This window comes from Arthrobacter sp. Soil736, from assembly GCF_001428005.1.
In the GTDB taxonomy this organism is placed as follows: domain Bacteria; phylum Actinomycetota; class Actinomycetes; order Actinomycetales; family Micrococcaceae; genus Arthrobacter.
The window spans coordinates 1-56,660 of record NZ_LMSB01000007.1 but is presented as its reverse complement, the minus strand read 5'-3'; the positions used below and the strand labels follow the sequence as shown (position 1 = coordinate 56,660).

General features: G+C 61.1%; 54 protein-coding genes and 4 pseudogenes (1 of these 58 running past the window's edge). 29 read left to right on the top strand and 29 right to left on the bottom strand.

What is annotated here, in order from left to right; translation table 11 throughout:
* On the top strand, positions 1–2,258 hold the 3' portion of the coding sequence (locus tag ASG92_RS05840) for an NAD-glutamate dehydrogenase (RefSeq protein ID WP_056625765.1). It extends 2,578 nt beyond the left edge of the window; 2,258 of the gene's 4,836 nt are visible here — the last part of the coding sequence; its start codon lies beyond the left edge, outside the window; the stop codon is at positions 2,256–2,258.
* A gap of 138 nt (positions 2,259–2,396) precedes the next feature.
* Here ASG92_RS05840 and ASG92_RS05835 read toward each other — a convergent pair whose 3' ends face one another.
* From ASG92_RS05835 to ASG92_RS29575, 4 genes and pseudogenes are all read right to left on the bottom strand, one after another.
* Positions 2,397–2,912: a helix-turn-helix domain-containing protein gene (locus ASG92_RS05835; protein ID WP_056625762.1), complete on the bottom strand. Its 516-nt coding sequence runs from the start codon at positions 2,910–2,912 to the stop codon at positions 2,397–2,399.
* Positions 2,913–3,111: 199 nt separating this feature from the next.
* Positions 3,112–3,613: pseudogene (locus tag ASG92_RS29155) on the bottom strand (transposase); the annotation flags it as partial.
* A gap of 69 nt (positions 3,614–3,682) precedes the next feature.
* Complete coding sequence (locus ASG92_RS29580) at positions 3,683–3,847, bottom strand: hypothetical protein (RefSeq protein ID WP_240987030.1); 165 nt, start codon at positions 3,845–3,847, stop codon at positions 3,683–3,685.
* 70 nt (positions 3,848–3,917) lie between these two features.
* Positions 3,918–4,040: pseudogene (locus ASG92_RS29575) on the bottom strand (short-chain dehydrogenase/reductase); the annotation flags it as partial.
* Positions 4,041–4,377: 337 nt separating this feature from the next.
* On the opposite strand from ASG92_RS29575, the gene ASG92_RS27135 reads away from it, so the two are divergent.
* On the top strand, positions 4,378–4,728 hold the full coding sequence (locus ASG92_RS27135) for a helix-turn-helix transcriptional regulator (protein WP_346762979.1): 351 nt from the start codon (positions 4,378–4,380) through the stop codon (positions 4,726–4,728).
* 282 nt (positions 4,729–5,010) lie between these two features.
* On the opposite strand, the gene ASG92_RS05820 is transcribed toward ASG92_RS27135, so the two are convergent.
* The 3 genes from ASG92_RS05820 to panD all read right to left on the bottom strand — a co-directional run bounded on the left by ASG92_RS05820 (position 5,011) and on the right by panD (position 6,377).
* Positions 5,011–5,580, bottom strand: a complete 570-nt coding sequence (locus tag ASG92_RS05820) for an adenylate kinase (protein WP_200951896.1) — start codon at positions 5,578–5,580, stop codon at positions 5,011–5,013.
* 48 nt (positions 5,581–5,628) lie between these two features.
* Positions 5,629–5,826 carry a hypothetical protein gene (locus tag ASG92_RS05815; protein ID WP_056625753.1) on the bottom strand — a complete coding sequence of 66 codons (198 nt, stop codon included), beginning with the start codon at positions 5,824–5,826 and terminating at the stop codon, positions 5,629–5,631.
* Between the two features lie 80 nt (positions 5,827–5,906).
* Entirely contained in the window at positions 5,907–6,377 is a 471-nt protein-coding gene (gene panD / locus ASG92_RS05810; RefSeq protein WP_082579333.1) for an aspartate 1-decarboxylase, read from the bottom strand.
* A 163-nt stretch (positions 6,378–6,540) separates the two neighbouring features.
* Between panD and ASG92_RS05805 the strand changes: the two genes are divergently transcribed.
* Positions 6,541–6,990 carry a cupin domain-containing protein gene (locus ASG92_RS05805; RefSeq protein WP_082579332.1) on the top strand — a complete coding sequence of 150 codons (450 nt, stop codon included), beginning with the start codon at positions 6,541–6,543 and terminating at the stop codon, positions 6,988–6,990.
* Between the two features lie 65 nt (positions 6,991–7,055).
* On the opposite strand, the gene ASG92_RS27130 is transcribed toward ASG92_RS05805, so the two are convergent.
* Both ASG92_RS27130 and ASG92_RS05795 read right to left on the bottom strand, forming a co-directional pair.
* Entirely contained in the window at positions 7,056–7,295 is a 240-nt protein-coding gene (locus ASG92_RS27130; protein ID WP_162256303.1) for an acyl-CoA dehydrogenase family protein, read from the bottom strand.
* 737 nt (positions 7,296–8,032) lie between these two features.
* Positions 8,033–8,527, bottom strand: a complete 495-nt coding sequence (locus ASG92_RS05795; RefSeq protein ID WP_056625747.1) for a MaoC/PaaZ C-terminal domain-containing protein — start codon at positions 8,525–8,527, stop codon at positions 8,033–8,035.
* 131 nt (positions 8,528–8,658) lie between these two features.
* Here ASG92_RS05795 and ASG92_RS05790 point away from each other — a divergent pair, with 131 nt between their 5' ends.
* The 3 genes from ASG92_RS05790 (at position 8,659) to ribA (ending at position 11,465) form a co-directional block, all read left to right on the top strand.
* Positions 8,659–10,239, top strand: coding sequence for an acyl-CoA carboxylase subunit beta (locus ASG92_RS05790; protein ID WP_082579329.1), 1,581 nt, complete (start codon positions 8,659–8,661; stop codon positions 10,237–10,239).
* Between the two features lie 8 nt (positions 10,240–10,247).
* The gene (locus ASG92_RS05785; RefSeq protein WP_056625744.1) at positions 10,248–10,565 is read left to right on the top strand and encodes an EthD family reductase; all 318 of its coding nucleotides are present in this window, start codon (positions 10,248–10,250) and stop codon (positions 10,563–10,565) included.
* 192 nt (positions 10,566–10,757) lie between these two features.
* Positions 10,758–11,465: a GTP cyclohydrolase II gene (ribA, locus tag ASG92_RS05780; protein ID WP_056625741.1), complete on the top strand. Its 708-nt coding sequence runs from the start codon at positions 10,758–10,760 to the stop codon at positions 11,463–11,465.
* Between the two features lie 31 nt (positions 11,466–11,496).
* Here ribA and ASG92_RS27120 read toward each other — a convergent pair.
* The 4 genes and pseudogenes from ASG92_RS27120 to ASG92_RS05765 all read right to left on the bottom strand — a co-directional run.
* Positions 11,497–11,816, bottom strand: a pseudogene (locus ASG92_RS27120) (IS481 family transposase); the annotation flags it as partial.
* 109 nt (positions 11,817–11,925) lie between these two features.
* Positions 11,926–12,270: an EthD domain-containing protein gene (locus ASG92_RS05775; protein WP_056625738.1), complete on the bottom strand. Its 345-nt coding sequence runs from the start codon at positions 12,268–12,270 to the stop codon at positions 11,926–11,928.
* 150 nt (positions 12,271–12,420) lie between these two features.
* A complete protein-coding gene (locus tag ASG92_RS05770) occupies positions 12,421–13,242 on the bottom strand; it encodes an SDR family NAD(P)-dependent oxidoreductase (RefSeq protein WP_056625735.1) in 822 nt (273 codons plus the stop codon).
* Positions 13,243–13,290: 48 nt separating this feature from the next.
* On the bottom strand, positions 13,291–14,268 hold the full coding sequence (locus tag ASG92_RS05765; RefSeq protein WP_240987025.1) for a substrate-binding domain-containing protein: 978 nt from the start codon (positions 14,266–14,268) through the stop codon (positions 13,291–13,293).
* A gap of 100 nt (positions 14,269–14,368) precedes the next feature.
* On the opposite strand from ASG92_RS05765, the gene ASG92_RS28920 reads away from it, so the two are divergent.
* Entirely contained in the window at positions 14,369–14,599 is a 231-nt protein-coding gene (locus ASG92_RS28920; protein ID WP_162256301.1) for a hypothetical protein, read from the top strand.
* A gap of 255 nt (positions 14,600–14,854) precedes the next feature.
* Here ASG92_RS28920 and ASG92_RS05760 read toward each other — a convergent pair whose 3' ends face one another.
* Genes ASG92_RS05760 through ASG92_RS05750 form a run of 3 tightly spaced genes read right to left on the bottom strand, consistent with a single transcriptional unit; the run spans position 14,855 to position 17,821 of the window.
* Positions 14,855–15,904: an MBL fold metallo-hydrolase gene (locus ASG92_RS05760; RefSeq protein WP_240987024.1), complete on the bottom strand. Its 1,050-nt coding sequence runs from the start codon at positions 15,902–15,904 to the stop codon at positions 14,855–14,857.
* Positions 15,905–15,908: 4 nt separating this feature from the next.
* Entirely contained in the window at positions 15,909–16,694 is a 786-nt protein-coding gene (locus ASG92_RS05755; protein ID WP_056625726.1) for an SDR family oxidoreductase, read from the bottom strand.
* A gap of 26 nt (positions 16,695–16,720) precedes the next feature.
* Positions 16,721–17,821: an alkene reductase gene (locus ASG92_RS05750; RefSeq protein WP_056625723.1), complete on the bottom strand. Its 1,101-nt coding sequence runs from the start codon at positions 17,819–17,821 to the stop codon at positions 16,721–16,723.
* A gap of 151 nt (positions 17,822–17,972) precedes the next feature.
* Here ASG92_RS05750 and ASG92_RS05745 point away from each other — a divergent pair, with 151 nt between their 5' ends.
* The 7 genes from ASG92_RS05745 to ASG92_RS05715 all read left to right on the top strand — a co-directional run bounded on the left by ASG92_RS05745 (position 17,973) and on the right by ASG92_RS05715 (position 25,857).
* Positions 17,973–18,584: a TetR/AcrR family transcriptional regulator gene (locus ASG92_RS05745; RefSeq protein WP_056625720.1), complete on the top strand. Its 612-nt coding sequence runs from the start codon at positions 17,973–17,975 to the stop codon at positions 18,582–18,584.
* A gap of 125 nt (positions 18,585–18,709) precedes the next feature.
* A complete protein-coding gene (locus ASG92_RS05740) occupies positions 18,710–20,245 on the top strand; it encodes an AMP-binding protein (RefSeq protein WP_056625718.1) in 1,536 nt (511 codons plus the stop codon).
* Positions 20,242–21,063: a fumarylacetoacetate hydrolase family protein gene (locus ASG92_RS05735; protein WP_056626050.1), complete on the top strand. Its 822-nt coding sequence runs from the start codon at positions 20,242–20,244 to the stop codon at positions 21,061–21,063. The genes ASG92_RS05740 and ASG92_RS05735 overlap by 4 nt, the downstream gene beginning before the upstream one ends.
* A 36-nt stretch (positions 21,064–21,099) precedes the next feature.
* On the top strand, positions 21,100–22,872 hold the full coding sequence (locus tag ASG92_RS05730; RefSeq protein ID WP_056625715.1) for an acetyl-CoA carboxylase biotin carboxylase subunit: 1,773 nt from the start codon (positions 21,100–21,102) through the stop codon (positions 22,870–22,872).
* On the top strand, positions 22,872–23,741 hold the full coding sequence (locus ASG92_RS05725; RefSeq protein ID WP_056625712.1) for a CoA ester lyase: 870 nt from the start codon (positions 22,872–22,874) through the stop codon (positions 23,739–23,741). Before ASG92_RS05730 ends, ASG92_RS05725 begins: the two co-directional genes overlap by 1 nt.
* 44 nt (positions 23,742–23,785) lie before the next feature.
* Entirely contained in the window at positions 23,786–24,265 is a 480-nt protein-coding gene (locus ASG92_RS05720) for a MaoC family dehydratase (protein ID WP_056625709.1), read from the top strand.
* Positions 24,266–24,465: 200 nt separating this feature from the next.
* Complete coding sequence (locus ASG92_RS05715; RefSeq protein ID WP_056625706.1) at positions 24,466–25,857, top strand: AMP-binding protein; 1,392 nt, start codon at positions 24,466–24,468, stop codon at positions 25,855–25,857.
* Between the two features lie 406 nt (positions 25,858–26,263).
* Here ASG92_RS05715 and ASG92_RS05710 read toward each other — a convergent pair whose 3' ends face one another.
* The 3 genes from ASG92_RS05710 to ASG92_RS05700 form a co-directional block, all read right to left on the bottom strand.
* Positions 26,264–26,632: a hypothetical protein gene (locus ASG92_RS05710; RefSeq protein ID WP_240987022.1), complete on the bottom strand. Its 369-nt coding sequence runs from the start codon at positions 26,630–26,632 to the stop codon at positions 26,264–26,266.
* Positions 26,633–26,906: 274 nt separating this feature from the next.
* Entirely contained in the window at positions 26,907–28,115 is a 1,209-nt protein-coding gene (locus tag ASG92_RS05705; RefSeq protein WP_082579327.1) for an acyl-CoA dehydrogenase family protein, read from the bottom strand.
* A 43-nt stretch (positions 28,116–28,158) separates the two neighbouring features.
* Positions 28,159–28,635: a MaoC/PaaZ C-terminal domain-containing protein gene (locus ASG92_RS05700; protein WP_082579326.1), complete on the bottom strand. Its 477-nt coding sequence runs from the start codon at positions 28,633–28,635 to the stop codon at positions 28,159–28,161.
* A gap of 422 nt (positions 28,636–29,057) precedes the next feature.
* On the opposite strand from ASG92_RS05700, the gene ASG92_RS05695 reads away from it, so the two are divergent.
* Entirely contained in the window at positions 29,058–30,320 is a 1,263-nt protein-coding gene (locus ASG92_RS05695) for an MFS transporter (protein ID WP_056625703.1), read from the top strand.
* Between the two features lie 72 nt (positions 30,321–30,392).
* Here the strand turns inward: ASG92_RS05695 and ASG92_RS27115 are convergent.
* Both ASG92_RS27115 and ASG92_RS05685 read right to left on the bottom strand, forming a co-directional pair.
* A pseudogene (locus ASG92_RS27115) lies at positions 30,393–31,159 on the bottom strand (glycogen debranching N-terminal domain-containing protein); the annotation flags it as partial.
* Between the two features lie 215 nt (positions 31,160–31,374).
* Positions 31,375–31,779 (bottom strand): MerR family transcriptional regulator, encoded by a 405-nt coding sequence (locus tag ASG92_RS05685; protein WP_240987021.1) that lies wholly within the window; start codon positions 31,777–31,779, stop codon positions 31,375–31,377.
* A 337-nt stretch (positions 31,780–32,116) separates the two neighbouring features.
* Here ASG92_RS05685 and ASG92_RS05680 point away from each other — a divergent pair, with 337 nt between their 5' ends.
* The 11 genes from ASG92_RS05680 (at position 32,117) to ASG92_RS05630 (ending at position 44,413) form a co-directional block, all read left to right on the top strand.
* Positions 32,117–33,169 (top strand): zinc-dependent alcohol dehydrogenase family protein, encoded by a 1,053-nt coding sequence (locus ASG92_RS05680; RefSeq protein WP_056625694.1) that lies wholly within the window; start codon positions 32,117–32,119, stop codon positions 33,167–33,169.
* Positions 33,170–33,218: 49 nt separating this feature from the next.
* Positions 33,219–34,700, top strand: coding sequence for an aldehyde dehydrogenase family protein (locus ASG92_RS05675; RefSeq protein ID WP_056625690.1), 1,482 nt, complete (start codon positions 33,219–33,221; stop codon positions 34,698–34,700).
* Positions 34,701–35,329: 629 nt separating this feature from the next.
* Positions 35,330–35,857, top strand: coding sequence for a nuclear transport factor 2 family protein (locus ASG92_RS05670; RefSeq protein ID WP_056625686.1), 528 nt, complete (start codon positions 35,330–35,332; stop codon positions 35,855–35,857).
* 95 nt (positions 35,858–35,952) lie between these two features.
* Positions 35,953–37,083, top strand: coding sequence for a substrate-binding domain-containing protein (locus ASG92_RS05665; protein ID WP_157372112.1), 1,131 nt, complete (start codon positions 35,953–35,955; stop codon positions 37,081–37,083).
* Between the two features lie 38 nt (positions 37,084–37,121).
* The gene (locus ASG92_RS05660) at positions 37,122–39,668 is read left to right on the top strand and encodes an ATP-binding cassette domain-containing protein (protein WP_200951892.1); all 2,547 of its coding nucleotides are present in this window, start codon (positions 37,122–37,124) and stop codon (positions 39,666–39,668) included.
* Positions 39,669–39,672: 4 nt separating this feature from the next.
* Entirely contained in the window at positions 39,673–40,704 is a 1,032-nt protein-coding gene (locus ASG92_RS05655; protein WP_240987020.1) for an ABC transporter permease, read from the top strand.
* Positions 40,705–40,789: 85 nt separating this feature from the next.
* Positions 40,790–41,140 carry an EthD family reductase gene (locus ASG92_RS05650; RefSeq protein WP_056625683.1) on the top strand — a complete coding sequence of 117 codons (351 nt, stop codon included), beginning with the start codon at positions 40,790–40,792 and terminating at the stop codon, positions 41,138–41,140.
* Between the two features lie 81 nt (positions 41,141–41,221).
* Positions 41,222–42,031, top strand: a complete 810-nt coding sequence (locus ASG92_RS05645; protein ID WP_240987019.1) for an LLM class F420-dependent oxidoreductase — start codon at positions 41,222–41,224, stop codon at positions 42,029–42,031.
* 124 nt (positions 42,032–42,155) lie between these two features.
* Positions 42,156–42,857, top strand: coding sequence for an NADPH-dependent F420 reductase (gene npdG, locus ASG92_RS05640; protein ID WP_056625679.1), 702 nt, complete (start codon positions 42,156–42,158; stop codon positions 42,855–42,857).
* Complete coding sequence (locus ASG92_RS05635) at positions 42,844–43,590, top strand: SDR family oxidoreductase (RefSeq protein ID WP_056625676.1); 747 nt, start codon at positions 42,844–42,846, stop codon at positions 43,588–43,590. Before npdG ends, ASG92_RS05635 begins: the two co-directional genes overlap by 14 nt.
* Before the next feature lie 208 nt (positions 43,591–43,798).
* On the top strand, positions 43,799–44,413 hold the full coding sequence (locus ASG92_RS05630; RefSeq protein WP_056625673.1) for a TetR/AcrR family transcriptional regulator: 615 nt from the start codon (positions 43,799–43,801) through the stop codon (positions 44,411–44,413).
* 99 nt (positions 44,414–44,512) lie between these two features.
* Here the strand turns inward: ASG92_RS05630 and ASG92_RS05625 are convergent, their stop codons facing one another.
* The 8 genes from ASG92_RS05625 to ASG92_RS05590 all read right to left on the bottom strand — a co-directional run bounded on the left by ASG92_RS05625 (position 44,513) and on the right by ASG92_RS05590 (position 53,510).
* Positions 44,513–45,310 (bottom strand): coenzyme F420-0:L-glutamate ligase, encoded by a 798-nt coding sequence (locus ASG92_RS05625; RefSeq protein ID WP_056625670.1) that lies wholly within the window; start codon positions 45,308–45,310, stop codon positions 44,513–44,515.
* The gene (cofC, locus tag ASG92_RS05620; RefSeq protein ID WP_162256302.1) at positions 45,295–46,005 is read right to left on the bottom strand and encodes a 2-phospho-L-lactate guanylyltransferase; all 711 of its coding nucleotides are present in this window, start codon (positions 46,003–46,005) and stop codon (positions 45,295–45,297) included. The genes ASG92_RS05625 and cofC overlap by 16 nt, the downstream gene beginning before the upstream one ends.
* 113 nt (positions 46,006–46,118) lie before the next feature.
* Complete coding sequence (locus tag ASG92_RS05615; RefSeq protein ID WP_056626030.1) at positions 46,119–48,704, bottom strand: bifunctional FO biosynthesis protein CofGH; 2,586 nt, start codon at positions 48,702–48,704, stop codon at positions 46,119–46,121.
* A gap of 109 nt (positions 48,705–48,813) precedes the next feature.
* On the bottom strand, positions 48,814–49,836 hold the full coding sequence (cofD, locus tag ASG92_RS05610; RefSeq protein ID WP_056625661.1) for a 2-phospho-L-lactate transferase: 1,023 nt from the start codon (positions 49,834–49,836) through the stop codon (positions 48,814–48,816).
* 325 nt (positions 49,837–50,161) lie between these two features.
* Entirely contained in the window at positions 50,162–51,076 is a 915-nt protein-coding gene (locus ASG92_RS05605; protein ID WP_056625658.1) for a nuclear transport factor 2 family protein, read from the bottom strand.
* 75 nt (positions 51,077–51,151) lie between these two features.
* A complete protein-coding gene (locus ASG92_RS05600) occupies positions 51,152–51,730 on the bottom strand; it encodes a flavin reductase family protein (RefSeq protein WP_200951890.1) in 579 nt (192 codons plus the stop codon).
* Positions 51,727–52,470: a hypothetical protein gene (locus tag ASG92_RS05595; RefSeq protein ID WP_056625652.1), complete on the bottom strand. Its 744-nt coding sequence runs from the start codon at positions 52,468–52,470 to the stop codon at positions 51,727–51,729. The genes ASG92_RS05600 and ASG92_RS05595 overlap by 4 nt, the downstream gene beginning before the upstream one ends.
* Positions 52,467–53,510 carry an LLM class flavin-dependent oxidoreductase gene (locus tag ASG92_RS05590; protein WP_082579323.1) on the bottom strand — a complete coding sequence of 348 codons (1,044 nt, stop codon included), beginning with the start codon at positions 53,508–53,510 and terminating at the stop codon, positions 52,467–52,469. The genes ASG92_RS05595 and ASG92_RS05590 overlap by 4 nt, the downstream gene beginning before the upstream one ends.
* A gap of 329 nt (positions 53,511–53,839) precedes the next feature.
* Here ASG92_RS05590 and ASG92_RS05585 point away from each other — a divergent pair, with 329 nt between their 5' ends.
* The 3 genes from ASG92_RS05585 to ASG92_RS30250 all read left to right on the top strand — a co-directional run bounded on the left by ASG92_RS05585 (position 53,840) and on the right by ASG92_RS30250 (position 56,099).
* Positions 53,840–54,322 (top strand): nuclear transport factor 2 family protein, encoded by a 483-nt coding sequence (locus tag ASG92_RS05585; RefSeq protein ID WP_056625649.1) that lies wholly within the window; start codon positions 53,840–53,842, stop codon positions 54,320–54,322.
* 338 nt (positions 54,323–54,660) lie between these two features.
* Positions 54,661–55,455 (top strand): hypothetical protein, encoded by a 795-nt coding sequence (locus tag ASG92_RS28140; protein ID WP_157372111.1) that lies wholly within the window; start codon positions 54,661–54,663, stop codon positions 55,453–55,455.
* Between the two features lie 509 nt (positions 55,456–55,964).
* Positions 55,965–56,099, top strand: a complete 135-nt coding sequence (locus ASG92_RS30250) for a hypothetical protein (RefSeq protein ID WP_277308102.1) — start codon at positions 55,965–55,967, stop codon at positions 56,097–56,099.
* The last annotated feature ends 561 nt before the right edge of the window (positions 56,100–56,660 follow it).

The window sequence follows — 56,660 nt, the reverse complement described above, 5'->3', positions numbered from 1 at the left end:
AGCAGAGCTACAGCACCTTCATCCGAGGATTGCTCGACCTTACGGACAATCGCGTCGCTAATTCCGACGGTGAGGTCGTGATCTCGCCTCCTCAAGTCGTGTGCCAGGACGGTGATGACGCTTATCTGGTGGTTGCCGCAGATAAGGGCACCGCGTCTTTCTCAGATATCGCAAATGAGCTGTCAGCCGAATACGGCTTTTGGTTGGGTGATGCCTTTGCGTCAGGTGGATCCGTGGGGTACGACCACAAGGTGATGGGTATCACTGCTCGCGGGGCTTGGGAAGCAGTCAAGCGACATTTCGGAGAATTGAACGTCGATGCCCAGACCACGGATTTCTCCGTCATCGGAATCGGCGACATGAGCGGAGACGTCTTCGGTAACGGAATGCTTCTGTCCGAACATATCCTGCTGTTGGCCGCATTCGACCACCGTCATATCTTTCTTGATCCCGAACCGGACGCGAAAATCTCGTTTGCTGAGCGGCGACGGCTGTTTGATCTTCCCCGCTCGTCGTGGCAGGACTACAACCCGGCGCTGATCAGCGCCGGCGGGGGAGTGTATTCTCGCCAGATCAAGGCGGTTCCCGTCAGCGAAGCCGTTCGCAGGGTTCTGGGGTTGGACGGCCGAATCACGCAACTGAGCCCTCCGGAGTTGCTGAGAGCCATCCTCAGGGCACCAGTTGACCTGCTGTACAACGGCGGCATCGGCACCTATGTGAAGGCCAGAACGGAGAGTCAAACGCAGGCTGGTGACAAAGCTAACGACAGCATCCGTGTGAATGGCGACGAACTTCGCGTCAAAATAGTCGCTGAGGGCGGCAACCTAGGCCTGACGCAAAGGGGCAGGGTAGAGGCCGCCCTGGCGGGGGTGCTTCTGAATACTGACGCCATCGACAATTCGGCGGGCGTGGACTGTTCCGACCACGAAGTGAACATCAAGATATTTGTCGATCGCATGATTTCCGAAGGGATCCTGGATGCGGCCCACAGATCGACGTTCCTCGCCGGAATGACCGACGATGTGAGTAGCTTGGTCCTGAAGAACAACTTCGACCAGAACATTCTTCTGGTTAATGACCGTCAAAATGCCGTGGCAGACGGATCCAGCCACGAGCGACTGATGGGCTGGCTGGAAGTCGCAGCTGAGCTCAACCGGGAAATCGAAGGGCTGCCATCAACGACGCAACTACGGGCACGACTGGACCGGTCAGGTCGAGGCCTGACCGCACCCGAACTTGCTGTGTTGGCAGCCTATGCCAAAATAGACCTCGCCCGTGCACTGGGGGAAAGCGATCTGGCCGACGATCCATGGTTCGCTGCGACCTTACGAGGATATTTCCCCAAGCCTCTCGCCAGCCGCTTCTATGCTGAACTGGACAGCCATCCATTGCGGCGGGAAATTATTTCGACGATCCTCGCTAACGACATGATCAACTCCGGAGGGATTACGTTCGCGTTCCGGATCGCGGAAGAAACATCGGCCACGGAATCCGCAGCCGCGCGGGCCTTTGTCGCGATACGCGAGATATACGGCCTGACGCCGCTGCTTGAAACAGTCAATGGACTAGGTGCAACCTTCTCGACGGACCGCTGGTGCGCCATCCACAGGGATATCCGGCAGCTGATAGACCGGGCCGTGTGCTGGTGGATCAATCAGGGTTTCGCCAATATGCCCACCGTCGATGCTGTAGACAGATTCAACGACATAGGCCTGATGCGGCGTCGCATCCCCGACTTCCTGCAGGCCACGGACTTGTCGCGGGTGCGGCAACGTTTCGAACGGGCAATAGCTTCTGGGATCCCCCCTTCGGCGGCAGAGCAATGGTCCCACCTCGCCGAGGACTTCGCGCTACTGGAAATCTGCAGGATCTCTGATGACATCCAAGAGCCCATTGAAATGGTCGCGTCGGTCTATTTTGCCGTCTACAGCCGATTCCGCGGCGATAGCCTGTTTGAGCGCATCGCGAATCTAACAAGACGGGACCGCTGGGAGGTACTTGCCCGCGCAGCCCTTCATGACGACCTCTGCTCCGCCCTGAAGGAAATGACAACGGCCATCATGCGGAGCCCGTCCCTTCCTATGGGAAAGAGCTCGACGAGCGCAGCGGCCAGTTGCATGCATGCATGGGAAGAAACGCATTCAGAGCCCCTGAGACGGGTCATGAGCGTGTTAGCCGAAGTCGATCGACATGATTCGGATGACGTGGGACCCTTGTGGGTCGCCCTTAGGATGCTGCGATCCATCGTGCAGGTCTAGTACAGGGGAGCTCTACTGGGCCCTCTCTGAGCGGCAATGACGCTCGACCTCCGGAAGGGCGGTTGCCGCTCCCGCGCCAGGACTGGTGTGCAATCCGGTCCTGTCTCCAACGCATATGTGTCCACTCCGTGCGGGCCCTTACCTTGGTCCGGCAGGCGACTGTTTCATGGCGCCGCCCCTGGATCGACCCCGTCCGCGGCGGTGCCTATAGGCCCTGTTAGTGCAAAGGTCCCGAACCGGGTTGGCGCCGATGATCAGCCCCCGATATACGGCGTCGTAGAGGGTCTCGACACACACATGCCAGCCGATCTTGAACGGGTGGCAGCGGCGCAGCCAGCGGCTGATTTGTCCCGGTGACCAACGAGCGGCGAGCTTCTCCGCCACCACCTGCCGAAGGGCAGCGTCGTATTCGAACACCCGTGACTTCGGACGACGACGTTTCAGATGCGCCTGACTGGGGGCAAACCACGGCTGGTAGGTTCCGTCGGGTTTGCGGTTGCGTCCAATCTCCCGATAGACACTCTGGAAGCTCTTGCCAATCCTCAGAGCAATCGATCTCACGGGTTCACCTGAGGTGAGTCCGTCGGCAATCTCAATGCGGTCATCCTGAGAGAAATAGCGGGAACTGATCGGCACTTCCTCGTTGACGGTCACGCTTCCAGCCTCGATGAACCACTTCGATCCGCAGCTCAGTGGCACGCCAACCTCTCGCGCGGCTTCAGAGCCGGAGCGCCCTTGACGGATCAGTTCGAAGTACCGGCGTTTCACCTCCTGCGGCATCTTGTTCGACACGTATCTGGGCATGCGGCGCCCTCTTTCTGGGATTCGCAACGATCATTAGAAACCGCCCCCGGTCCAGCGGCCGGTTCTGCCACTCGGTCATCTCGCCGATGACCTTTTCAGTGATCCGCGAGATGGTGTCCTTAGAGACCCTGACGCCGAACACCTCGCCGAAGTGCGCCGCGATCTCCCCGGTCGTGAGCCCCTTCGCGCTCAACGACAACACAATCTCATCCACACCGGCCAGCCGCCGCTGCCGCTTCCGCACGATCTGCGGATCGAACGTCGACCCGGTGTCCAGCGGAACGTCGATCGCCACCGGGCCCGATCTCCGTCAGCACGGTCTTCGTGCGGGTAGCGTTGCGGGAGTTCCCGCTGCCGCACCAGGACACGTCATGCTTTTCGTATCCGAGATGTTCGTCCATTTCCGCTTCCAACGCGGTTTCCAGAACGTTCTTCGTTAGCCGGTTCAACAGCATGTCCGGGCCGACCAGGACGATACCCTGTTCCCTGGCCTGGGCCAGGAGCTGCTGCGCTAACTCTTGCTGATCCACGTCAGTCGCCATGGGATCCATGGTTTCGCTGATGATCAGTCCTCCCCGCCAGGCACCGCCCGGCGTGTCAGGCCAACCCCGGATCCACCGTTATTCAGATACTTCCCAAGAATCGGTCCCTTCGTGACGAGAAACGGGAACGAGCTGGGCGAATTCGAGTCCGAAGACGTTGGTTTCGAGCTGTGCGCGGACCTGCTCCGGGCTGACTTCCTCGAAGTAGCCTGCGTAGAAGTTCCCCGCGTTGTTGACGAGCACATCGATGTTCCCGAAACCGGTCGGTCGCGGAAGTCACCGCGGCTTCTGCCTGAGTGGGCTGGGTGAGATCGAGCGTCACGACGAGCAGATCATCGTGCGCCCCGAGCGCTTTGGCCACTGTATCCGCGTTGCGGCCGGTGGCGACCACGGCATGGCCAGCTGCGAGGGCTGCTTTGGCGATGTCGACGCCCATGCCGCGGCCCGCGCCAGTGATGAACCAGGTCTTCTTCTCAGTCATGGATTTGGTGTGTCCTCTACTTGTGAACCACTGAAATCTGTGCCCCGGCGGAGCCGCCTTTGGGCGGCTGTCCATCGGGAACACGTTCAACTCAACAGGACTTCAGAGCCGTGAGGGAGACCCTGCTGTAGGTACCACTGGCAGGGTCTGCCTCAATCGCCGGCCGGTCTCTAACGTTGATGGCCTGGACAATCGGAAGGAGATTCGCGAGTTCCTGACGACGCGGCGGGCCAGGATCACCCCGGAGCAGGCCGGTCTGCCGGACTACGGCGGGCACCGCCGCGTTCCCGGGTTGCGCCGCGGCGAGGTCACTTCCCTGGCCGGTGTGAGTCCCGAGTACTACACCCGACTCGAACAGGGCAAACTCGGCGGCGTTTCCGAGAGCATCCTGCACGCACTGGCGCAGGCGTTGCAGCTCGACGAGGCTGAGCGGGCGCACCTGTTCCACCTTGCCCGGACTGCCGGGTCAACGGCCCGGCCGCGCCGACGCCCAAAACAGCAGATCCCGCCCAGCCTCAATACGCTCTGGATGCCGTCACCGGAGCCTCCGCGTTCGTACGCAACGGCCGCCTGGACATCCTGGCCATCAACAGCCTGGGTGGAACAAGCCTCTACACCGTCGACGTCTACGCCGCCACGGTGATTTCCGGGCCATCGGGACCTTAACGTCTTTTTGGACAGCAACCCTGATCGGCATGCGCCTTTCGGTGCAAACGGTCCGACCAAACCCAGTCATTTAGTCCGCCCGTTGGACGCCAGTTCGGATACGCGAATGACGATATATTCCGCTTCCGCGAAGGACCGCGCTGGGCGTTCGCGGAGACATCGGGACGAGTCCGCGCGGAGCCTTTGCGCCTTGTGTCCCGTGCCTGCAGCAAGAAGGCTCCTCCCGATGTCGGGAGGAGCCTTCAAACTGTTGTTTGGATCAAGCTGCCTGCGTTACCTTGATGGCGTCCATCACGCGGTCGGTGACCTCGTCGATAGCGCCGATGCCGTCAACCTGGGTCAGGATGCCGCGTTCGGCATACTTGGCCACAACGGCTTCGGTCTCCTCGTGGTAGAGGTCCAGCCGGTGGCGGATGACGGCTTCGTTGTCGTCGCTGCGGCCGGTGTCCTTGGCACGGCCCAGGAGGCGCGTCACCAGTTCCTCGTCATCGGCGGTCAGCTGCAGGACGACGTCCAGCTTCTGCTCACCGTTGGCCAGGATCTCGTCGAGGTAGTCCACCTGCGCGGTGGTGCGGGGGTAACCGTCCAGGAGGAAGCCGTTTTCGACGTTGTCCTCGCTCAGGCGGTCGCGCACCATCTTGTTGGTGACGCTGTCCGGCACGAAATCGCCGGCATCCATGTACTTCCTGGCCTCGACGCCCAGCGTCGTCTCACCCTTGACGTTGGCGCGGAAGATGTCGCCGGTGGAGATCGCAACGACGCCGAGGCGTTCGGAGATCCGATCCGCCTGCGTTCCCTTGCCGGACCCGGGAGGTCCGATAATCAACATTCTCGTCATCGCAAAAGCCCTTCTTAGTGCCGTTGTTGTAGTTGGGTGTCAGTTTGCTTGGCGGTTGCCGAAGCCGTGGCTCAGGCTGGCTGTAAAAGTGTTGGGCCCGCTGCGGGCTACTACGATGCTGTACTCGGAGGTCTTAGACCTTGTCGCAAGCTCCTGCACCGCTTCGTCCAGCGTGCGGTCCATGGTCGAACTGTCCCAGATTTTCAGCGTTATGGAGTCGAAGGTTTCAGGGCTCATATCTCACTGCTTTCACTCATGGTGCTGGATGTTTGAGGCTGCGGTAATGGGTGCGGCGGGAAAGGGTCGACGTCGGATGCTCAGTGGGGAATGGGGCCGCACCAGGCAAGTGCCGCGGGGCCATCGACTACATTTCGTGCCTCCATTGCGGAAGAGGCCATGCCCGGGCCGCGGGGTGCGGGTGCGGACGGATCGGTTGCTACTTGAATGACGGAGTTACGGTCGTTGACGTACACAACGGCAGGCCTGTAAGCCTTAGCATCGTCCGTCGTCATCTCTGCGTAGGTGAGGAGGACAACTGTGTCTCCGGCATGGACGAGATGTGCAGCCGCACCGTTGATGCCGAGGACTCCTGAACCGCGTTCACCGGCGATGACGTACGTTTCGAGGCGCGCGCCGTTGGAGATGTCAAGGATCGCGACCAGCTCGCCCGGGAGGATATCGGCAGCGTCCAGCAGGTTTAGGTCCACGGTCGCTGAACCTACGTAGTGCAGGTTGGCCTGCGTGACCGTTGCACCGTGGATCTTGGACTTGAGCATTCTTCGATTCATCTGTTAAGCACCCTTGGTTAATAGAAAATCTCGCCTAATTAGTATACGAACAAACGCTAGTATTGACCCAATCGACGTTCAGCAGGATACTTGCTTAGGGGACGTTCACCGCTTGGGGGACGATCCAAGAACGTGCCACTGGTGCCACTTGAAAGGACTAGCGATGACAGACGTCGCCTTCGATATCAACAGGAACACGGACATCTTCCGCGTTCACCGAGCCAGCGACCTGCAGGCTGCTCCGGGTCAAACCCAGAATGCGCGCCGCATTTCCGGAGTCAGCAAGGAGAACAGCGCTGCGGACAAATTGTGGTTTGGGAAGGTTTTCACGGGCCCTGGGGAGATCTCGGACCCGCATCACCATGGTGAGGCTCAGACCGGCGGATACGTGTTCAAAGGCCGGGGATTCATCCGTTACGGGGAGCGTTACAGTGAGGTCGTTTACCTCGAAGAAGGGGACTTCGTGTTTGTGCCGCCGTTCATGCCCCACATTGAGGGGAACGCCAGCAAGACTGAAGAACTGATCTGGATGACGACCCGTACACCGGACAACATTGTGGTGAACCTCGCTGACCAGGATGTGGCCGATTTGGAGATCGATTACAGGTCCTGACAAGCGACCCGTAAGCAGGGGAGGGCCGGCCCGATGATTTCAGGCCGGCCCTCCTTTTGCCGTATTCAGTAGGAATGCGGGAGACCTAGCCATTCCTCGCCCAGGCAATTTCGTGTCATCTCATGGGTCGGCGGAGCGAAGGTGTAGAGCCTGGCGTCCCGGAAGAATCCCTGCATGGGCAGGGTGCGGGCCATGCCCCAGCCTGCCTTTACACGCATGCCTGTGTCTGCGACCTCCGTCGCTGTGGCTGATGCGGTGAGCTGTGCAAGGGTTGCCGGGCACCTGTCGGAACCCGCGCCCCTCATGCGCGAGTATGAATTCGGGCGGTACCCGCACGTTTTCGAGAGTGACGTCGCATTGGGCCAACCCCCGGATGCCCACGGTGTCGATTTCATCGGTACGGATACCGGGGCTTGACCGGGGGATCAGGAACGTCGTGATCCCGTCAACGGCTGAGTCCTTTAATGGCACTGGTGCGGGCCAGGAGGATGGGGAAGTCGCAATCCGTGGCACCCCCTGTCCCTTTCTTGAGCCGCTGATTGACTACGAACTGCCGCTGAGCCTGACTGCTGTCGTGGGCATGACGCGGGCGATGTCCGGTCCCCCTTCGGGTTCACTCAGTCCGAAGGAGACCCCGGCATCACCCGTGTGCACAGAAGCGCAAGAAACCGCTCCCGCCGCTCAGCGGGTCCATACGCGTGCAGCTCCAGACCCATGAACTGAACAATTGAATTCTTTCCCATGGAAGTCGGCCCTGCACCGAGTTCTTCCAGAACAGTGCTCTGAGCTGCATGTGATGGACCGGTCCCGTGCAGCTCGCCGTCGAGCTGGATCAGTCCTGATTCTCCGAGTGCCTGGAAGAGTTCACGATCGCATTTTTATACCTCGTCAAAATGGCGTAGACGTTCGGGAGCCAGATTTGCGGCGAGCAGTGACCGCTGCTCCGTAGTGCAGCCCTGTCCGGGTCTCCGCTATCGCCCTGGGTTTGGCATCGATCAGGTTCAATGCTGCCTGCAGGGTCGTTTTCTCGTGACCTTCGCCATCAGCGCCGCTTGATCATGAAGCTGCTCGTGAACGTCATCACGGCGCTTCCATCCTGTTTGACTACCGTGTAGTCGAGAGTCCAGATTCCAGCATCTGGCCTCTTCGTTGCGCGCGCCGTCCTCACTGTTGCTTCAACGTGGATGGTGTCTCCGATAAACACGGGCTGCACGGCCCGCACTTCATCCAGTCCAAGCCATGCGGTGACGTTCGTGAAGTATCCGGTCTGAGTAAGCAAACCCAGCCCCACTGAGAGGGTAAGCGGTCCATGTCCGATGCGCTGGCCGAACTGGGTCTTTGCGGCGTATTCGGCGTCCAAATGCAGCGATACCCAGTCGCCGGTCAGGCCGGCCCATTGGACAAGGTGCGCCTCGCTGACTGTGATTCCTGGGCTGTGGATGCGGTCACCCTCGGTGAGTGCGTCCCAGTAGTGGTCCGGACGCCCCTTCGGCGCCTGCGTCGCAACCTGGGTGATTTCGTCGTCGTAATCCTGCATGTCACTCCTCAAACCGAGACGCCCTGTTGCGCCGTTCTTGTTTTCGATAAGTCAAGACTAGACTAGCGAGCGCTTGTTCGTATACTGGTTATGCGTAAGTAATTAAATTGCTGTTTCAACTGGAGGCCAATATGAGCACCACTACGATCGCGGAAGCCGAGGCGCCGACGGCGGCAGCCGAAGCGCCGACCGTGCACGAACTTCTCCAGGAGAAGCTCGCCCAGGCAAAGCTCGGAGGTTCAGAGAAGAACCGCCGGAAGATCGTCGAATCCGGCAAACTGCTGGTTCGCGACCGTCTCGCCTTGCTGTTTGATGACAATGAATACATTGAGGACGGGCTCTTGGCCCGGTTCGAGGATGGGCTGCCGGGCGACGCTGTCGTCATTGCGTTCGGTCGGGTCGATGGCCGCCAAGTCTGCGTTATCGCGAATGACTTCAGCGTCAAGGCGGGAACCTGGGGAAACAGGACTTTCGAAAAGATCACTGCCGCCCAGGAGAAATCCAACGCTGCCGGGATCCCTCTCGTCTATCTCTTCGATTCGGCCGGGGCCCGAATCGATGAGCAGTTTGAGAGCTTTGCAGGCCGTCACGCTTGGGGAAACATTTTCTATAACCAGGTGCAGATTTCGGGGCGGGTCCCGCAGGTCTGTGCACTTTTCGGACCGTCGCCGGCCGGTTCCGCCTATGTTCCTGCCCTCTGCGACATGACCATCATGGTCCGCGGACACGCGACCGCCTATCTGGGGTCCCCGCGTCTCGCTGAGATGGTGACGGGCGAAAAGGTCACCCTGGAGGAGATGGGCGGGGCCGAGATGCACTGCACCGTCTCCGGCCTGGGTGATGTCCTAGTCGAAGACGATGCGGAAGCCATTGCCGCAATCCGGGTTTGGCTTAGTTTCCTGCCTGCAAACTGGGAGCTGCCGGCTCCGGTGGCTCCGGCGGCGGAGCCCCGACCCGGCCGCTCGCTGGAGGAGATCGTGCCGCTGCGGGAGGCAGAGGTGTTCGATATGGAAGAGTTTGTCGAATCCCTGGTCGATGAGGGTAGCTGGTTCCCTTATAAGGAACTGTTCGCTCCGGAGATGCTGACAGGGTTTGCCAGGATTGGCGGCCGTCCGGTAGGGCTGGTTGGAAATCAGCCAAAGCACATGGGCGGGTCGATCTTCCCTGACTCGTCCGACAAGGCAGCGCGCTTCATCTGGATCTGCAACGCGTACAACATTCCGATCATCTTCCTGGTCGACATTGCCGGATACATGATCGGATCTGCGGTGGAGCGCCAAGGCATCATCCGACACGGTGCCAAGATGATCTTCGCAGTGTCCGAATGCAGGGTTCCCCGCATCACAGTGCTGGTACGAAAGGCCTACGGCGGCGGTTACTTGGCCATGTCCGGTGCACCGATGAACCCTGACGCGGTGATCGCACTCCCGACAGCCCGTCCGGCGCTGATGGGCCCGGACGCAGCAGTCAACGGCATCTACTACAACCAGATCCACGAGATTGCTGATCCTGAAGAACGCCAGAAGTTCATCATGGAAAAGCACAACGAGTATGCCGAGGGAATAGACGTCTTCAAGATCGCCAATGCCAACGCAGTCGAAGCGGTCGTTCCCGCTAACGATCTTCGTGCGGATCTGATGGTGCGCCTGGATCTGTACGGCCGACGCAAGGCTGTCCCCGTGGAGCGGCGCCAGGCCGTCACCCCGGTCTAGGGCCTGCCATGATCAAAGTCGTAGCTGTTCTCACCGCAAAAGCAGGACTAAGCCGGGAAGAATTCCTCCATAAATGGAACGTCGAGCACCCGGTCCTGGTCCGGAAGTTACCGGGGCTAAGGCGGTACAGGCAAAATCCAGCCATCGAACATGGCAAGCAGTGGCCTTTCAATGGCATGGCAGAACTCTGGTTCGACAGTGTGGCAGACGTAAAAAAGGCCTATGCCGGTGAGGAAGCCAGGCTGCTCTTCGAGCACGAGCATGAATTCCTCGATGACATGCGCTGGTTCCTGGCCGAAGAGAGGGAAATCGACCTCAATGCATGAATGGGGGAAGGGCCGGGTCGCGGGATCCGGCCCTTCCTCATCGGGGTAGCAGACTCCGTGGTGACCGCAGTACATCCGATCGCCCGGGCCTCCTCCCGCGTAAGCATGAACGATCAAGGAGGATCAGGCCGCTTGCGACCCAGCGGGGGAGCAAACTACATGCCTGTTCCGTCAGTGAAATGAGGAAGGGCTATGTCAGCTTTGGAAGCAAGCGCTGCTGTGACTGCGGTACGCGGTCCTCACCCGGTCCACTCCGGGCCGGTAGTAGACCTGCCCACGAGGTTCGGGGTCTTTCGGGCACAGGCCTGGACTGACGGGGTAACCGGCGCCGAACACCTTGCCGTCAGCTGGCCGGTTCCGGCTGTGGACGGAGCAGCGCCGCTGGTCAGGCTCCACTCAGAATGCCTTACCGGTGATGTATTTGGCTCGTACAGGTGCGACTGTGGCGAACAGCTCGACTATGCATTGGACGTCATCAGTCGATGCGGCGGTACGTTGCTGTATCTTCGTGGCCAGGAGGGGCGGGGCATCGGGCTCGCCAATAAGATCAAGGCGTACGCGCTGCAGGAAGCCGGCTTAGACACCGTAGAGGCCAACGAACAACTGGGCCTGCCCGTGGATGCGAGATGCTACAACGCGGCAGCTCAGATCCTGATGGAAATGGGTCTCCGGGAGATTCGGCTCCTCAGCAACAACCCTGACAAGCAGGATCGACTCAGCCGGGCCGGGCTTGCAGTGGTCGATATGGTGCCCACGGAGGTTCCTTACAGAGATCAGAACATCCGCTACTTGAAGACCAAAAGGGAGCGGATGGACCACCGTTTGAATCTCGACGATCCCACTTCGCCGGCAGTCCTAGCGTCAGACAGAAGGGACCATGAACGACTAGCCTGGGCGTAGTTCCCAAGGGCGTTGTGAACGCGGCTAGACCTGTGAGGACGGCCTTCACGGCGATGCCGTGGCCGGGCGAAGGACGCGACCGCACGGAGCCAGAATGCGACGGCGATTTTCTTGGTCTCGCCGGCGAGGATTTCGGCGTACGCCAGGCGCGCGTGGTCATCGACCGCGTGGTGCAGGTACGCATATCCGGTCCCTGCCTTGCGGGGCCGTCCACTTCTTCGCAGCCGCCGGCGAGTACTGGAACCTTTCAGTTGCCCGGCGCAGGGTCCAGCCGCCCCCGAGGATCAGGCGGGCGAGTTTCGTCCTCGCTTTAGGTGTCAGGTCGGCGTTGGCATGGGTAACGTGGGACACGAGGGCCTCCTGGGCGTCGAGATGAGTGTTGTGACCCAAATCGATACCACCGGCGGCCCTCGCCCTTTACATCACGCCACGCTGTTCACAACGTCGGTGGGAATATCACCTAGGACTCAGAAACTACGGGAATGCTGGTAACAGAAAGCACGAGCATTGCCGAAATGAAGTTCTCCGCATCTTCCAGCACTTTCCGCCCGATGGGCCCCGAAAATGCTTCCAAGGCTTCCTTCGCCCCTGCAAACACGAACTCCACGACGCCGTCTACCTCGACATCGGGCACAGCATAGCTCTGCCTGCCAGCAGCGCCCGTCACATGATGCTGGGTGTAGGAAATGATGTGCGGAAGCTGTCTCACCATCGGCGCATGGACATCGATCCAGTAACGGTGAAAATCCTCCCGTGACAAGCCGGATTTCCTCTGTAAGAGCGTCAGTTGCCTAACGTGGGCCATGTTTTCTCCTTGCTCTAACGATTATTGGGTTCAGTGGTAACTCAGTCAGTTTGCACCGCCGTTCCGGTAATGGCAGCCGGCCTGCTACTTCCCAGGGAAGCTGTCAGGCTTCTTGCTCCGTGACCAACAGATTCCGTAACGGCAGCCCCTTTAGCAGGCCGAGTATCCTCCGTCGACGTGAAGAGTAGTGGCCGTGATGCCGCTGGCGCGATCTGAGAGCAGGAACGAAGTGGCGTTGGCAATTTCAAGTGGTGTGTTAAGGCGCCCGATTGGAATGCGCTCCATCCATTGGTCAAACACATCGGGGGACTCGGATCTCGCTTTTTCAAGGATTGGGGTATTGGTGTAGCCGGGTGCCACGGCATTCACGCGGACCCCGCTCCGCGCCCACTCGACCCCGAGAAGGGCGGCCAAGTGCGCGACGGCAGCCTTGGTTGCCCCGTATGCCGCATGCCTTTCAGGAGATACGACACCGAATCCGGCGATTGAAGAGGTAATGACAATGGAGCCACTGCCTCGCTGGATCATCTTCTTGCCGAAAGCCTGGCAGGTCCAGAAGACACCGTTGAGGTTGATGTCCACGGTAGTGTTCCACAGGTCCGCCGAATAGTCTGTGGCAGGAGACGGTGGGGCGATTCCCGCATTGGCCATGACCCCAAAGACGGGCCAGCCGTCGGATTCCAACTGTTCTGCGAGCTCTTCGACTGCCTCCGGGCTCCTGACGTCCAGCTGCTCGAATCGTACGACACCACCAGCGGCGGAGGTGATTTGAGCGGTCAGGTTCTCTCCAGCTGCCTGGTCGATGTCCGTAACAACAACTCGGTGCCCTTCCCCTGCAAGGACCTCAGCGGTCGCACGACCGATCCCTCCGGCGGCCCCGGTGATGACATAAACACGGTTTTCTTCCACAGGTAGTTCACTTTCTATGCGGCACATGATTTCTTCGTCGGCTGCCTGCTGATCGGGTTCCACAGTCCTGATTCGATGGTTGGGTTAGTCCAAATTTTCGAGGCGAGTTCATCACTTAAACACCGCCTTGAACGCTTCTTCGGACAGGCCCGAGGACAAGTCGGCATCCGGCGGCAAATCGTCTCTGCATGTGGGCAGCTTGCCATTTGCAGTGTCAACGAAAACCGGCAGTTCAAATGCCTCTGGCTCGTTATCCGGCATCCCGTTGAGAGCAGCCAAAGCCTTCCGGCCCGCGATGCGAACAACGGTTGTCGTCCCATCCAAGGTCAGCAGCTGGAAGTTGGGATTTTTGTCCTTATGTTGCAGCCAGAAGCAGCCGAGTTCGTTGGATCCGGCGGAGGTCGCCAGCGGTGGGATCGGCCTGCCCGCATTGAGGAAAGCCCGGAGCCCGCCGAGGTCGCCGACCCCGTAGTCTGATGCCCAGCCGTCGATCTGGTCGTGCTTGGTCAACACGCCGGACATGGCACGCTGCATGTATGCCGGTTCCCAGCCTGAAGCAATAGGCCGGTCCGTAGCCAATCTAAATGGCGTGCCCAGGTCAGCGTTCATGTCCGTGAGGCCGTTGAAAACTTCAACAGACGGGGGGCTGCCGCTTGGCAGCCCTCCGGTGAAGATCACGTTCCCCCCGTCGGGGATACGTTCGGCCAACCACTTCGCCATCATCCCCCCTTCGATGTCGAACGCGTACTCAACATAGCCGTCATAGTCCACGCCGACTTGGCCGCCGGGATCGCCGATATAGGGAACGACTACAACTCCGGCTTTGTGGGCATTGGCCAGAGCGCTTAGAGCTTGAGTGCCGAAGTCGTCGTAAGTGATAATCGCGTCATAGCCCTGAGCCGTGTAGGAATTGATCGCAGTGATATATTTCTGCAGGTCAGCATCGGATTGGGCGTAGTCGACGGTCACATTTTTACAGACCGACAGCTCATCTTTAAGCTCGGCTGCCGTGATTTTTTTCCAGGAATTCGCGCCGAAGCCGTCGACGTGTGCAATTTTGATCGGTCGGTCACCGCACAGCTTCTCCACGGATAAGGGTGCGCCGCCTCCCTCTGCTGCTCTGCCTGAAGTGTTGGCTGGAGACGCAGCAGTCGGTGGCGGGGCCGTGCAGCCAGTAAACAGTACCGCCGTGAGCATTGCGGTCAGGGACATTAGCATCTTCGGGGCCCTGGGGATCGCTTTCATGGAAGTTTCCCTAGGCCGCATCAAAGGGGCTGCGGCGTCTGCTTTTCGGGGGATTGGTTCTGAATTTATGCTGGTACGAGTTACATTTCCGCGTGGTTCAACAATCATGATGGATCCTTCGTCATTAAAAGATAAGGCATACTCACTTATCGGAAGATCTATTCTCAGTGCATAAAGTCACGTCAGATACGAACATACACTAGTTTTTCCGGTTTTCATCGTAATGTAGTCAAAACGTTCCCGTTCACAGGTCCCTTTTGCAACGAGCGGGACATCCTGCAGGCACGCAAGAAGGATGCCGAACAGATCGAACGTCCATTCAGGGCAACTCGGTGTACCCAGCCGCAGGATCCTCTTAGGCGAGAGTTTGCGGGGGCCCGCGTTTTGCCCGGGATAACGGCGCCCTGTTTGTCGGCAGCGCTGGGGGCATTCAGCCTAGGAGTGGGGCGCCATTCATGTGCCTTACTGGCAAGCCTTCTACGTCGTGTCCGACGCCGGATGTCCGCAGAAACTGCAGGTGCGCCGCTGTTTCGCTCAGGGCGAGCCGCAATTGAAGGCCGCTCAGTGAAGGAAATCCCCTTGACCAATGCAATTTTGTGGCAATTGTCCACACTGTGGGGTGTTGCTGCGCATCGAGAAGCGCAAGGACTTCGTCAGACCTGGCTAGGGCCAACGACTTAAGCTCTCGAGCGCGGTGGCTGAGGCCCCGGAATCGGTACTCGTGTGCGGGAAGTACTTCGAAGCCTTCGTCCCCCTCGATGCGGTCAAGAGATTGCAGGCAGCTGCGCAAGGGGTCTGGGTCGCCCCGCATCTCGAGGGATACGTTTGGCGTTATCCGGGGGAGAACGTGGTCACCGCTTAGGAAGACCTTGCGGCTTTCGTCGCGCAGGCAGATGTGCCCGGGAGTATGTCCGGGAGTTTCCACCACGGTCAGGCGTCCTCGGGAAATTGGGACGGTGTCGCCGTCGCCCACCCGGAGGTCAGCGTCCGCAAGCCGCCTTAAGTGCATCAGGCCGTCAACGTCCAGAGCCGCTTCGTTGATTCTGTCTTCGGGAACACCCCATGTCCGCATGCGGGCGCGGTCGGCGGCCGTCTCTTCCCAGGCGTTTGTGAACGCGGAAATGTAGCGTATCTCAGCCTTCCCCAGGGCGATCCAAGCGCCTGACCAGCGTCGCAGCCATCTGGCCATGCCCAGATGATCCGTGTGGAAATGGGTCGCGAGAATTCCCGTCACGTCCGAAACGGTGACTCCGGCCGCGCGCAGGCCGGCGGTCAGGTCTAGCCGCCCTTGAACACTGTCGAAGCCTGGATCCACGACCAGGCAGTCCTCGTCCTCGACCACCAAGTAGGCGAGGGTGTAGCGCATCGGGTTGTTCGGAAACACGACGGGAACAGACCAAATGCCTTCTGCCACGCACTCCACGGGCGGCATGACCTTGTTTATCCATGCCTCCCGCTGAAGGCCACCGGTGATTTCCATGGAGTCAGGCCGGAGAAGGGTCAAACAGCCGGAAAATCTGGGTGGCCCCGCCGTCGATCACCAGGTCAGCGCCGTTGATGCTGCGCGAGTCGTCGGTGAGCAGGAAGGCGATCAGTGCACCGATTTCCTCAGGATCCACGATGTTTCCAGTGGGGACCTTATTCCGGACCTGGTCCCGTACCTCCTGAATGACCATGGGAGTGTCCACGACACCCGGGCATACGGAGTTGACCGTAACCCCGGTGCCCCAAAAGTCCATGAGCAGCGACCGGGTGAGATTCGAGAGTCCCGCCTTTGAAGCTGCGTAGCTCGGATACGGGTAGCCCGTGGTCCCGGCAATGGAGGAAATGTTGATAATCCGGCCCCAGTTCGCGGCCAAAAGGTCCTCCGCAAAGGCCCTGATAAGGGCAAAAGGACCCACGAGGTTGATATCGATGGCCCGCGCGAACGTAGCGACATCATGGTCCAGGAGCATCTTCCGGTCCAGGATCCCTGCCGCGTTGATGAGGGCCTGAACATCGCCAACCGTGTCCTTGATTTCGTCTCTTAGACGTTTGACGTCCTCCTCCCGGGTGACGTCGGCGGCGAACGCATATGCAGTAGCTCCGCCGGCGCGGAGCTCCTCCACGGCTGCCTGGCAGCGCTCCAGGTCGAGGTCGACGCAAAGCAGTGTGTGTCCGGCCTTTCCCAGGCGTTTGTTGATTCCGCGGCACATTCCTCCCGCCGCCCCGGTTATCAGCACGTTGAGCCCGCGCTGGGCGGCGTAGGGGGCATGCGGATTCGGGTTCACGTCTTGATTCATCTCTCGTCGGATTATCAGTTGGAGGACTGAAGTTCGGGGTAGTCGGTATAGCCTGCAGGGCCGCCGGCGTAGAGCCCTTCTTCACGGAGGTCAGCAAGGTCAGCGCCGTGCCTGATCCTGCGGGGCAGGTCGGGGTTGGCAATGAACAGGCGACCAAAGCCCACGAGGTCGGCACTTCCCGATCCGACGGCTGCCGCTGCAGTGTGGGGAGTATGGCCGCCAGTGACGATCACCGGGCCGTGAAAGAGTTCGCTGAGTTCGGCGCTCTGTATCGCATCCGGATCCGTTAGCGCATCGACGGCTCCTGCGATTCCTGGCTCGACCAGGTGAACGTAGGCCAGCCCGCGCTCATTCACACTGCGGACCAGAGAAGAGTAGAGACCTCGCTTGTCCGGGTCCGAGACGTCCATCCAACTCGAAGAAGGGGAGATCCGCACGCCTATCCGGTTGACCGGAACGAATTCGCTGACGGCTTCTATGACCTCAAAGAGGAAGCGGAGGCGGTTCTCGATGGATCCCCCGTACCAGTCGGAGCGCTGGTTGGAACTGGAGTTGAAAAACTGGTCAAACAGATATCCGTTTGCCGCATGGAGTTCCACCCCATCAAAGCCGGCCGCGGCCGCGTTGCGGGCTGCCGCCGCGAACTGACTGACGATTTCGGCGATTCCTTCTTGGCTGAGTTCCCGGGGAACTTCGAAGGGGACCGGTCCGTCCGGGCTGCGGTATTCCCACCCGGCAATGGCTATGGGTGAGGGCCCCCACGGCGGGCGACCATCGGGTTGCACGCAGGAGTGGGCCTGACGGCCTACGTGCCACAACTGCGCGTATACCACTGCTCCCTTTGAACGAGCGGCGGCGACGACGGGGCGCCACGCCTCGACCTGCGCGTCGTTGTACAGGCCGGGGACCTGGGCGTAGGCGGAGCCTTGGGGAGATACGACGGTGCCCTCGCTGATGACCAGACCGGCGCCGGCCCTTTGCTGGTAATACTGGGCCATGAGGGGCGTCGGTACCCCGTCGGCTTGGGCCCTGCTTCGGGTGAGAGGAGGAAGCACGAAGCGGTTGGGCAAGGTTTGGCCGCCAAGCACCATGGGTTCGAAAAGTTGATCGAGCAAGACACACCTCATTGTGTAGGAGTACGATCGTTCGTACGTTCATAACAGTGAACGAGTTCGTGAGCGGAATGTCAACACCTCGGCTTGTCGTCTCATGGGACAACAGCTGGCCGAGCGGCTACGGCTCGGTGAAATGGAAAGGCGGCAAGCGATGACGGTATTGAGTGAGCGGAACAGTGCGGGCGTGATTCGAGTGGAAGCTGCCAAGCTGTTTTTTGACCGGGGGTACGATGCGACGAGCCTCCGCCAGGTCGCGGCTGCCTCCGGACTGAAGGTGGGCAGTCTTTACAACCACATCGACAGTAAAGAGCACCTGCTGCTGCAGATCATGGGCGGGGTAATCGACGACCTCGTCGCTGCAGCTCACGAGGCGGCGCTCCTTGACGGGGACGCCGTCCATAAACTCCAGGCCGCGCTGGCAGCGAACCTGACCTTCCACGCAGAACACGCCCAGGAAGTGTTCATCGGCAACGCCGAACTGCGCTCACTCTCCGACGGTGCCCGCCATGTGGTGATCGAAAAGCGCCACGAATACGAACTGTTCCTCCAGGGGCTGGTCGAGGACGCCGGCCGCGCAGGACTCGCCGACGTCATCGACGCCAAAATTCATGTCTACAGCTTTGTGGCCCAGGCCACTCATATTGCCAGCTGGTTCAAACCCGGGGGACGGATGAACCTGGACGAGATCGTCGCCATCTACACCAAAGTGGCCCTGCGTGAACTCAACGTCGCCGATGCCGACGCCAGGGTCGATCAGGGGTAACGGCTGGACGAAAAATTTCCAGCGGCGTTGCGAATAGAGCCGTTCGGACGTACGCTTGTTCGTATCACAGCAGTTACCAGCGTGGGTAACTTCAGAGAGCTGAATTTCGTTCCAGAGAGGCAACGATGCGAACTATTGGAGACTGGATTCGCCTGAACAGCCGGCGTAACCCCGCAAGGGAAGCATTCGTCGGCGTGGATGGCAGAGTCACGTTTGGCGAAGCCGCAGAAAGGGCCTGGCAGCTGGGCAGGGGACTGCGCACTTCGGGCGTTGGGGCCGGGGACAGGGTTGGCGTACTCGCCGGCAACTCGATATTCAACGCTGAAGCGTTCCTCGGTGTTGCAGCGGCCGGCGGGGTCTACATCGCGTACAACTGGCGATGGGCACCCGCGGAACTTGCTGCCGGCATTCTGGAAACAGAAGCCAGTGTGATTCTCGTGGAAGAGACTCACCTTGACTTGCTGGAACAGGCGCTGGAGATCATCGCCCGGCGCGCAGAATTTCTGCCGCTGATAATCCGGCAAGGCAGTGAGATCGACAAACTTCGCACCGGAAGTGGCCCCCTCGAGGATCTTGCGCAGCCTGAGTCGCCGCTGTGCATCATTTACACCGGCGGAAGCACCGGCACGCCCAAGGGCGTCGTGCTGTCGCACAGGTCGGCTCTGGCGAATGCGATCAACGAAATGTACGACTGCGGCGTCGGCAGCCGTGCGAATGAGCGGGGGCTAATCGTCACGCCCCTCTTCCATTCTGCAGCGCTGCTGTGCTGGCTCGTTCCGCATTTCATCGCCGGAGCCACTAGCGTCATCGCCCAGAAGTTCAGCGACGAGTCAGTGGTGGACCTCGTGGGCCGTGAAGCCATCACCAACACCTTCATGATCCCCAATATGATGCGACGGCTCATGGATGGCGGCATCCTGAGCGACCCGGCTATTCGCAAGAACCTCAAGAGCGTCCATACCGGCGCCGGCCTCCTCCGCATGCCGGACAAGGAACTTTTCACCGAGATGCTGCCAGGCGCGGAACTCTACTTCCGCTACGGCCTGACCGAGGCCGGTCCCATGGTGACCCGGCTCAAGCCCTCCGACATGCTCAACCCGGCAGTGGATGGGTCCATCGGCACCGAGTATCTCCTGGCCGAGGCCCAGCTGCAGGATCCCGACGGCAGGGAAGTCAAGGCAGGGGAACTCGGCGAAATCTGCGTCCGGGGACCGGGCCTGATGACGGAATACTTCGGTCGCCCGGAAGCAACTGCGGAGGCGATGCGAGGCGGCTGGTTGCACACCGGCGACCTCGCCGTGCGGGATGAACGCGGTTACTTCTACTTCCGGGACCGCCTGAAGGAAATGATCAAGACCGGAGGCGAAAATGTCTATTCTGCCGAGATCGAGCAGGTCCTGCACCTTCATCCCTCAGTCCTGGAGGCAGTGGTTCTCGGGGTGCCTGACCCGAAATGGGACGAGGAAGTACGGGCGGTCGTAGTGCTTCGGAACGGGGTGCAGACAGACGCGTCCGAGCTTTCCGGATTCCTGCGCCAGCATCTGGCAGGGTACAAGATCCCCAAAAAAATGGTGTTTGTGCGGCCGGAGGACTTGCCCCGGTCCGCTGCCGGAAAGCTGGTTAAGAGCCAGTTGAAAGTGAATCTGGGGTGGGGCGCATGAGACTGGCAACAATCCGTACAAACGAAGGAACTAGCGCCGCGGTCTTGGACAGCGGCAAGCTATTGCCGCTGACCTTTGCCGACGTGGGCTCCTGGTTGCAGGCCGGGTCGCCTGTCTGGTCGGGCCACGTCGCAGGAGCACCTGTCAGGCCCGAGGACGCGGATTTTGCCCCTGTTGTTCCGCATCCGGGCAAGATCATCTGCGTGGGTCTGAACTACCGGGACCACATCCTGGAAATGGGAAGGGATCTTCCCGAATTCCCGACCTTGTTCGCCAAGTTTTCCGATTCCCTCATCGGCGCCCATGACGACATCGTGCTGCCGCCCGGTTCCACCAGTATCGATTGGGAAAGCGAACTGGCGGTCATCATCGGCACCACCGTCAGCCGCGCGGACCAGGCGGCTGCGCGCAACGCCATCGCGGGGTTCGCCGTGGCCAATGACGTCTCGGCCCGTGATTTTCAGCGACGCACGCCGGAATGGCTCCAGGGAAAGACATTTGACCGAACGACTCCGCTCGGACCATATCTTGTGACTGTCGATGAGGCGGGCGCAGAACCGGACCTGGACATCGGTTGCAGCGTCGACGGCAACACAAAGCAGCACTCGCGCACGTCCGAACTCGTATTCGGGCCAGTGGCACTCGTTCAGTACATTTCGGCCATCACCACCCTGCGTCCCGGCGACGTCATCCTCACCGGGACTCCCGGCGGTGTCGGCGACGGACGCAATCCGAAGGAATTCCTCCAGCCGGGGTCGCTGCTTGAGACGAGCATCAACACCCTAGGTGCCACAGCCAACCGCTGCGTTCTCCAATAAACGGACGCCACAGACTCACTCACGACAGGAACCACCATGTTTACCAAAATCCTCATCGCCAACCGTGGCGAAATCGCCGTCCGTGTCATTCGGAGCTGCCGGTCCCTCGGGATCCAGTCTGTCGCGGTCCACTCCGAAGCTGACACCGCATCACTTCACGTTCGCGAAGCCGATGAAGCAGTCGACCTCGGCCCCGGCGCTGCAAGCGAGAACTACCTCAACATCGAACGCATCATCGCGGCTGCGCGTGAAACCGGTGCCCAAGCCATCCACCCGGGATACGGATTCCTCTCCGAAAACGCTGCCTTCGCCAGGGCAGTCGTAGAAGCGGGGCTGGCGTTCATCGGCCCAAGCCCCGAGGCGATATCCACCATGGGGGAAAAGGTTGCCGCGCGGGCCGTCGCAATCGCTGCAGAGGTCCCGCTCGCCCCGGGCTCCACGGGCGCCATCAACGGCGCCGAAGACGTCATTGCCTTCGGCACCGAACACGGCTACCCGATCCTCGTCAAGGCATCAGCGGGCGGCGGCGGACGCGGCATGCGGCTGGTCGAATCCGAAGAGCATGCTGAGGACGCCGTCGCCGCTGCCGTCCGCGAAGCAACATCAGCATTTGGCAACGGGGAGGTGTATCTGGAGCGATACCTGACCAGCGCTCGGCACGTTGAAGTACAGGTGTTCGCCGACAAACTGGGAAACACGATTTACGTCGGGGACCGGGACTGCTCGGTCCAGCGCCGCCACCAAAAACTCGTCGAGGAGTCCCCGGCGCCGGGCCTGTCGCCGGAGCTTAGGGCAGCCATGGGAGCAGCCGCCGTGCGGCTCGCCGAGCACGTAGGTTACGCCGGGGCCGGAACCGTGGAATTCCTCGTCGAGGGCGAAAAGTTCTACTTCCTTGAAATGAACACGCGCATCCAGGTGGAGCACCCGGTCACCGAGATGGTCCACGGCGTGGACCTGATTGCAGAGCAGATCCGAGTGGCTGCCGGAGACGAACTCAGCATCCGGGACCGTCTGACCCCCCACGGTGCTGCCATCGAAGCGAGAATCAACGCCGAGGACGTGGCCGGAGGGCGATTCCTTCCGGCGCCCGGTCTTCTGGAAGAGCTCACCCCGCCCGAAGGCGAGGGTCTCCGGTTCGACACCGGGTACCAGAGCGGGGATGAAGTACTCCCGTTCTATGACAGCCTTATCGGCAAGCTCATCGCCTACGGGCCGGACCGTGAAACGGCGCTAGCGAGGCTCGAAGACGGTCTCGAACGGCTAATGGTCCGCGGCGTTCCCACTACGGTCCCAGCTTCACTGAAGGTCATACGCCACGAGGACTTCCGATCAGCCCGCTTCACAACCCGCTGGCTCGAGGAGACCGTGGACTTCTCGGAGGAGCCCGAAGAGGAGCCGCTGGCACGCAACGAGGTGGAAGTCGGCGGACGCTTTTACATCATTCCCCAGTTCTCGGACCGCGCGGGCTTAGGAAATGGCAACGGACACGGATCAAGCTGGGCCGCGCCGGCAGATGAAGCCGCCACCGGCGGCGGACAACGCCCGCGCAGCGCCCGCGCACGGGGCAAAGGCAAAGCATCAGACGGCAGCGTCAAGGCACCCATGCAGGGAACCATCATTAAGGTCAACGTCGAAGAGGGACAGGACGTCGCGGCGGGGGACATCCTCTTCGTGCTGGAGGCGATGAAAATGGAGAACCCCATTCAGGCACCCGCCGCCGGAACCGTCGGCCAGGTCCACGCCGTCGTCGGCGACTCGATGGCAGCAGGAACCCTGCTGACCCAGCTGGTCCTGGAAGGGGCGATCTGATGAAGCCCTACCGTTCACTCCTGTTCGTCCCCGGCCACAAGAGAAGCTGGATCGACAAGGCCCTTGCCTCGGAGGCCGACGCCATCATCATCGACTTGGAAGATTCGGTTCCCGAACCGGACAAGGGGCTGGCCCGGGCCAACGCCCTTGACGCCCTCAGGGCACATACCGGGGACAAGGGGATCCTCATCCGCCCCAACGCCCTGGACACCATCCACTTCGGCGCGGACATCGCGGAGACCACACACGGAAGCCTGACCGGCTTCCTGCTGCCCAAGCTCTTTTCACGCGATGACGTGGTGCGCTTCGACGCACTGGTCACCGCCGCCGAAATCATGCACCAGGTTCCCCGGGGATCTGTGGAACTGATTCCCTCGCTGGAGACGGCGGCCTCGATTAGCAAGGTCGATGAGATTTTGGCCGGTCCCCGGGTGGGCGGTGTCATGGCCGCGGCCGCCAAGGACGCAGACGTTTCCCGGGAAGTGGGGTTCAGCTGGACGCCGGAGGGAACCGAAACACTCTATCTGCGCAGCAAAGTCGTTCTGGCAGCCCGGGCCGCAGGTCTGCGCAGCATCGTTCTTGGTCTCTGGCAGGAGGTCACGAACGTGGACGGGCTTCGGCGTTTCGCGGCTGATAACCACGGCCTCGGTTACACAGGCCAAGTACTGATCCATCCCACCCACGCGCCAGTGGCAAACGAGTCATACGGTCTGTCTGCTGCCATGCGCGATTACTACGAAGGGCTGGTCGAAGCCTTCGAAGACGGCCAGCGCCAAGGGCACGGCGCCGTTTCCTACCGCGGAGACCACATCGACCTCGCCCATGCCAACCACGCCCGGCAGGCCCTCGCCTTCGCAGGGAACAACTAACCACCGCAATCCACCAGTCCCACTACTACAACAGGAGACACACCATGGCCGGAATGTATTACGAAGACTTCCAGGTAGGCGAAGTGATCCGCCACGAAGTCACACGGACCGTTACCGAGACGGACAACCTGCTGATCACCGCATTGACGATGAACGTGCAGCCGCTGCACCTCGATGCGGAATTTGCTGCACAAAGCATGTACGGCAAGCAGATCGTCAACAGCATCTTCACGCTCGGACTCGTCACCGGGATCCCCGTCCAGGACACAACCCTCGGGACCACCCTGGGAAATCTCGGATTCCGGGACATCGAATTCCCCAAACCCGTCTTCTTCGGCGACACCCTCCGCGTGGAAACAGAGGCACTTGATAAGCGCGTTTCGAATTCCCGCCCGGAGACCGGGATCGTGGGCATCGAGCACCGCGGCTACAACCAGCACGGCGATCTGGTCTGCGTGGTCCGCCGCACCGCCCTGATGAAACGCCGTGAGAACGCCGAAACGGAAATTCCCCTGCACGCATAGGCCTTGTTAGGACAGACTCAGACAGCCTACAGCTCCTCCCTATGTTGCAGGCCGGCCGGCGCGACGCCGGCCGGCCTGTGCCATTTATTCAGAGCTTCCAAGGCACCGCCTGCTTGCCGCGGAGATTTCCCGCTTCGACAAGCCCGCAGCAGGACTCGAGCCGGGCAAATCCTAGCCAGACCCCAACAGGATGTGATCCTATGCCGTTTCTGAACAGAATCCAGATGTGGGCCGAGCTCCGCCCAGATGAGACAGCCATCGCCGTCGGCGGCCGCGGATTCAGCTGGGCAGAACTTCGTGGGGCGGCCGAAGAACTCGTCCCCTCCACCCCGGAAACCTACATTCTGTCCGAACCCAACTCAGCCGAGTTCGCGGCGCTTTACTGCGCAGGGATAGCCAAGGAGCGGCAGATCGCTGTACTCGATCCGGCCTGGACGCCACAGACCCGGGAGGAGATCATCCGGATGCTGCCGTCGGCGTCCCGCGCGGTAGGCACAGCTCTGGAAGATGGCGACCCGGATTCGGCCTTCCTCATCGGGTTCACCTCCGGTACAACCTCGACACCTAAGGCCTTTACTCGCTCCCGCCGGTCTTGGCAGGCTTCCTTTGAGGCCTCAATCGCATTTTTCGGCCTCCGACCGGACGATAAAACCCTCGCGCCGGGGCCGCTGTCCGCGAGCCTTAACCTATACGCACTCTCCGAGTGCCTATACGCCGGCGCTGAATTCCATACGCTGCGCCACTTCGATGTCGGAGATGCCCATGCGGTCATCGCCCATGACGGCATCACCAGGTTGGTTGTCGTCCCTACGATGCTCCGGCTCCTCAGCGAAAGAGGACTCATGGCGTCGGTTGACGCCTCCGCGATCAGGACGATCATCTGTGCCGGATCCAAGCTCGACGCCCGCACACTGGAAGCCGCCAGGCGCTGGGCACCCAACGCCACCATCTTCGAGTATTACGGCGCTGCAGAACTTAGCTTTGTGTCCGGCCGCGGCCTCGCCGCGGGGGAACCACTCGACGCTGCGGGAACCGCCATTGGGAGGCCTTTCCCTGGGGTAGAGGTACAGATTCTCGACGACCACGGATCACCCTTGCCGGAGGGCACCCCCGGTAATATCAGCGTCAAAAGCCCCATGGTTTGCCAAGGGTATCTCTGGGGCGATGACGGGAAAGCCCTTCGCTGTCTCGACGGGCGCTATACCGTCGGCGATCAGGGGTACTTGCTCGGCGCCGAGCTGCACATCCTTGGCCGGAGCTCGGACATGATCAACACAGCAGGCAAGAATGTATACCCCCACGAGGTGGAACTCGCACTGTCCTCCATCCCTGGCGTTGAAACCGCCGTGGCAATCGGGATGCCCGATGATCTGCGCGGACACCGGGTCGTTGCCGGAATCGTTCCCTCCTGCGGCGGGCTCACCGCAACGGTCCTCAGTGCAGGGCTGGAGTCACTCCTGACCAGGGACAAGAGGCCCATCCACTACTACTCACTCAATGAGCTGCCCTTGACCGACAGAGGAAAAGTTGACCGACGGACGCTCCTGGAGTGGATCAAAAATAACGATTCACGACTTGACCGCCTGCGCTAGACAAATGATCACATCGAGCGCCGAAGGCACCCTGTTCCACGGTGACGCCAACAGTTCTCCCGCCGAGAGCCAGCACAGAAGCACTTGGGCGGGTTCTCCAGCTCATCCGGGATAAGTCCGCTACACAGGCTGCTCGTGCAGGGCAGGGTGACGGACGTCGCTGGGAAGGCCCGGCGGCCGCGGAGGATCGCGGCGGATCAAGTTCATCTGCGGCCCTGAAGCAGCAATAAGGGGCGCGCGGGAGCCGCTGCCGGACGGTTTTTCCGGGAATTCTCCATACCACCAGCGGGGGCCCGCAAAACTCCTTGGTGGAACCGAGCACGCTTCTCGGGATGACCCCTCCGCGAGAAGCTGGCCCCGTGGCAGACGACTTTCCCAGTGAAGCTGTTGGATCTGGGTCTGTGGGTCAGTCCTTGAGTTGCCGGGTCAGCACTTCAAACTCCTCCACGCCAACGATCTCCATGTGTTGCTCGGCGCTTGTCTCGGTTCGGATCCGGTCCGCGACGGGCCGGCTGCCTGCAAGCGCATCCTCGTCATCCCAGAGGGTTATGGACAGGGACTTGTTGTCCTGGCCGAAGAGATAATAGATCCCTTTGCACCCAGGTAACTCAAGCACTTGATTGACGGTGCCTTCAGAAGGTGCACCGGTGCTCTCAGGTTGGGGACGGTAGGTGCTGACTCTAGCGAACATCATTTCCTCCAATAGTGCGCCGTAGAGACCACCTGCCACTTGGATTGAAACGAGACCCGGCTCGTGCAACCGGATCGTGGACATTCCCAAGCTGGCTTGGACTCCTCCATCAAGTAAGGATCCAACTGCGTCCGGGCACAAGCCTGTCTGCTTTTCGAACTGGATGGGCAATTCTGCTGTCCGGCATACCGGAGCCCGGACGCGCCGAGGCCCGGGTTCTTGGTGGCGGAATGAAGCAGCGTTGGCGGCGGCCTCGGGACCCGAGCGGACGGGCCCGTTGCTTAAGGCATTTGCTTTCGAAAGCGCCAATACGGCGGCTGAAACGTTTGCGCCGGAAAAGCAGCCCGGCGGCGAAAGTTCAGTAGGACCGCGGAAGCCCCAGGTGCTTCTCGCCGATGTAATTGCGGATCATGTCGTCCGTGAGTGGGGCAAAGGTATAGAGGCGGGCGTCCCTGAAGTATCGCTGCATGGGTAGTTGCCGCAGGAATCCCCAGCCGCCCATAGCCCGCATTCCGACGTCGGTGGCGGTGGTGGCAGCATCCGCTGCGGCGAGCTTCGCCATCGCGGAAAGCGTTTCATCCGCTTCTGCGAGGTCATCCGAGGCCGTGGCCGCCTTCTCGAGCAGCAACCGGGCACTTTCCACCTTGACGCTGCTGTCGACCAGCTTGTGCTGCAAAGCCTGGAAGGCCCCGATGGGCCTACCGAAGGCATTCCTTTCCTTGACGTATTCCACGGCGTAGTCGAGGGCGCCTCTGGCGATTCCCAGAGCGACCGCTGCACCGTTGAGACGCTCGCCATTCAGCGTTCCTAATACGTGGCGGAACCCTTTGTCTACCTCGCCCAGCACCAGTTCGGCAGGGACGGTAACGTTCGTGAATTCGATGTCACACTGTTCCAGCGCCCGGATACCCATCGTGTCGATGGGCTGGGTTGCAATCCCTGGGGTGTCGCGGGGAACGATGAACATGGTAATTCCGTCGATCGAGGATCGGCGGATATCACTAGTGCGCGCCAAAACGATCAGGTAGTCCGCGTCGGAAGCTCCTCCGATCCACTTCTTGGCACCATTGATCAGGAATGACCCATCGGGCTGCTCTACGGCCCGGGTTGTCATTGCTCGTGCCACGTCAGTACCGCCGGCCGGCTCACTCAAGGCGAACGACATTTTGGCATCGCCGGCAAAAAGCGGGGCGAGGAACCGCTCCTGCTGGTCGCGGGTGCCGTATGAATGCAGCAGCTGGACACCCATGTACTGGACCACGAAGCTGACCCCCATGGAGGTTGCGCGGGCGCCGAGCTCCTCGAGAACCACAGTTTGGCTGCGGTGCTTGGCTGCGGTTCCGCCGATCGTTGACTCCAGCTGGACGAAGCCTGCCTTGGCCAGCACCCGGAAAAGCTCGACGTCGTATGTCTCGTCTTCGTCGTGGGCAGTCAGGCGTTCCGCCGTGACATGCTCGGCCAAGAGCTGAACCAGCCGGGTACGCAGCTCTTCGGGAGATTCGGCAGCGCCCGCCCCGCCTTGCCTCGATCCGTCAACAGTTGGTCCGCTGTGTGTGGTGATGCTCATCTAAAGCTCCTTCGCTTCTATGGTCACTGAACGTGGTGGTGCCTTAGCGGCGTTTGATCAGAAAACGGCTGGAAAACGTCATCACGGTGCTGCCGTCCTGCTTGACGACGATGTAATCGATGGTCCACAGCCCGGCGTCGGCCTTGCTTGTTTCCCTGGCCTGGCTGACAGAGGCTTCCACGTGGATTGTGTCCCCGATGAAGACAGGCTTTACAGCACGGACGGAATCCAGTCCAAGCCAGGCGACGACATTGCTGAAGTATCCGGTCTGCGTCATCAAACCCAGCGCAACAGAAAGTGTCAGCGGCCCGTGGCCGATCCTCTGGCCGAAGGGAGTCTGCGCCGCGTACTCCTTATCCAAGTGGAGGGATACAAAGTCGCCGGTGAGTCCGGCCCACTGCACGAGATGAGCCTCGCTGACGGTGATTCCGGGACTCCGCAGCCGGTCGCCTGTTGCAAGGGCGTCCCAGAAGTGGTCCGGGCGTCCCTTGACCAGCTTTTCTCGGACTTGCTCGCTCATCTGTTCTCCTTTGTGGGCCGTGGTCCGCCACAGGTTTGGCTCCGCTAACCAGGGAGCCGCTGGCACAAGTATAGACTAACGGGCGTTCGTACGGATAGAGAATCTGCGAACTTTTGAGGTCGGCGGCCCTAAGGCCGCAGCTGCCACGGCTTAGCGGAGGCCGCTGAGGCATTTGCCTCTTGCGTGCGATCCTCATCACACCTTAGACTCCGTACGAACGCTTGTTTTTTAATCTTCCCATTTGCAGAAGGTCAGCAGTAGTTGACCGGGCGCAAGCGTCGCCGGTGACGCCGATCTCCCTTACTCTAAAATTATCCAAGGAATGAGTTCCAATGTCGGAATTGACTAATCCCGTTCAATCCTCGCCGCCTCTTGTGCCGGAGGCGCCAACGTTCGATCCCCGGACCTCGCGACGGGCCGTCATGAGCGGCACTTTTGGCACAGCGCTGGAGTGGTTCGACTTCGCCGTGTACGGCACCCTGTCCGCGACCCTGTTCCCCCAGCTCTTCTTCCCCAGCTTTGACACGAATACGGCCATCCTGGCCTCCTTCGCCACGTTCGGCGCCGGCATGGTGGCGCGCCCCCTCGGCGGAATCTTCTTTGGCGCGCTGGGTGACAAGATTGGCCGTCGCAACGTCCTCATGTTCACCCTTGTACTCATGGGCGTGTCCTCGGTGCTGATCGGCCTGCTGCCCAGCTACGCCGTGGCGGGGATCATTGCCCCGACGCTCCTGGTCCTGCTGCGCTTCCTCCAGGGCTTCGCCCTCGGCGGTGAGGCAACCGGCGTCCAGGTGCTCGTCGTCGAGCACGCACCCACAGACCATCGAGGTCTGTACGGCGGGATCCTTGCGACCGGTTCGCCGCTTGCCCAGACCTTTGCGTCGATCACCCTTACCGGGCTGGCGATGTTTCTCTCCAAGGAGGACTTTGCCTCCTGGGGCTGGAGGGTCCCCTTCCTGATGGGCGTAATGCTGCTCGTGGTAGGCGTCTTCATCCGCCGGCGGGTTGAAGAAACTCCCGCCTTCAAAGAGAGCCAGAAGAAAGCCGCCGAATCGGCGATTCCGCAGGAACGCGCCCTGGCAGTGATTGTGAAGAAGCCCGGAACGGTCATCAAGCTGGTGCTGTCCTGGGCAGCGTCTGCAGGTCTGTTCTGGATCAGCGTCACCTATGCCGTGAACTACCTGACCAAGGAACTCGGCTACGACAACTCGATCACCTTCGGGCTCCTCCTCATCGCCAACCTCATCTCCATTCCCGCCGCAGTGCTCGGGGGCCGGCTCAGCGACTTTATCGGCCGCAAGAAGACCTTCCTCCTTGGCCTGACCATGCAGGGCATCGCAGCCGGCACCATGTTCCCCATCATGAACTCCATGAATTACCCGGCCAGCGTCGCGATCATCGCACTCGCGCTGTGCGGTATCCAAGTCACAGCAGGCACCCAGGCGGCCTTCTTCTCTGAAGCACTCCCCACGACGATGCGCTACACAGGATCCGCTCTCGGCATGACCCTTGCGGGACTGTTATTCGGCGCTCCCATCCCGTTCATCGCCGCATGGATCTTCCAGAACACCGATAACGGAACTGCGGCCCTGACCGCGATCGGTCTCAGCTTGGTCTTGATCTCTATGGTTGCCACGCTGTTGCTGCCGGAGCGGTACAAGCAGTCGCTTCACGAGGAACACTGACCGCTCGCCGCGATCTGTGTTTGGGGCACTGATCATCGACACCGCGGGTCGCGCCCATGCGTGGCCTGCGGTGTCGTAGCTGCGCCGAAGGGCTCGTTCGATAGAGCGGTTGCCCATGTGCAGCACCGGAATCTTGGACACCCACTGCTGCCGGCGCAGGGTCGCGTGGAGACATTGCGCCCTCGTTCGGCCGAACGAAGGGCGCCACCGGACCGCTTCCGTCCGCGGTGGGCGCCACCATCAACGTGGCGCTCCCTTGTCCGTGCGGCGGGACAACGGTGCGGTACGTCAGGGCCTCCGGTGCGACGTCGGCGCCGCTGGCCGACACGACGACGCCCTTCCGGACGTCCTGCCAGGCGGCCCGGATGGTCAGCGTGTCGCCATCCGTTTCGCGGGATTCGTCCCAGCGCCGTTGGATGCGCGCGTCCTTCACCTCGAAGAGGTCCGCGAAGTCAGCCTCGGCCCTAAGGGAAACGACGCACTCGGCCGGGGCCGGCGAGTAGTTTTGGACCGTGATCTGCTCCAGGATTCCGGCACCCACCTCGCGGAGTCGTTCGACGATCAGGGGGCTGTCCGCCTACCCGTCTGTGCGGGAAACACGGCCTGCAAACAGGGCGCGATACGGTTCCTTCGTCTTCGCGGCCAGCGGCTCCAACTGCTCCCATTGACGGTCAGATTCCACCGCGACAGGATGCGGGTGTCCTCAAGAACACCCCGTGGGGCTATTCCGGATTAATATCGCCGTCCGCCGAGGAGATGCAGAAAGATGAGCCCTCCACCAAGGTGACCGATCCGGACCCCATCGGCCCGGCAGCAGTGTCAGAATTCCAGCCAGCCATCCCTGCTCCTTCAAAGGATTGACTTCAAACCGCTCAGCACCCGGCGGTGTGTCGCGCGGATCCCCGTTTCCGCGCTGGTCCCTGCACAGTCTGTGAATTGACGCTACGTTTGTGTGCCCAGTGATGCCAGCGTCCCCAAGCCCGCTGTCTCGCATCGAATTTCTTGCGCGGCGCGCCGGGGGAGGACCCAGCGGAATCGGGCCGCGAACGGCGCGCTAGGGCAGATCGCGGACGGGACCTGAGAGCTTTGAGGATGCGCGGGGGTGATTGAGCGGAGCCAGGTATTCGCTGATCATGTTCCGGTGGCGGGTGAGGGAACGGATTCGTTCGTCGATGTTGGCTACTTCTTCACGCAGGCGGGTGGCGAGTGGGCCGTCGGGCTCCTCCGAAACATCAATGTGGTGACCGTCCAGGCAAGGCAAGGCACACCGAATGACCTCGGTGGGTAGGCCAGCGTGAAGGAGTGCCCGGATCTGCTTAACGATTTCCACTGCGCCGTACGGATAGCTCCGATAGCCGTTGGCCGAGCGGTCAGGGTGCAGCAGACCCTGCTCTTCGTAGTAGCGCAGTAGCCGCGTCGAGACGCCTGTCGCCTCGGCCAGGTCACCAATCTTCATCATGTTTCTTTCGTTGGGCGGCATCCCAGTTGGGTGAAGCCACGAGCCGTCGGCTTGACCTTCACATTCATGTGAAGGGTTATGTTGAGTTCAACGATACAGGGACGTTCGAACCAGAGAGACGCCCGAACATGCGCCAGTCAATTGGTCCATGGTCCCGGCATTTGAAAGAGCGGATTGGCCCTTTCATGAAGAAGCCTGGCGGCAGCCCCAAAGTCACGGTTAGTCCCGATTGACAGCGAGTGAGACATAGGTAACATTGAAATAGCAAGAACAAGCGATTGTTCGTCTCGATTGCGATCAAGGATGATCTGGCTGTTGCGGCCACGGATGGAGAAACATGAAAGCGTTAGTACTTACAGGATTCGGCAAAGAACTCGAAGTGCTGGATGTCCCGGAGCCCGAGCTGACGGCCAAGGGCGTCATCATCAGGGTCGAAGCCAACGGTATTTGTCGAAGCGACTGGCACCTCTGGATGGGTGACTGGGACTGGCTGGGCCTGAAGTTGGATCTTCCGCATGTGATGGGCCACGAGTTCGCGGGCGTCATCGAAGAGGTCGGCTCCGAAGTCTCGCGGTACAAGAAGGGCGACCGTGTAGTCGTTCCCCATGCTCACGGCTGCGGACATTGTGAGTACTGCCTCGCCGGACACAACAACATCTGCGAAAACGTCTCCTTCGCCGGCACCAACTACTGGGGTGGATACGGTCGCTTCGTGCAGGTCCCCGACGCCGACCGCAATCTGGTCCGTCTCCCGGACAATGTCGACTTCGACGCCGCCGCTGGTCTGGGATGCCGGTTCATGACCGCATTCCACGGCATCGTGGACCAGGTCAGTGTCAAGCCGGGGGAGTGGGTGTCCGTCCACGGTTGCGGAGGCCTGGGCCTGTCGGCAATCCACATTGCCTCGGCGATGGGCGCCAACGTAATTGCCGTGGACATCAACGAAGACTCCCTGACCCTGGCGAAGTCCCTCGGTGCTGTCGCCACCGTCAACGGACGGAACGAAGATCCCGTCGCGGCGATCCGCGAACTCACTCAGGGCGGAGTCCACGTGGCCGTGGACGCACTTGGTATTTCCATAACCTGCCAGGCGGCCGTCAATAGCCTGCGCAAACGAGGGCGCCTGCTACAAGTCGGGCTCACATCAAAGGAAGAAAAGGGCATGATCGCCCTGCCCATTGACAGCATCGTCCTCCAGGAGCTGTCGATCGTGGGATCCGCAAACATGCCAGTCTCCCGCTACCCGGACATGATGCGCATGGTCGAGCGGGGGGTGCTCAATCCCGGCAGCATGATCACAAACCGGGTCGGCCTTGAAGAGGCCGGCAACATCATCTCCTCCATGGGTGATTTCAAAGGCAGCGGCATCAGCGTCCTCAACCGCTGGTAACAACCCCAAACGCACAACGATATTCCTGAACTGGTGAAAGGCTCTGACAATGAAGATGCTTATCAATGGAGAGAAGCGCGACGCCCGCGGTGGCAGCTTCTCTGAAACCCTAAATGTCGCCACCAACGAGGTGATCGACACCATCCCCTCGGCCTCGGTGGAGGATATTCAGGAGGCCCTCGAGCATGCGCAGGAGGGTGCGAAGATCTGGGCCGAAACACCGGCGCATCAGCGCTCGGCGATCCTCACAAAGTTCGTCGCAGCACTGCGCCAGAACATCGAAGAACTTTCGATACTGCTCGCCGGGGAGAGCGGCAAGATTCTCGCGCACTCCCGGAACGAGCTGGAAACTGCCGCCCGAATCTTTGAAGGGTTCGCTGAAGAATCCAAGCGGATTTTTGGCCAGTCCATTCCGTTGGACATACAGCCAGGCCTCGAAGGCGACCTCCTGATCACCAAGCGTGAACCCCTGGGGGTCATTGCGGCGATCCTGGCCTTCAATTTTCCCGCCGAACTCTATGCGCAAAAAGTCGGCGCAGCTCTCGCTGGCGGAAATGCCGTGATCGTCAAGCCGCCGCAGGACGACTCGCTGACCTGTATTCGAATGACAGAACTGCTTCTGGAGGCAGGCGTTCCGGGAAACACGCTCCAGATCGTCACCGGGTCAGGATCCGTGACAGGGGACTACCTGTCCCGGAGTCCGCTGATCAACGGACTGAGCTTCACCGGAAGCACGAAGGTGGGCGAGATGATCGGCGAGAATACCGCCCGCAACGTCGTCCGCACCTTCCTGGAGCTCAACGGCAACGATGCCTTCATCGTCTGCGAAGACGCGGACATTGATCTGGCGGTTCAGCATGCGGCAATCGGCCGGCTCTATGGGAATGGACAGGTCTGCGTTGCGACCAAGCGGATCTTGGTCGAGGAATCCCGCTACAGCGAGTTCCTCGAAAAGCTGACGGAGCAGGTCCAGGGCAAGAAGGCTGGTGATCCAACCGACCCGTCCACCGAAATCGGCCCCCTCATCAACGAACGGGCTGCCAAGGACGTCGAGAACCAGATTCAGCAGGCGGTCTCGGAAGGTGCAACGGTCCGACTCGGGGGCAAGCGCGATGGTGCCTTCATCGAACCCACGATCCTTGAAATTACCAGGGAGGTGGGGATTGCAACCGATGACGAGATCTTCGGGCCGGTATTCGCGCTCATGCCTTTCCGCGGGATCGACGAAGCGATTGACATTGCCAATGCGTCCTCCTTTGGCCTCGGCGGCGCCGTATTCTCGACCGACTTCCACAAGGCGTTCTACGCTGCCGGTCGCATGCAGACGGGAATGGTCTCGATCAACGGTGGCAACTGCTACCGCCCCGACGGCAGTGCGTTCGGTGGCTACAAGAAGAGTGGCATCGGACGGGAAGGCTTCCTGTACACGCTCGAGGAGCTCACGCAGATCAAGAGCATCGTGATGCGGGGGATCCTCACCAATCCCTTGTCCACGAACTCGGCCGGCATCGAGACCATTACCGGCGACTAGGCGACACGGCTGGCTGGTCCTGCAGAGGGCTGGCCAGCCGAGCGCGGGCATTATCGACAACTATTGATGAAAATTGAATCGGACTCATAAAGAACGACATATACAGGTATAGCCTGAGCCGATAAGTGGCATTTCGAAATTGCGGCTGCATTCGGTGAGCGAACTGTTTGATATCCCTAGATCTTCCTAAATCCTTGCCGGGGAGATGATTTGATCACCGGCTAATTACTTTTGCCGGGATTTGACTATGTAGCCCAGCTGCGACGGCTTTGCAACTGTCTGCGATGGAACCGCCTTCGCGGCGTCTCCGTGCAGAGTTGGATTGATCCCGGCGCCATCCAGCGCGTATTTCACCTCCGCAAACGCCCTATCAACGGACCCCCAAGTAATCGTCTGGTTCACTTGTGGGGTTTTTGCGTGCCCTTTCCCAGGGGCGTGAGTCTGGACTGTTTTGAATCAAAAAAGACACAAAACCAATTTCCCGTAAATGCATTGACAAGTGGTGTGCATCACAGCAAACTAGTGTATGTTCGTATTGAACCAGCCTGCCGAGGTAGTCCGTCGGCGCATGAGCCGCAATGAAGCAGCCCCGAGACGTCATTTATGTCTCAGACAGAAGAGGCCCTGAAATGTCTATTGAAATCAATGAAGATCGCAGTCCCACCGCAACGCTTGAGGAGCTTAGCCGGCGACTCACGCGACTCGAGGATGTGCAAGCAATCGAGAAGCTCAAGTACACATACGCCGGCTACTGCGACGACTCCTACAACCCGGACGGCATCGCTGCCCTCTTTGTTGAAGACGGCCGGTGGATCGTCGATGGCGAAGGGGCCACCCTGGTAGGCCGCGACGAAATTCGAGACCACTTTGCCGCTCTGTCCGAGAGGATCTCGTGGGCCCTGCATTTCGTGATGGCGCCCAACATCGTGGTTTCAGAGGACGGCACGCATGCGACAGGCACCTTCTACCTGCTTTGCCTGTGCACTATCGAGCAAACAGACGATTCCGACAAGAAGGACGCCGTCGTGCTCACCGTCACCTATTCGGACAAGTTCGTCAAACGGGACGGCAAATGGTTCTTCGAGGAACTGATCGGCCGCACTCACCAGGTCTCTAACTGGGACAAAGGCTGGGTCGAACAGCAGTTCCGGAACTAAGGCACCTCTGATATTCCGCGCCGCCCTCGCGGCGCGAGGCCGTGGACAGCAACGGTGCGTCCGCGTCACACAGATTCTCCCTCTAAGGAACCATCATGAAATGCTCGCTAACTTCCCGGCGGACCCTTTCGACGGCCGCCGCAGTGCTGACCGCCTTGCTCTTCACCGGCTGCACTGTCGAAGGCCCCAACGCAACCTCCGTTGGAGGCCCAACCGGCGCGGCCTCCAACGCAGGGGGCAACCCGCTCCCGGTCGATCAGCTGTGCGGCGACAGGCCGATCAAAATCGCCCACGTGGCAGGATTCGGCGCCAACTCCTGGCGCAAGATCACCGAGGCCGAGCTCAAAGACGAACTCGCTGCGTGCAAGAACGTGACGGTCGACTATTCCCAGGCCGACGGTGATTTGCAGAAATACATCACCGCCATCAACTCGTACAGCGCCCAGGGCTACGACGCCATTGTCACCTACGACGACTTCGGCAGCCAGGCGCTGAGCGCACTCTCCAACGCCAAGAAGGCCGGCGTCGTTGTCGTCCCCTACATCGCCGACCCGGGCGGCAAAGTCGGAACCGACTACGACGGCTACGTTGCCTATGACTTCAAGACCGAAGGCGACACCATGGCCAAGTGGCTGGCCACGCAGGTCCCTGCCGGAGGCAATGTCATCTTCACCGGCGGCCTCCCCAGCGGGAGCCCCTCAACAGTGGAACTCCTCAAGGGAATCCAGGCGACCAATAATCAGACCGGCGCATTCAAAATCGCAACCCCTGACCCCATCGCCTCAAGCTGGGACCCGGCCTACATGCAACGCGCGATGTCCGGTGTGCTCACGAAGTTCGAAAAAATCGATGGCTGGGCCTCCGACTACGGCGTCGCTGATCTGGGCGGACTTCGCGCAATGGTCAACGCAAACCGGCCCATTCCTCCCCTCGCCACCTCCGCGACGGACAACGAACTCGGCTGCTTCTGGCTGGAGCAAAAGGACAAGAACCCCAACTTCCAGCTCCTGACCCTGGACGGCACCACTACGGTGGTCCGCATCGCCGGCCGCAAAGCACTCGCTGCACTGAACAAGCTCCCGGACAACGAACCGGAACTCTTCAAGCTGCCGACCTTCATCGACACAGCCAACGGAAAGCTTCCCACCTGCCACAAGGACCTGCCGCCGGACGCTGACCTGTCCTCCGCCCTCTCGCAGGAGAAGCTGAAAGCAGTCTTCAAGTGACTTCCTCGGTCCATGGAACTGTGCACAAGGAGATGACAGTGATCCAACAGGATCCCGAAGGCTTGGTTCAGACAGAACCAGGCCCCGCCTCAGACGACGGCGAGTTGGTACTCCGTCTGCAGGGCGTCGATAAGCGCTACCCGGGCGTCCACGCTCTGAAAAACGTTTCCCTCGACGTCCAAAAGGGTAAGGTCCACGCTCTCGTCGGTGAGAACGGTGCCGGCAAGTCGACCCTTGTGGGCGTGGCAGCCGGGGCGGTTCTACCCGACTTGGGTTCCGTTCAGATCGGCGGCGCCACCACCGACTCCCCGACACCCCAGTGGAGCCGCGAACAGGGACTGGCCATTGTGTACCAAGAGCCTGCCCTGCTTCCCCATCTGACTGTGGCCGAGAACATGCGGCTGGGAATGCCGAAGGCTTTGCGTCCAACTGTCAGCGAGCAGGTCCGTTGGGCCGAAGGAATACTCGAGGGCTGGAAGAACGTCGCCTCCATCGACCCTCGGTCCCTCGTCGGCAGCCTCAAACCGGACGCACGGTTCGTCGTGGAAATCGCCAGGGCAATGGCGGAGGATCCTAAAGTGGTCGTTCTGGACGAACCGACGGAACATCTCCTTCCCGCCGCGGTCGAGGAGCTTTTCCAGTTGATTGACGCGGTCGTTCAGAGAGGAGGGGCGGTCGTCTACATCTCCCACAAGATCAACGAAGTGAAGAAGATCGCAAACACGATCTCTGTACTTCGTGACGGTGCGCTGGAAGGGACCTTCCCTGCCAGCGAGATGACGGAGCAGGACATCGTCAACCTCGTCGTCGGGCACCAGAAGTCCCGGGAAGTCGCCAGGGCGACAACCCTGGACCCGGGAGCCCCCGTACAGCTGAAAATCGAGGGGATGAGCGGACACGGGTTCTCAGACCTCAATCTGGAAGTCCGCAAAGGTGAAATCGTGGGCTTCGCCGGCATCGAAGGTCAAGGCCAGCGTGACGCCCTGCGCGCTTTGGCGGGCCTGTCACGCAGCAAGGGTTCGGTCACCGTCAACGGTGGCAATGTGAGGCTGGGAAGCACGACGAACGCAACGCGCGATGGAATCGTCTACCTGCCGCATGACAGACACAACGAAGGGAACTTCTCGCGGCTAAGCCTGCGCGAGAACGCATCCATCGGCTCGATCACACAGTTCGCCAAGGCAGGAATAGTCAGCTCCCGGCGCGAACAGAAGTCAGTGATCAAACAGTTCGCCGCCCTCCGCGTCAAGGCCCCGTCGGCTGACGTCGACATCGATACGCTTTCGGGCGGAAACCAGCAGAAGGTCGTCCTGAGCCGCGTCCTGCTAGGCGGTTCGCCCGTTCTGTTGGCGGATGAGCCGACCCAGGGCGTCGACGTCGGAGCCCGGGGGGAGATCTACCAAATCCTTCGGACGGCCGCCGCAGAGGGGGCATCAATTATTGTCCTGTCCTCTTCAGCCGCCGAACTCGAAGAGCTGTGCGACCGCGTCATCGTTTTCTCCCGAGGCCACGCCGCGAAAGAACTCATCGGTGACGAGGTTTCCGAACGTCGGATCACTGAGGCCGCCCTCACTGCCAGCCAGCACCGCAATGTTGCAACTGAGGCGAAACGCCCCGAGAAAAAATGGAAGCGGCAGCTGGCTGAGAATGATCTGATGCCGGGAGGCGTGCTCCTAATCGCCACCATCGTCCTCGGAATCGTGGCCGCATCACAAAGCAGCTTCTACCTCACGCCCCGCAACTTCGGGCTCGTTCTGCCGCTCGTCGCCATCCTCGCGTTCTTCGCAATAGCCCAACAGCTGGTCATGATGGTCGGCGCCATAGACCTGTCCGTGGGTCCGTTGGCCGGCTTCCTTGTGGTGCTGGGATCCTTCGTACTTTCAGAGTTCCGATCGCCCGCCGGCATTGCCATAGGCATCTTGATAGTCACGCTCGCTGCGGCCGCCGTAGGAGTGGTCAACTGGTTCCTGACGACGATAGTCAAGATCACTCCACTCATTGCCACATTGGTCACCTTCACGGCACTCCAGGGCTTCGCCTATCTTCTGCGGCCCCTTCCCGGAGGACGCATGGACCCGACCTTCACCGGCATGGTTTCTTCATCCTTGGGATTCCTGCCCTGGATGCTGGTCGGAGCGATCGTTATTGCCCTCGTACTTGAGGTCATCCTCCATAAATCCCTCTTCGGGGTCAGGCTCAGGGCAGTCGGGTCGAATCCGGCGACGGCCAAAAAAGTGGGTGTGAAGTCCAACCTGGTCGTGCTGGCCGCCTACGTCGGTTGCTCGGTTTTGGTCGTTCCGGCCTCACTGATGCTCATGGCCCAGGCAGGAACCGGAAATGCCAGCATCGGTGACAGCTACACGCTGGCGAGCATCGGAGCTGTCGTCCTGGGCGGTGCCAGCATCTTCGGCGGCCGCGGATCGTTCCTCGGCGCCATCATGGGGGCCATCCTCGTGATCCAAGCCAACACCGTGGTTCAGTTCCTGGGCCTCCAAATGTACTGGCAGCAGTGGTTTATTGGCGGACTCACGCTCGCCGCCGCGGCCTTCTACTCAAAGACACGCTCCCTTTCGGAACGGACGTAGAACCATGACAATCACGAACGAATCCGCCACAACCCGGACCACAGGTGGTGGAACAGCACGTTCCGTCGCGCAGCAACTCACCCGCTCACCAATTCTCATCGCGACGGTCGGTCTTTTCCTCCTAAGCTGGCTGATCGCCCCGGGAAGTGTCTCCAGAAGCTCCATAGATTCACTGCTGCCCTTTGCCGCCATCCTCGCCATCACAGCCATCGGTCAGACACTTGTCGTGATGCTCAAAGGCATCGATCTGTCCGTTCCCGGCATGATGACAATGGGCGCATTGGTCAGTACACAGTTCGCGGCAAAAAACTCCGATAACGTGGCCCTCGCCCTGGCCGTTGTTGCCCTCATCGCCGTAGCCGTTGGCCTGGTCAACGGACTGGTCATAGCGGTATTCTCCGTCACTCCGCTGGTGGCGACGTTGGCCATGAACGCCCTGTTGCTTGGAGCAGCACTTGCCTACTCCGGAGGTACTCCCACCCGCGCTCCCCAGTCCGTCTCGGACTTCGCCTTGGACAAGACCCTGGACGTGTCGAACACCGTTTGGCTTTCGGTCCTCCTGGTGGTTGTGGTTGCCCTTGCCACGAAGCGCACCGTATGGGGCAGGCGTCTGGTCGCGGTCGGTGCCAACGAATCCGCCGCGAGGATAGCCGGCATACGGGTGGTCAGCCTGAAAGTCAGCGGCTATGTTGCTGCTGCACTTTGCTACAGCGGCGCCGGTGTCCTTCTCGCCGGATACATCAGCACACCGAACACAAACGTTGGAAACCAGTACTTGCTGCCGGCTATTGCCGCAGTAGTCGTGGGCGGCACGGCGCTCAACGGCGGCCGAGGCAAGATCCTCGGCACGGCGATCGGGGCGCTCTTCCTCAGCCAGCTGACTCAGCTCGTACTGTCGCTGGGCGCTCCGTCGTCGACTCAGCTTCTCATCCAAGCGGCCGTCATCGCGGTGGCCGTGGGCCTCCAATCCGTCAAGGGAAAGACCCTACTGATCCGACTAAAGCCGTTACGAGGCCGGCAAGAAAGACCCGCTTAGCCCTGTCTTCCGAGCAGAGCTCTGCTCTCTGCCAGCGGCACAGCGGCCGCCGACAGTCACATTCGACACAACTGAAAGGAACACCATGTCCGAGAACAGCGTCCGTCCGGTAAAGACCATGGCCCTCCTAGGCCGCAAGCCTGGAATGTCGTTCGACCAGTTCTGCACCTACTGGAGGGATGTCCACGCGCCTCTGGCATCCAAGGTCCCCGGTGTGACCCGGTACGTCCAGCGCCACATTGTCCCCGAAGCCGGCGAACCGGACAACGACTTCGGAATCGACGGGATCGCCATCCTGGAATACGAAAGCCAGGAAGCCATGGAACAGGGCTGGGCCACGGAAGCCGGGCAGGCTGCGTTGGCTGACGTGCCCAACTTCCTGGGAAAACACTCCGTGATCGTGGTGAACGATTTCGCCGTCGTCGAGAACGACTAAGTCTAACCCCTTCTACAGAAAGACCTGAGATCAATGGATATTGGTGGAGTCTATTTCTTCACGGATGAAGGACCGGATCCCGTGAAGTTCGCACAGGAAATGGAAGCCTACGGCTTCGAATCCCTGTACGTGCCCGAGCACACTCATTTTCCGACGTCGAGGAAGACGCCGTACCCGGCTGCGTATGGAGGAGGTGAGCTTCCCAACTTTTACCTGCGCACGTACGACCAGGTAGTCACGCTTTCCTACATCGCGGCCACGACCAAGCTGAATATCGGGACCGGCGCATGCCTGATCGCTCAGCACGACCCGATCTCCAAAGCCAAGCAACTTGCAACTCTCGACCATTTGTCAGGAGGGCGTCTGACCGTCGCCGTCGGTCTCGGTTGGAACGCCGACGAAGCCGAAGCCCACGGGGTGATCTGGAAGCAGCGGTTCAGCATCGTCAAGGAGAAGGTCGCCGCGATGCGGGCTCTCTGGACCCAGGACGAGGCCAGCTACGAGGGCAAACACGTCCACCTCGCCCCGAGCTGGTCGTGGCCCAAGCCCCAGCAGGCAGGCGGCCCGGCAGTGTTCATCGGCGGTGCTGGTCCCACGACGTTCAAGCACGCCGCGGAATGGGCCGACGGTCTGTACATCGTTCCGCCGCCGGATGACCCCACGCTGGAAAAGACCCTTCCCAAATTCTGGGAAATCGTGGAGGAAGCCGGGCGTGACCCGAAGACCATGCGAGTGGCCGTAGCGTCCGCCCCGCCAGACCCCAAGGTGCTGGAGAAATACGCCGAACAGGGTATCGAACGAGCTGTCCTTTGGATCGACCCGTCAGACCCAAGCCAGGCTTTCCAGAACCTGGAATCCGCAGCGAAGGCCATGCAGGAATTCCAGCAGTAAGCGATTCACCTGCACTGCACACAGTTATGCCCTGGTCGCGTCGTTGGCCGCGGGCGGATTTCACATCCGCATCGGTCAATGACGGGATCCCCAAATACTGCCTCAACGAGCTCCAAGGATCATCATGCAACTCGACAACGCCCCGCTGCCTTCGATCGGAATCCTCGGCGGAACAGGCGCCCTCGGCGGCGGCCTCGCCTACCGGTGGGCCGCTGCCGGCCTCCCCGTCACGATTGGCTCCCGCAACGAAGAACGTGCCGCAGAGGCAGCAGCCCGGATCAGCAGCGGCATCCCGACAGCACATTCCCTCACAGGCACGGGCCTGATCGAATGCGCCGCGAACGCAGATGTCGTAGTGGTCGCAGTACCGTGGGACGCCCACCGGGAAACGCTGGAACAAATCCGCGATGCCGCCCGAGGAAAGGTCGTGATCGACGTCGTCAACCCGTTGGCCTTTGACAAGGGCGGAGCGTATGCCCCTCCTGTAGAGGAGGGCAGCGCGGCGCAGCAGGCACAGGCTGTCCTCCCGGATTCGCATGTTGTGGCAGCCTTCCATCATGTGTCTTCCGTGCTGCTTTCCGACCTCACAGCGGAAACCGTGGACACGGATGTCATGGTCCTGGGGGACGACGCCGAAAGCACAAGAAAGGTGCAGGAGCTGGTGCGCCTCATCCCCGGGATGCGTGGCATCTACGCCGGCAAGCTTCGCACCGCCGGTGCTGTGGAAGGTCTCACAGCCAATCTGATTGCCGTCAATCGCAGGTACAAGACGCACGCCGGAGTCGGCCTGACCAACGTCGAAGCGGTGGCACATGCCAAGGCTTGAGGGCAAGGTGGCGCTGGTCAGCGGCGCCGCCCAGGGTATGGGGGCCAGCCACGCGCGGGCCATCGTTCAGCACGGCGGCAGTGTTGTGATCGGTGATGTAGACGATGAACGCGGCAAGGTTTTCGCCGATTCACTGGGGCCGAGCGCTAGGTTCGTGCACCTGGACGTTCGAAATAGCGCCGACTGGGACGGCGCGGTTGCGGTGGCAGTAAGGGAATTTGGTGGTTTGAATGTCCTGGTCAACAACGCCGGCGTGTTGAGGCACAGTGGTGTTGAGCAATGTTCCGATGAGGAATGGGAACTCGTGCTTGGCATCAACCTCACAGGAGCGTTCAAGGGTATCCGGGCAGCTGCCGACGAGCTCAAGAGATCTTCGCCGTCGTCCGTCATCAATATCTCTTCCACCGCGGGACTCAAAGGATTTGCCGGGTTCACCGCTTACGGATCTTCCAAATGGGGTCTTCGCGGCCTGACAAAGAACGCCGCCATCGAGCTGGCGCCGCACGGCGTGCGCGTGAACTCAATACACCCGGGCAACATCAGGACCCAAATGATCGATGGCCTGTACATGGACTTCAGCCATGTACCCCAGGGCCGGGCCGGGGATCCTGAGGAGATCAGCAACCTCGTGGTTCTCCTGGCCAGCGATGAGAGCTCATTTTCAACCGGAAGCGAATTCGTGGCCGACGGCGGTGAAACGACAGGACTGCCAGCCATCGCGCAGGCCGAGTAAACCCGTAGGAGCGGGTAAGGACAGCAGCATGTCTCAGCGTCTGCGCCTTGTTTAAGGCGCAGACGCAGAGACATGCGTTCCTGACCAGCGTGCGGGTCGGCCAGTAGGCTCCGACGAGTGCCGCTTCAGGCTTTGAAAGCTGAAATAGCAAGCAAACGAATGTCCGTGCGTTAAACTTGGCACATCGACGATACGAGAGGTGGCGTAAATGGTTGCAACGGCGGAACGCGGGACTGCCCAAGCTATCCGCGAAGAGGCGGCAAAGCTATTTTTTGAACGCGGGTACGATGCGACGAGCCTCCGGCAGGTTGCCTCGGCAGTTGGCCTGATGGTGGGCAGTCTCTACAACCACATCGACAGCAAGGAACACCTGCTGCTGCAGATCATGGGCGGGATCATCGACGACCTGCTGGATAGCGCCCGCAAGGCGGCCATGGTCGACGGGGACGCCATCGACAGACTCGAGGCCGTGTTGGCGGCCCACCTGACCTTCCATGCAGAACGTGCTCAGGAGGTGTTCATCGGCAACGCTGAACTGCGCTCTCTCTCCGACGGTGCACGCCATGTGGTGATCGAAAAGCGCCACGAATACGAACTGTTCCTGCAGGGGCTCGTTGAGGACGCCGGCCGCGCAGGACTCGCCGACGTAATCGACGCAAAAATTCACGTGTACAGCTTCGTGGCCCAGGCAACCCACATCGCCAGCTGGTTCAAACCCGGCGGACGGATGAGCCTGGACGAGATCGTCGCCATCTACACCAAGCTGGCCCTCCGCGAACTCAACGTCCCCGACGCCGACGCCAGAGTCGACCAGCGTCGCTGACAGGGATTGCTGGCTGGCCCGCCGGAGCCCGGCCCTCTTACCCTGATCGGGTTAGAAGGCCGGGCTTCCAGGTTTCGTTCCCAGCTTCATTCGGGGCTATCAGCCCCGGGGGCTCGACGGGGACGCTGCGTTCTGGCCATCCTTGTAACCGTTGGAGTATGCCTCGTCACTGCCGAGTCTGAACATGTCCTGTGCTGCAGGCCGGACCAGGCTACGAGCTGAACCTGCGGGCGAGTCGATGTCTTCGAGGACCAGATGACCCAGGCCTCGCACCAGTGCGACTGGGCACCCGCTGGACTTGCCTTTGACGAGATCCGCAGCACCCGCGATCTCATCTGCAACGGCCGCCGCGGACGCCAGAAGAAGGTTTCCGTGCGGGTCGTGAGTTCCCCGGTAGTCTTCCAGCACGCGCAAGCCAGCCGCGCCGATGGCAGCGTCTGTCTGGCCTTCGCGCCACGGCCGGCCGAGGGTATCGCTGAGTACCACTCCGATGGTCACACCGAACTGCTGGCGCAGATCTTCGCAGAGCCGCCGAGCGGAGGCATCGGGGTCGATGGGAAGAAGCAGGACGGTGCCTTCCGGGGTGTTGCTGTTGTCAACGCCGGCGGCGGCAAGAACCAGCCCTTGCCGGTTTTCGACAATACGGGTAAGCCCGCCCGGGTAAGGCCTGCTGGCCACGAGCCGGACTGTTTCGGCGGTGATGGCAGCTTCACGGTCGACGGCCGGAACCTGCCGGCCTTCGGCTTTGGAGACGATCTTGCTAGTCACGACCAGTATGTCTCCGTCTTGGATCCCTTCGGGTGAGTTCACTAAGGCGGCACCGATGATCCCAGCGAGGTTGTCATTGGACGCAATCTCGGGGATGCCCTTCAGAGGGGTGATTAGAACACCGGACATGATGATTTCCTTTGCACGATGGGGTTTTCGGATGAGCGTGACAGGGGGCGGTCGGCGTCCAGCGTGGGATGGGGCGATAGGAGGCCGGAGGCGATCAGGGCAGCGCGAGTGTTGTCGCCGACGCCAATGCGGACTGCTGCGGCGAGATCATCGAGCGTGTCAACATCGGCCCGCAGAGTTGAGCGGTGAGGGATGGGTGACAAGATATGGCAGGCGGCCAGGTGCGCATCGCGGGAGCGGTGACCGAAGAGAGGGTGTACGCGCACGCCCGGCCTCGCCGAAATCATCGTGGTCCCGGTGCCTGCTCGGTCCTGAACGATCGTCAGCGGATGATGTTTTGCATACTCGAGTGCATACTCGAGATCCGCGGCGGCCAAGGACGGCAGATCGGCTGTGATCGCCGCTACTGGGATGCCACTGGTTAGTGATCGGGCGAATGCGAAGCCGGCGTCGACAGCAGCATTGAGCCCTTGGCCGGGGTCTGCAAGCATCAGAATTTTTGGTCCGTTCATCACGGCGGCCGGGTCGGAAGAAACGATGATGATGCGCCGGACGCTGGCGGCGGCGGCGGCCGCCGTGACGGTATCGCGAAGAAATCCTAGGGCAAGCTCGTGCCGAAGAGCCGGGCCTATTTTCCCTGTTCCGCTGTGGCCCTGAAGGCGGCTTTTGGCGCTCGGTCCTCCCTTGAAAGGCACGATGAGTGACCATGTGGCGTTCTGGCTGGCCGGGTATGAGGGGGTGCCTCCGGAGGGGCCGGCGGGAGAGCCGCCGTTGGTCATGGAAAGCTCCTTTCGTGGGTTGGCCGCCGCTACTTCAGCGACAAGGGGAGCAGCCGAAGATTCTTGCCGGTGGCGGCGAATCCCGTGTCGGCGTTTTTCCGTGCGACAGCAAGGCGTTCCTCGGACGGGGCCCCGTAGGTCGTAGTGCGCTGCAGAGGGATGCGGCCAATGGAGCTGATCATGTCCTCAAGTTCCGAAACGGTCTTCTCAGAACCGTTGTCGGCGCCTGCCATGCGGCTGATTGTTTCTTCCATGAGAGTTCCGCCGAGATCGTTGGCTCCGCCCTGAAGCATGAGCTGAGTGCCCACAGTGCCGAGCTTTACCCAGGAGGTTTGAATGTGATCAATCCGGCCGTGCAACATCAGGCGGGCAACCGCATGGACGGCCCGGTTTTCCTGCATCGTTGGTCCTGGTCGCGCGATGCCCGCAAGATAGACCGGGGCATTGGTGTGGATGAACGGCAGCAGAACGAACTCCGTGAATCCACCGGTTTCATCCTGAATCCTGGACAGGGTGCGCAGATGTCCCACCCAGTGGGTCGGATTGTCGACGTGGCCGTACATCATTGTCGAACTGCTGCGAATGCCGAGCCGGTGCGCGGTGCTGACGATGTCGATCCAGGTCGCCGCGGGCAGTTTTCCCTTGGTCAGCAGCCAGCGCACGTCGTCATCGAGAATTTCCGCGGCGGTGCCCGGAATCGTATCGAGTCCGGCGGCGCGTGCCTCGGTCAGGAACTCCTCGAACGACATCCCAAGCCGTGAGGCCCCGTTGACGATTTCCATCGGACTGAAGGCGTGCAGGTGGATTTCAGGCTGCCGCTTCTTAACCTCGCGGGCAAGATCGAAGTATGCCGTTCCGGGCAAATCGGGATGGATGCCGCCCTGCATGCAGATTTCCGTCGCGCCGATTGCCCAGGCCTCATCCACGCGGTCCCCAACTTGTTTCATCGACAGGGTGTAGGCGTCGGCGTCGGTCCGCCGCTGAGCGAAGGCGCAAAAACGGCAGCCCGTGTAGCAGACATTGGTGAAGTTAATATTCCGGTTGACGACATAGCGCACTTCATCACCGACGGTCTGCACCCGGACGGCGTCTGCCAGCGCGGCAAGTGCCTCCAGCTCTGGTCCTTCGGACGACAGTAGCCGGACGTAATCGGCATCTGAGAGTCCTGCCGGGTTGTTCTCCGCTCGGGCGAGCACCTGGCGGATCTCGCGGGCGTCGTGGCTGTCGGGGGAGTGGCTTGGTCTGCGGCTGCCGGCTGCGTCCTCCCGGAGCGCCGCCCAGTCACCGTAGACGCCGTCGAAATCGCTCCGGCGGTCACCAGTGCGGCCTACAGTGTCGATCTCTGTATGCAGATTGACCCGGCCCTGACCGACGGTACTCCACTCCACGTCGGGGTCCTGCCAAGGCAGCCCTACGGGGTTGCGCCCCTCGACAGCCAGCCCATCGGGGCCAGCCAGCGCACGAACGTGGGGCAGAATGCGCGGATCTAGCCACGGATCCTCTTCCCTTACGTAGCGTGCGTGGGCGGTGAGACGTTCGCGCAGGCTGAAGCCGCTGGCCGCCGTCAAACGGGCAAGATCATCCAGATGTGGCCATGGGCGTTCGGGATTGACGTGGTCAGGAGTAAGGGGGCTGACTCCGCCCCAATCATCGATCCCAGCGCTGATCAGGAGGGCCAGCTCGTCGCTGTCGGTGAGGTTCGGAGGGGCCTGGAGACGCATCTTGGGTCCCAGCACGAGACGGGTGACGGCTACGGCGGTCACGTACTCTTCCGTTCCAAGGTCAGGTGCCGCCATCATGGCCGTTGCGTCCTTGGCCCGGAAGTTCTGGACGATGACTTCCTGGATGTTGCCGTATCGGCGATGGACGGCCCGGAGCGCGAAGATCGCGTCGACGCGCTCGGCGTAGTTTTCGCCGATTCCCAACAGGATCCCTGTGGTAAACGGGATGCTGGAACGTCCCGCGTCCTCCAGAACCCGGAGCCGCAGGGCAGGTTCCTTATCCGGGGAGCCGTAGTGCGGCCCGCCCTTCTCTGACCACAACCGTGTGGCCGTTGTCTCCAGCATCATTCCCATGGATGGTGCGACGGGTTTCAGCCGCTGGAGCTCTTCCCACGTCATGACGCCCGGATTCAGATGTGGGAGTAGACCCGTTTCTTCCAGAACCCTGACCGCCATCGCACGGACATAGTCCAGGGTTGAGTCATAGCCATGGGCATCAAGCCACTCCCGTGCCGCGGGCCAGCGGTCCTCAGGTCGGTCCCCGAGGGTGAAGAGCGCTTCCTTACACCCCAGCTCGGCGCCCTTTCGCGCGACGTCGATGATTTCGTCCGGTGACATGAAGATGCCTTTTCCGGCCTTCTTAAGTTTGCCTGGGGTGCTCACGAAGGTGCAGTAATGGCAGCGGTCACGGCACAGGTGGGTTACCGGGATGAAGACCTTGCGCGAGTACGTGATTATGCCGGACTGGCCGGCCTGTTCCAGTCCAGCATCGCGGACCCGGGCTGCCGAGGTCATCAGCCGTTTGAGATTGTCTCCTCGGGCGTGAAGGAGCGTCTGAGCCTCGTCAGGGTTGAGTGTCACCCCATCATCGGCGCGGCGTAGTGCCCTCCGCATTGCACTGTCCGACGGGACAAATGTTTCCATCACGCTCATGATCAAACTCCAGGGGTAGGGACAACAGGTTTTGCCGCCGGACGGCGCCGATAACGTGTCAAGGCGGTGACTACAGGGGCGCGTGAGGGGAAACGGACGAAGCGATGGCCAGTGCTTCAGATGCCATGGCTGCGGTCGTGTGGATGTCCGTCATCCAGAGTGGGGCCGCAGAGCCCCGGATCCCGAAATCTTCAAGTGCAGGGAGATATTCGGCATCTGCGTTATCCATGAGCCACCCGTCCAGGACCCCGCCGCGGCTTCGGGCTCCGTAGAGGCTGGCCACGCCAAGCGCAGTGGCGTCGACGCCGACGGTCTCCAGACACTGCTCTGCCATGCCGCGCACTGCTGCACCGCCGATGATCGGGGAAAGACCGACGACCGGGGCCGCTGTGCTGCGCAGGGCGTTGCGGACGCCGGGCACGGCCAGGATGGTCCCCACCGAAACAACCGGGTTCGAAGGAGGGATGATGATGACGTCCGCCGAAGAAATGGCTTCAATTACCTCCGGCGTGGCGGCCGCTTGGTCCAGTCCCACTTGGATGAATTCAGTGACCGGGACGCCGGCGCGGTAGCGCACCCACCATTCCTCAAAATGGATCAGGTCACCGGCCTGATGTTCATCTATTTCCCGGGCCAGCCGAATATGGGTCTCGACTTGCCCGTCGCTCATGGGAAGAAGCCGAACTCCGGGACGCCAGCGGCGGCACAGTGCCTCAGTTACTTGGGTCAGCTTGGCGCCTTCGCGCAACATGTCGGTGCGGACGATGTGCGTGCCCAGATCGAGGTCGCCAAGGGTGAACCAGTCCCATCCACGGCCGTAGGCGCTGATCTCAGCAGACGCCCGCAGGGTTTCTCCACCTCGGCCCCAGCCCTGATTCTCATCGACTCCGCCACCCAACGTGTACATGATGGTGTCCAAATCCGGACAAACCCGAAGGCCGTTCAGCCACATGTCGTCTCCGGTGTTGGCAATGACAGTGACGTCGACAGCGCCCGGACCGGACTCAGCAGCGACTGCGGCAAGGTGCGCGAGCAGACCCCGAACAAATCGGGCACCACCAACACCACCGGCCAGAACCGTGATTCTCTTCATCGTGAAGCACCGACCTCTCACCGCCGCTTTGAGCAAGGAACTTCAACGTTCCGAGACAAACGAACAATCGCTTGTTCTTCGATAATGTTACCTGCGTCTCACAGGGTGTCAACAGTTGGTTGGCTGCGTAGCCGGGGTGTGGGTAGTGCTCGCCTCGGTGTGGATTCGGGCTCGCCGTCTCCCTTTACATGCTCGGGTCCGCATCAGCCGACCTACGTGGTTGAATCAGGGAAGGTACGGGCATGACCGGTTAACGGCCGTTGCAACACCCCATGTCCCGGGTGTTGCAACAATTACTGGAATCGGCCAATCGCTATACGCGGCGTCAGTCCGTTGTGATCCAGCCGGGGCGGTAGTCGAAGTAGGAGATTCTCCACGCGCCGTGTACCAGGCGAAGGTCGAGTTTGTAATGGGCTCCGTACATGTCTTGGCCGTCGGGGGTAAGCGGCTTTTGGGGGATGACCCGCCCGATGACCAAATGAGCGGTCGTTTCATCCTCACCTACCTCGATGCTCAAAGGGCGGCCGAAGTGCTGCATCCAGGGCCAGTGGCGACGGAATTCCTTCTGCTGTCCAATGATTTCGTGACGTCCGTCGCGGTGGCCCATAGGCGGGAATTCCCCGAACGCGTCTTCGGTGTAGCACCCACTCAAGAGGCCGATGTCGCCTTGGTCGATTGCCCAGGCATAACGCGTGTAGGCGTCCGCGACCTGCTGGACTGCGTCCGTGGATGATAGAGGAGGAACGCCGCGCGCCCAGGGGGAGTCCAGTTCGCTCACGATGGTAGGCGTGGGGTCGCCGAGTTTCCATCCCTGTCCGGGCAGTACTTTCCAGCGGGAAAATCGGGATGAGTCTCCGTCGGTCCAAGGGATCGACAGCTTCAGATCGCTGAAACGCCACCCGTCTTCGCCGCGGGTGAGGTCGGCGACTAGCACCGCTCCGAAGACGGCGGCGCTCGCGGTGGGATCGGTGACATGGCCGTACAGGTAGGCGGTCAGGACGGTGTGGGTGTCGTTGCCTGCCACATACTGGTTGGTAGAGACAAGCTGAATAGGCATGGCGTTGCCATGATCGGCTGCGAGAAGCGCGGCGATGTTCTCGGCTCCGAAGGCTTCGCCGTGTGCGCTGCTATGTATCGACGCTGATGCGTTGAATGCATGGCCTAGTGACTTTCCGTCGCCACCAGCCCATCCGGCTAGGAACGATTCGAGGACGGACAAGACGTCGTCTCTTATGGTCAATTCTTATCTCCGTAGTGAGTGGTCTGATGTGATGGCTCTTGGCACGAACTTTTGCCGATGTTTTGGGACACTTGCCTAAGTTGCTGAATGGGTACCAAAGGCCCCGCTCCAATAGGTCAGGGGTGAGCCGCGGCCAGGGTCTGCTTCTTCTACATTCACGAGAACGAGCATGTGGTCTCCGGCTGGCGTGATTTCAGCAACGCGGCCGGCTATCCAGACGTGCAACTCTGGGAGCCGGGGCGCACCAGCGTCGGACTGCCATACGATGCCCTCGAATTTGTTCTCACTTTTGGTCGCGAAATGGCGGGCAATCGCGCCCTGACCCTCGCCGAGGACATTCACCCCCAGCGGGCTGCCAGGCTTGAGGGCGGCGAGGAGGTTAGACCCTGCATCCAGGGATATCAGGACCATCGGAGGGTGCATCGAGAGCGACAAGAACGCGCTGACGGTGGTTCCGTATGCAGTGCCCGCGCTAACCGTGGTCACGACCGATACCGGGGTGGCGACGTGGGCCATGGCTTTCCGGAAGCTGGCGCCCGAAATGGTCCGGGCCCGACTGTTCACGCGCGGATAGTCGCCGGGGCGCGGCGTGCTGTGCCGGTTGTTACGTGCCGCAAGCACGCCTCCCCAAGTTGGCTCGCAGGTTCCGCTCACCGGGTGCTCCTCGAGTCCGGGCGACGGTCGTCCTGCACCGTGCTACGGCGCAGCGGCGCGATCTGCAGCGGCGCTGGGAACGCAGTATCGCCGTCGTCCTGGAATCTCCACGCGGCCGTGTGAAGGTTTCCGTCAGCGGTACCGATGGTCAGGAACGCGTCGTACGCGGGGGAGCGTTCGCGTGCAGGTGCCCAAACGTCTACCTTCGATGCCCCCTTGGTGAGGTCACGGAGGGCATCAGCGGCTTCTGCGTGGGTCAGTTGCGTTCCCAATAGTGCGTGCACAAATCCGGAGACTCGATGTTCCGCCCAAGTGGGTGCATAGTCGCGCATTGTATTCGGCAGTATCGGCGTTTTATCGAGTGCCACGAACCGGGGAATTTCATCCACAAATGAGACGACGGTTTGGTAGCTAATGATCGACCCGCCAACACCACCGTTCGCGGTTGGTGTCTGGTAGGCGACGAGGAAGTCGAGGGTGCCCTCTACACCGGTCCGCTCCGTCCAATTGGAATGGAGGATGCGGTGCGAGCTGACTTCATCGGGAACGGCTCGGAACCACCGTGCCAACTCCAGATGCCCGTGAGCGAAATGAACCTCACCTCGACGTCCCGTCAACTGGACATTGTTCTCGAAGAGGTCCAGGTGTTCCTCAACGTTACCGGCGGGCGACTCCAGAAAGGCGAACCAACGGTGCGCTAGCGAGAGTGCTGCGTGACTTCTGCGGGACATTCCGGTCATGGCTGCGCGATCGCTTCCGCGAGGGGCGTTGCCCCAAGCCTGGACAGCGAGAATTCGACCGCGAGTGATTCCAGGGCAGCAGCCCTGCGATGTTCCCCGGGCATCATTGGATTGATCATCACCTCGTCCGTCCCGTAGCTATCGGCAAGGTCTCGGAGGGACTGCGCAACCTGTGCCGCAGTGCCCGCGATGACCCGGCCCTGATTGCGTTCGCGGGCGGCCAGCTCCATAGGGCTCCACTTGTGGTTCCGTGTCCTCTCTAGCGAAGGGATCCGTGGGAAGGGTGAGGCGCCCTCGGCGTGCGAGAGCCAGAGATGGAACGCGTCGGCTAAGTCAGCCGACTCGGTCTCGTCTTTGCCCACGGCGACAAACACGGCGGCTATCACCGCTGGTTCCGCCAGGAACGCACTAGGGCGGAAATCCCGCCGGTACTGCTCAGCTGCCCTCGGTCCACGGGCGCCAGCGTTAATGAAATGGGCGAACGTGAACCCCATCCCGTTGGTCGCGGCCAGCTCCGCCGTTGACCCGCTTGCTCCAAGAACCCAAGGCAGCGGCAGGGATCCAGCATCCGGGCTCGCGGATACGCCCCTGTATTGGGAGTCCGCGCCATGGCCACCGGTAAGGAAGCCGAGAAGGTCGGCCACTTTTTGTGGGTATGGCAGCAAGCCCGACTTCTCGTCGTTCAATGCAGTGCTTAGCCGTGGATTAGCTCCCGGGGCGCGGCCGAATCCCAGATCGATACGGTCCGGATTCAATGCCGCCAACGTCTTGAAGTTCTCTGCCACCTTCACGCTGCTGTAATGCGGCAACATCACTCCGCCCGAACCGATCCGAATCCGAGAGGTGGCGGAAGCGAGATGAGCAATCAGGACCTCGGGCGAAACACTCGCCATTGCCTCAATACCGTGGTGCTCGGACACCCAAAAGCGCGAATAGTTGAGCCGTTCCGCTAACTGCACAAGTCGAGTGGACGCCCTTAGTGCTTCAGACGTCGTCGCATCCTCATCGATAGGCGCATAGTCCAAGATTCCCAGTTTCAAATTTCCTCCTCATCGTTGCCGCTGTTTGCGATGAGAACCAACGTAAACCTTGCCATCCATGTCAAGGTCAAATCCGCCGCCGGGACCGGCGGGAACCATCAAACGGAGCGGTGCGCCACGGCCAAGGGGGGGCAAGAACCGGACCCTGGTGCCGCGCTTATGTCGAACTCCTCCGAGCATCCGCTTGACCTTCACACATATGTGAAGGTCTAGTCTTCATTTGCGAGCGGAAACACTCGCCCGCAGGCTGTGCGCGTTGGGTTCCAGCAGCCCGCCCGCGGCCAAAGTGTTTTCCCGTTCACCCGTAAGACGCAGAGAAAGAGGCAAAAATGGAACGCATCGAAAGGCTTCTGGCCATTGAGGAGATTAGGAATCTCCGTATCAAGTACGGGCATCTCCTCGACACCAACAACGCCCGTCTGTTGGGCGAGCTCTTCACTGACGATGCCGTTTGCGACGTCGGCCGGGGCCAGTGGGAAGGGCGCTCGGCTATTGTCGACGGCTTGAGCTCTGCGTTTGTTGAATACGACAGAACGGACACGGGCGCCTACCCGTTCCACCACGTGATCACGAACCACTGGGTCGAGTTCACCGACCCCGAGACAGCAGAGGGTCGGGCCTACCTCGTTGATCTCCAGACTGACCCGACTCAGGATCGGTGGATCCTCCTAGGTACGTATGCCGACGAGTATCGCCTCGAGTCGGGAGTTTGGCTCATCAGCCGCACGCGACTCGACATCACGTGGCCCGAGCGGTCAATCGGGGGCGGACTGCCCGGGGATCGTCTTGTACTACCAACCATTGCGTCTTGAACCTGCTCCTGGACGTGCCTGCGCAGACGAAATCGCGGGAGCCCATGCCCCTTCGGTTCCGCTCAGGGGACCGAAGGGGCAGAAACCGGATCGCCGGCCGGTCCGGTCTGTGTGATCCGGTGACCCCACGCGTCCGCCCCGCTGGCTGGTCAGGTGAGTGTCTGCGGAGGCGGTCATGTGATGGCATGCCGGCGCCTGCGTTCAATGTCTCTGCACGGTGGTGTCGCGCGCGTCACAGTTGCGCAGACTTCGTGGCGGCCGCCTGAAACTCCCGGCCGCAGCCCTACACTGATGCGGTGAATCAAGAGTCTCGGAGCAGGCGGCCCCTCCGTTCGTCGATGATTGCCGCCATCGCCATGGGCGTCGTCCTGGTGCTGGTGGTTGTCGTGCTCATCGGCGTCCGGATTGGTCAGTCCGTGCTGACAGGTGCACCGTCGAATGCGGTGTCCACGTCTACTGCTTCGTCACCGGCAGCGGTGCCGACCAGCACCCCTCCTGTTGAGAGTGAGCAGGCGGAAAGCCCGGAGCCGGAGCGGGTTACCGTCGGTGCATGGCCGGCCGTATCGGCGCCGGCCCACTTCGAGCCTGTTACGCCAACGCCTTTTCCAGAGCAATCCTTTGCTGAAGTCCAGGCACTGCCGCCCCAGCCCGTCGCTGAACAGCCCGCGGCGTTGCCCGCTGCCCCACCCAGCCCAGCTCCTGAGCCCACGTGTCCTGCCGACAAGGGGGTGACATTGACGATCGTCAAAGCCGAAGTTACCTATTCGGGTGGCGGTCCCTTAGAGGAGTACAAGCTGACGTACGTCCTCGACAACAGGTTCTCTATTCCGGTCGGGCTTGAGATCAGCGACTCGCTCAACGTCACTGCTGTCCGGGAAAACGGTGCCGAGGTGGGTGATGGCTTTGTCAGCCTGCCCGACACGTACGAGATCCGGCCGGGGCGTACAACATTCGCCACGGAACACAACGATCCGGTGACGGCCTTAAGGAACTTCGGCTCGCCAATCACGGCCTTCAAGCTGAGCGGCTCGGTGGGGGTACGTACCAGGACTTGGGACATCGAAAATTCGCTTTATTGCGAGTACAAGGGCCTCACCTTCGGCAAGCCGCTGCAGGGTTACTGGGGCAGTTAGCGCCGTTTTCGGTTACGCTGCCTGGGCGGACATGGTCCGCAGATTGAAGTCGGCTGCCTCAATCAGGACGCGGCAGGCGAGGAGGATGTCCACGGCTTAGGCTGCGCGATGGGTGTGCTCGTCATAGCGGTCGTAGGCGCTGGCCGTTACATCCCGGCGTTCCTGTGCCAGCTCGATCAGTTCGTTGACATTACGGATGTGGGCGGCTGAGTGAACGATGCCGCGGGGCTCCCGGTTGCCGATGAGCTCCGAGACGAAGACGCCGGCGTCGTGCAGCTGAGACGCAGCCTGTCGTGGCCGTCGGCGTGCGCCTCAATGCTCAGCTGGATGTAGATTGCTCCGTGCCCCTGCGGTGTCGACGCCTGCGACCCGGCCGACTAAGCGATGTCCACAATCATCGGCATGTGGTCCATCACATGCAACTGAACATTGGGCCGACGGCCAGCCGTCATGACAGTCAGGAGGTGACCAGCGGTAGGGTGCGAAACCGGCACCATCCCAAGGATCCCATGACCACGTTCCTGAAAATCTCCGACGGCACCGCACTGCTCAACGTTGGCCACCTCGCCACCTTCAAGAAAATTGGCGCGGGTTCGTCTTTGCGTGAGCGGCGGCCACCAGATTGGACCCGACAAAGGCAATGAGCGCGGCGAGGGCGATCAGGACGTAGGACAGCAGCCGCGAGCCGCCGAATAGCAAGGCCCGACCGCGGGGTTCCTCCGGGTCACCGGTGCGCGGTGGCAGCCGCGTCGGATTGCCGTGCGGGGAAGCCGAAGGCGTCGTGGGCTTGACCGAAGCAGCTGAGGATCGCAGTTCTGGGCGCTCCGATGGCTTTTGACAGGTTGGCCATGATGATGGCGGCCAGAGAAATATCCTTATCTGCGGCCGCTGGAATCCCCTTAAAAGGACCGCGCCAAAAGGACCGCGCCGTACTCAATGCGCGGATGGCGGGTACTCCAAGTAAGCGGGAGACGCGGCGGGGGTCTAAGACGAGTACGCGCTACTCGTGAGGGCGTTCTCCTCAAGCGATTTACTGGATGTTCAGCACGCCAGACCAGCGCGTCACGACGACCGTTGATCAGAGCAACTGTAGGGAGACGTTAATGGGCTCTTCGCGGTTCGTGGGGAAATTGATTCCCGGATGAGTGTCATGCCGCCGTCCGGACGGCACTGGTCATGAGAATAACCGATTTGTAATTGCCTGC

Excerpts from the sequence above, each read along its gene's own strand:
- ASG92_RS05820 (WP_200951896.1), bottom strand. The coding sequence starts at position 5,580 with ATGTTGATTATCGGACCTCCCGGGTCCGGCAAGGGAACGCAGGCGGAT.
- ASG92_RS05815 (WP_056625753.1), bottom strand. The coding sequence starts at position 5,826 with ATGAGCCCTGAAACCTTCGACTCCATAACGCTGAAAATCTGGGACAGT.
- panD (WP_082579333.1), bottom strand. The coding sequence starts at position 6,377 with ATGAATCGAAGAATGCTCAAGTCCAAGATCCACGGTGCAACGGTCACG.
- ASG92_RS05805 (WP_082579332.1), top strand. The coding sequence starts at position 6,541 with ATGACAGACGTCGCCTTCGATATCAACAGGAACACGGACATCTTCCGC.
- ASG92_RS27130 (WP_162256303.1), bottom strand. The coding sequence starts at position 7,295 with ATGAGGGGCGCGGGTTCCGACAGGTGCCCGGCAACCCTTGCACAGCTC.
- ASG92_RS05795 (WP_056625747.1), bottom strand. The coding sequence starts at position 8,527 with ATGCAGGATTACGACGACGAAATCACCCAGGTTGCGACGCAGGCGCCG.
- ASG92_RS05790 (WP_082579329.1), top strand. The coding sequence starts at position 8,659 with ATGAGCACCACTACGATCGCGGAAGCCGAGGCGCCGACGGCGGCAGCC.
- ASG92_RS05785 (WP_056625744.1), top strand. The coding sequence starts at position 10,248 with ATGATCAAAGTCGTAGCTGTTCTCACCGCAAAAGCAGGACTAAGCCGG.
- ribA (WP_056625741.1), top strand. The coding sequence starts at position 10,758 with ATGTCAGCTTTGGAAGCAAGCGCTGCTGTGACTGCGGTACGCGGTCCT.
- ASG92_RS05775 (WP_056625738.1), bottom strand. The coding sequence starts at position 12,270 with ATGGCCCACGTTAGGCAACTGACGCTCTTACAGAGGAAATCCGGCTTG.
- ASG92_RS05760 (WP_240987024.1), bottom strand. The coding sequence starts at position 15,904 with ATGGAAATCACCGGTGGCCTTCAGCGGGAGGCATGGATAAACAAGGTC.
- ASG92_RS05745 (WP_056625720.1), top strand. The coding sequence starts at position 17,973 with ATGACGGTATTGAGTGAGCGGAACAGTGCGGGCGTGATTCGAGTGGAA.
- ASG92_RS05740 (WP_056625718.1), top strand. The coding sequence starts at position 18,710 with ATGCGAACTATTGGAGACTGGATTCGCCTGAACAGCCGGCGTAACCCC.
- ASG92_RS05735 (WP_056626050.1), top strand. The coding sequence starts at position 20,242 with ATGAGACTGGCAACAATCCGTACAAACGAAGGAACTAGCGCCGCGGTC.
- ASG92_RS05730 (WP_056625715.1), top strand. The coding sequence starts at position 21,100 with ATGTTTACCAAAATCCTCATCGCCAACCGTGGCGAAATCGCCGTCCGT.
- ASG92_RS05725 (WP_056625712.1), top strand. The coding sequence starts at position 22,872 with ATGAAGCCCTACCGTTCACTCCTGTTCGTCCCCGGCCACAAGAGAAGC.
- ASG92_RS05720 (WP_056625709.1), top strand. The coding sequence starts at position 23,786 with ATGGCCGGAATGTATTACGAAGACTTCCAGGTAGGCGAAGTGATCCGC.
- ASG92_RS05715 (WP_056625706.1), top strand. The coding sequence starts at position 24,466 with ATGCCGTTTCTGAACAGAATCCAGATGTGGGCCGAGCTCCGCCCAGAT.
- ASG92_RS05710 (WP_240987022.1), bottom strand. The coding sequence starts at position 26,632 with ATGTCCACGATCCGGTTGCACGAGCCGGGTCTCGTTTCAATCCAAGTG.
- ASG92_RS05705 (WP_082579327.1), bottom strand. The coding sequence starts at position 28,115 with ATGAGCATCACCACACACAGCGGACCAACTGTTGACGGATCGAGGCAA.
- ASG92_RS05700 (WP_082579326.1), bottom strand. The coding sequence starts at position 28,635 with ATGAGCGAGCAAGTCCGAGAAAAGCTGGTCAAGGGACGCCCGGACCAC.
- ASG92_RS05695 (WP_056625703.1), top strand. The coding sequence starts at position 29,058 with ATGAGCGGCACTTTTGGCACAGCGCTGGAGTGGTTCGACTTCGCCGTG.
- ASG92_RS05685 (WP_240987021.1), bottom strand. The coding sequence starts at position 31,779 with ATGATGAAGATTGGTGACCTGGCCGAGGCGACAGGCGTCTCGACGCGG.
- ASG92_RS05680 (WP_056625694.1), top strand. The coding sequence starts at position 32,117 with ATGAAAGCGTTAGTACTTACAGGATTCGGCAAAGAACTCGAAGTGCTG.
- ASG92_RS05675 (WP_056625690.1), top strand. The coding sequence starts at position 33,219 with ATGAAGATGCTTATCAATGGAGAGAAGCGCGACGCCCGCGGTGGCAGC.
- ASG92_RS05670 (WP_056625686.1), top strand. The coding sequence starts at position 35,330 with ATGTCTATTGAAATCAATGAAGATCGCAGTCCCACCGCAACGCTTGAG.
- ASG92_RS05665 (WP_157372112.1), top strand. The coding sequence starts at position 35,953 with ATGAAATGCTCGCTAACTTCCCGGCGGACCCTTTCGACGGCCGCCGCA.
- ASG92_RS05655 (WP_240987020.1), top strand. The coding sequence starts at position 39,673 with ATGACAATCACGAACGAATCCGCCACAACCCGGACCACAGGTGGTGGA.
- ASG92_RS05650 (WP_056625683.1), top strand. The coding sequence starts at position 40,790 with ATGTCCGAGAACAGCGTCCGTCCGGTAAAGACCATGGCCCTCCTAGGC.
- npdG (WP_056625679.1), top strand. The coding sequence starts at position 42,156 with ATGCAACTCGACAACGCCCCGCTGCCTTCGATCGGAATCCTCGGCGGA.
- ASG92_RS05635 (WP_056625676.1), top strand. The coding sequence starts at position 42,844 with ATGCCAAGGCTTGAGGGCAAGGTGGCGCTGGTCAGCGGCGCCGCCCAG.
- ASG92_RS05630 (WP_056625673.1), top strand. The coding sequence starts at position 43,799 with ATGGTTGCAACGGCGGAACGCGGGACTGCCCAAGCTATCCGCGAAGAG.
- ASG92_RS05625 (WP_056625670.1), bottom strand. The coding sequence starts at position 45,310 with ATGTCCGGTGTTCTAATCACCCCTCTGAAGGGCATCCCCGAGATTGCG.
- ASG92_RS05615 (WP_056626030.1), bottom strand. The coding sequence starts at position 48,704 with ATGCGGAGGGCACTACGCCGCGCCGATGATGGGGTGACACTCAACCCT.
- cofD (WP_056625661.1), bottom strand. The coding sequence starts at position 49,836 with ATGAAGAGAATCACGGTTCTGGCCGGTGGTGTTGGTGGTGCCCGATTT.
- ASG92_RS05595 (WP_056625652.1), bottom strand. The coding sequence starts at position 52,470 with ATGACCGGAATGTCCCGCAGAAGTCACGCAGCACTCTCGCTAGCGCAC.
- ASG92_RS05585 (WP_056625649.1), top strand. The coding sequence starts at position 53,840 with ATGGAACGCATCGAAAGGCTTCTGGCCATTGAGGAGATTAGGAATCTC.
- ASG92_RS28140 (WP_157372111.1), top strand. The coding sequence starts at position 54,661 with ATGATTGCCGCCATCGCCATGGGCGTCGTCCTGGTGCTGGTGGTTGTC.
- ASG92_RS30250 (WP_277308102.1), top strand. The coding sequence starts at position 55,965 with ATGACCACGTTCCTGAAAATCTCCGACGGCACCGCACTGCTCAACGTT.